Below are 43794 nucleotides of genomic sequence, written 5' to 3'. Positions count from 1 at the left end.
CAGCAGAGTGACCTGCTGTCGATCCTCGCCTTCGATGAATCGCTTCATGTGGTTGCCCTTCAGTAGCGTTGCCACAATCTAGGCGAGCACCGTCAGTTATTCAACCCGTTTTCACACGGCCTCGGCCAGGAGCAGAAGCTCACCAAAGTCCGGTCTGGAGTGGCAGCGTTCCGCGTCCATTCCAAGTTGAAGTGAATGCAGGAGGGTTTGCGGGGAGGCTATCGTCCGCGCCCTCTCAAACGACGCGCGGCCCCTGGCGTCAGTTCGACCGCACTAGCGGTCATCGGAGCCGCTTCCAGAACGCGTTGCCCGTAGCGGTTGTCTGTTTCGGCTGGCGCTGGCACATATTGCGTCCAACCTCCGTCGAACATGCCGTCCTGTTTGACGTAGACCACCAGCACTTTGCAGCGCTTGGCCTGTACAGCAACTGCCGCAGCTTCAGCTTTGACCTTGTGTACCTCCGTGAAGTCCGCAAAGCCTGTCCGTTGCAGCCACACCAGCAGCGGCTCTTCCCCTACCAGCGAGAACCATCGGTAGGGATGCCGCTCAAGGGCCGGACGTAGCTTGTCGATTTGGAGCGCCATCTGCTCGCGTGCATCGGCGTCCAGGTCGCGCACAGTCGCGTCAGCGTCCAAAAAGCGAGGACCGCGGTTGGCGTCGTTAGCCTTCAAGAAGGACTGCAGCGTCGCTGGGAACTGCTGCGCGGGCGGTGGTTTCGTCGCCCAGTCTGGGTCGGCGAAATACTCGTCGATCGGCGCGCAGGCGTCAGCCTCCAGCAGCCAAGTGGCGCCTGCCGCCAGTTGCTCAGCGTAAAACTGGTCTGCGCGGTTTTTGGTCACGTAGCTGCCGAGGTGGTCCAACTCGTCGAATATCACGGCTTCATGGACCCCAGCCACACCCTGCCGGACAGACAGGTAGTGCGTCAGCTCACCAGTTGTAGGCAGAAATCGCGTCAGCACGAACAGGTCATCGATGGACATCGACACGAACGGATGCTTCCCGAGGATGGACCGAACCTCCGGGAGCCGTTTCGACATTGACGAGAACGGCGTGAATGCTTCCACCGTGAGGCCAATAGGCAGGACCACGCGGTAGTCGCCAAGTCGTAGCCGCCGCACCTCCACGTGACTGCCTCCAACGAGCTGATAGACCGGCACTTCGGGCGCGGATGCAGCATATCGCAGGAACCGCTCGCACTGTTGATGCGCCTTGAGGACCAGTTCTTGGATGGTGCGGACGTGCCGTTCGAAGAACACCTCCGGCGAATGCATGGGCATGACGCCCGCCTTCACCTCCAACTGCAGAAGAACGTCGTTCTGCAGAATCAGCACATCGTTTTCCACCCAATTACCCGTATCAGGGTCTGGGTAGTAGACGCTGGTCAGAACCTCGGCTCCGGCAAGCTGCTTGCTGAAGATGCGCATAAACGCGCCCTCCGTCAGCGCGGTCTGTCGGTTCAGCCACTCCTGACGGTAGTCGGACAGCCGCCTTTGCAGGCCCCACTGCAATGCGCGGTACGTGCTGTCGCGTAGGAAGTTGGCATCGCAGGTGTAGTAACCATCGTTGAGGGTTACCAATGGCTTCACACGGCCGGGCATACGGCGGAGTGGCGTGCCGCGTAGCGCGCCTTCAGCGAAGAACTCCTTTTCCTCACCGGGAACGTAGGCTAGGTCCGCAAGCAGGTCCGGCGGCAATCCGCTGGACTTCGTGACATTGCAGATGCCGCCGAAGAACAGGTCCTCGACGGCGCTCCGCGCTGTCACTTGGCGCTCTTGGCCCTCACCATACAACCGTGCGATCGCCTCCTTGAGCTCGATGCCTTCCTTTTCTGCCAGCTCATAGGCAGCATGCATTTCCGCAAATAGCGCCTCTGCGGCCTTCATGTGTCCAAATCGAGTGGCGTCCACGGCAGCTTGAATGCCGGCTGAAACCTCCTTGGCGCCGATCCCGTACGCCGCGCGGAGCGCGTCGTCATGCGGCTCGAACACGAACTCGAAGAACTCAGCCTCGAGTGCCTGATAGCGGTGTCCGCGAATCGTGACCCAACTGGTCATCGCCTGCATCGCCATCGTGCCGGTCTCGGGACCTAAAAGGCCCTCAGGCATCCGACGAGCAGCCACCAGGCAATACATGAGTGCGTGCTTCCGAAGCTCCGTCGCAAGATTCAACACCGCATGGACGTCATCGGATTCCACTGACTTGCCGTAGTCCGCATCCTTGTGGCTGCTCAGAACCGCGTGGACGTACTCCAGCGCGAACATGATGTCGTCCAGCGCAGCTCGCGAACTTTCTTTGGGTTCGCCGGCTTCTTGGCCCTGCTCATCAGCACGAACCATCTGCCCCATCAGCAACTGGCCCCAGTGGAAGCCAATCAGCTGCTTAGGCTCGCACTTCAAGACCGCTACTCGCAAGGCCTCGGCCATCGCTTCCATTTCGGCCTGCATCTTCGTGTGGGCAGCGTCGAGGTCGTCACCAAGCTCGAGCAGGGCGCGAGCCAGCGGCGGCATCGCATCCGCGCCGTCAAGGTTCTCGGGCAAAGCATGGCCCTCAGGCCCAACGGTTTGAGTCATTGCAGCAAGCGATTTTCTGGTGAAAGATATCCTGGATAAGTCTTGGCTGCCGGCTACGCCGCGCCAATGCAAGCTTGCACGGGATTCTGGAGCCAACTGCGCAGTAAAGTCCCTTCTGGCCCAGAAAGCCACGGTGCATGTGCATTGGCCGCTTTTGCGGCTGCGAGATTGACCCTACGGATGCCGCCAATGGGCCGAGGCTGTGTGGAAACGCGCGAAGTCGATGTTTTCGAGGGTGCCCAAACCATTCCCGACGCCTTGATCGTGATCCTGGTGCGATCTGAGAGGTCGACTTTCAAAGAGCACGCACTCCTCAAGCGTTTTCACACAGCCTCGGCCCATAGCTGAAGTTAACCTGCAGCCAACAGAAGCTTCTGGAGCCCTTCATAATCAAAACCTGCCCCCGCTTGTTCGAGATGCCGATCTTTCGTCATGGATAAATTCTTGCTGCAACAGCAGGTGCTGGAACGGCTCGCCGAAGACCTGCTGCAAGCCGAACAGGCAGTGCGGGCAGCCCATGAAACGGCGACTCACGAAGAAAACATCGCCGAAAACAAATACGACACATTGGGACTCGAAGCCGCCTACCTGGCCACCGGCCAAGCTCGGCGCGCCGAAGCCATACGCCAGGCGATGGCCAATTGGCGCCGATTCCGCCCGCGTCCCTACGACGCCATCAAAGGCATACAGCTCGGCTCGCTGGTCTGCCTAGTCGATTCCGACGACAAGCAGCAACAGCTCTTTCTCGGCCCGGATGGGGGCAGCATGAAGTTGGTCAGCGGCACTCAGCTTGTTCAGGTCATCAGCAGCGAAGCCCCTTTGGGTAGGGCAATGCTGGGCAAATGCGAGGGTGATGAGGTGTCGATACAGGTCGCTCCAATCCGACAGCAGTTTGAGGTGCTGCGGGTTCTTTAAGCCGCAAGCAAGTTCACGCCGATTGGCCGAGGTCAGCAGACGTGCAGGCGTCGTGAACGTACCGGCTGACCAGCAAGGTCAGCAGTGCTTAAAACCGGCCACTGGGTCGAGATGACACTGGCGCATGAATGACCGCTGCGCGGCCAAGACCGTGAACTCAGGAGGCCGACATCACCGGCAGCAACCGCTGCATAGCAGCCGCCAGCGGCGTGGCCGTTTGGCATTCGTTCATTGCGTAAGGCCGGCTGTGCCTGCAGTCCGCCCATGACGCATTCCGAGACCAAGACGGCAGGCATATCGCGATTGGGAGGTGCCGATGCCGCTCGCATAACATTGGGTCTGATTGAGGTGCTGCGCCCGGGAGGGCGGCCCTCGAAGTCGGCCCGTGTGCCGAAGTGAATAACTGGGAGCGAGGATGCCAACGATTGAAAGGCTGGTGCTGTCGAACTTCAAGAAGTTCGACAGCTTGGAACTCGAGTTTGATCCGGAGCTAAACCTCCTTATCGGGGACAACGAGGCGGGGAAAAGCTCAGTGCTTCTGGCGCTGGAACTTGTGATGAGCGGAAGTCGCAGCAGGGTCGAAACCATCGGAATCGAGACACTACTGAATGCCGACGCCGTCAGGGCATTTCAGGCAGGGCCATGTACCGTAGACCGTCTACCGAAACTGTTCGTTGAGGTCTATCTCTCGGCCGAAAAAAAGCCTGGCTTGAATGGGAAGAACAACTCTAAAGATCTCGAGCGTGACGGGCTGCGCATGTCGTTTGAGCCGATTCTCGACTTCAGCAAGGACATCGCGGAAGCGCTGAAGGAAGACCCGACCAACTTCCCCTTCGAGTATTACGGCGTCCAGTTTTATACGTTTGGGGGTGAGGCGTATTCCAGCGTCAAAAGGCACGTCCGACACCTGGCAATCGATAGCTCCAGAATCGACAGCGAGTATGCCGCGCGGGAATACACCCGTTCGGTGTTCGCGATGCACGCGGACGTCGGGAACCGGAGCAGGCTCGAGAACGCCTATCGACAAAGCAAGGGCGAATTCAAGAACGCCCAACTGAGGGAGCTGAACGACAAGCTGGTGGACTACAAGTTCGGCGTGCGCACGAGCGCCAAGGCCAACCTGGAGTCCGACCTGGTCATCACCGAAGACGAGATCCCCATCGAGAGCAAGGGCAAGGGGCGGCAGTGCTTCATCAAGACCGAGTTCGCGCTAAGTAAGAAGGGCGTCAAAAGTGAGCTGGACGTGCTGCTCCTAGAGGAACCTGAAAACCACCTGAGCCACGCGACGATGCACCAGCTCATCGAGCGAATCGCTCAGTCAGTGAACAAGCAACTGTTCATCGCGACTCACAGCAGCCTGATCTCCGCTCGACTTGACTTGCGCAAGGCCATCCTACTTGGAAAGCGAGGTCAGCTGGCGCGGCTCAACAAGCTCCCACCTGACACCGCGAAGTTCTTCATGAAGGCGCCTGATAACAACGTCCTTGAGTTTGCGCTGTCGAGGAAGGTGATCCTCGTAGAGGGAGATGCCGAATTCATCCTCCTGGATGCGCTTTACCAGAAGCACTCAGGGTCCACGTTGAAGAAAGACGGTGTTCACGTCATCTCGGTGGGCGGTACGAGCTTTAAGCGCTACCTAGACCTCGCCAAGCTGCTGGGCGTGCGCACTGCGGTCATTCGCGACAACGACGGCGACTACCAGAAGAACTGCGTCGACAACTACGCAGAGCATGCGATGTCGCATGCCAAGATCTTTGCAGACGCCGACTCCAAGCAGCGCACGACCTTCGAGATCTGTCTCTACGAAGACAACAAGGCAGTTTGCGACGAGGTCTTTCGCACGCCAAAGCGTAAGCTCGAACCGTTGGCGTACATGCTCGCCAACAAGGCTGACGCGGCATTTGACCTCCTGCTGGCGAAGGAGGCTGAGCTGGTGGCCCCTGGGTACATGCAGGAGGCCATCAAGTGGATAAACGAGTAGTCTTCGCGGTCGCAGGCTCAGGGAAGACAACCCGACTTATCGACGAACTGGATCTTGCGAAACGGGTCTTGCTCATCACCTACACAGAGAGCAACTGCGAAGAGATTCGTCGCCGCGTTCTTGCAAAGTTCGGATATCTCCCGGACAACATCACCGTCTGCACCTACTTCACATTCTTGAACTCGTTCTGCTATCGGCCCTTGCTTTTGATGAAGATGCAGACCATGGGAATTTCGTTCGATAGGCCGAGCGAATACTCATCGCGCCAGAAGCTCCAAAGCCGTGACCGGTACGTCACAACAGGCGGCCGCATCTACCACGCGAGAATGGCGAAGGTCTTGGATGTGCATGGTTGCATCCCGACGCTTCAGCGTCGACTGGAGCGTTACTACGACAAAGTCTGCATCGACGAGGTTCAGGATTTCGGCGGACATGACTTCAATCTGCTCAAGCAGATTGTCCAGGCCAACGTCGAGGTTCTGTTAGTCGGTGACTTCTATCAGCACACGTACTCCACCAGCGCTGATAGCGCGGTCAACAAAGGGCTGCACGACAGTTATGACCGCTTCAAGGATGCCTTGCGATCTGCTGGCTTGGTCGTTGACACGACGTCCTTGCTCAAGAGCCACCGCTGCAGTTCCTCGGTGTGCTCGTTCATTCGAGACAAGATCGGGGTGGACATCTATGCGCACTCGGATCGCACCACCCAAGTCTCGGTCGTCAGCGAACCATCACTGGCGGCAGAGCTTCACGCTGCTGCAGGCACGATTAAGCTGTTCTATCAAGAGCACGGACGGTACGGCTGCTACTCGCAGACCTGGGGTGACTCAAAGGGGCGCGACCACTATCAGGACGTCTGCGTCGTCCTGAACGCCGAGTCTTGGAAGCACTTCTCGGCAGGTACGCTGGCCGAGATGGCTGCGACCTCGCGGAACAAGCTGTACGTCGCGTGCTCGCGTGCGCGCGGCGACCTCTATGTGATGCCAGACACGATGCTGAAAGCTTTTAAAAAAGCCCGGGACGTTCGTCACGTCGCCTCCGCTTGAACATCTTGACTGCGCGGCCCCAGCCCTTCCGCTCGGCATGGCAGGTCGACCATGGACTGCTTCGAGTAGTGACGGTCGTTCGAGTCCTCGCCATGACCGACCGCAGCCGCTGCACAGCAGCCTTCGCGGATATTCAACGAAGGAGCGTGATCGAAGTGCATGCGTGGCCGTGATCTCCGCCTAGGACTGATCTCCCAGCGAGCCAGTGGGAGTCGCCCAACCACCGATCGCTACGCTGACTTGTTCTTCTTGGTGAGCTTATCCAGTGGATTCGTGCGCAGGACGGTCGAAAGCCGGGGCGGTAGCTACTTGTCCGCGGCGCTCACGCCGCCTCGCCCTTGGCGGTGCCGTGCCTGTACTCGGTGCGGTGCCTCATGAACCGGTGATAGGACATGCGCAGGTGCAGTTGCATTACTTGCCTTGCCAGCTCGCCATCCGCTGCCTGCACCGCCAGCGTCAGGTCGCGGTGGTGATGAAGGCTCTGCTCCAGTTCCTGCGGGGTGTAGATGTAGAACGAGCGCTTGATGATGGGCATGTCGATCATCGTCTCCAGTATCGCGCGCAGCCTGGGCGAGCCCGAAGCATCGAGCAAGGCGTGGTGAAAGTCGCGATTGGCTGACTGCACCTTGGCTATTCCTTCCTTGCCTTCCGCAATACCCTCGGCCATCGCCTGGTTGCTCGCCTGCAGTTGCTGGACGAGTGCGTCTCCGCCGCGCGTGGCCGCCAGGAATGATGCGTATGGCTCCAGCAGCATTCGAAGCTGGAAGGTCTCTTCCACATCCCACTCGCTCCATTCCGCCACGCGGATGCCCTGGCCTGCGGCGTCCGTTGCCAACCCGTCTTCCACGAGTCGGCGCAGCGCGGTGCGAACGGGGGTTCGGCTCAGTCCCAGGTCGCGGGCCAGCGGCTCCTCCTTGAGCTGCACTCCAGGGGCGTAGTGCCCCCCCACCAGTCGTTGTCTCAGGATCTCGTAGGCCTTGTCTCTGCCGTGCTGCATGGGGGCATGAACTCGCTGCATATGGAGCCGGGATTGTAGGTCGCTGCACCTTTGCCTTGGCGCTCCGCAAACAAATCGAGTACATGCGTCGTTCTTGATTTGTACTCTGGCGATTGAGAAAGCTGGCATCTACAGAGGGAAACTAGGTGATTTCCCTGCATCCCATTGAATTATTTGTACTCGCTTTGTATTCTCTCGGCATCGAAAAGGGTCTGCGCATGAACATTGCAATCATCGGGTTGGGCGAAGTCGGCCGCTGCTACGCGGCTCCCTTGTATGAAGCGGGCCATACCCTCGGCCTGTGCGAAGCGCACCCGTCGGCGGCCGCCACGGCGCTGGCGGCGTCGATGGAATTGCCGATCCACGAGAGGGCCGGTAGTTGGTTGTCCAAGGCGGACGTGGTGCTTTCCTGCGTGACGGGGACCACCTCCCTGCCGGTGCTCGCGCAGGTGCTGCCGCATCTCTCGCAAAACGCGTTGCTGGCCGACTTCACGACGGCCAGCCCCGAGGTCAAGCGCGAAGGGGCGGCCCGTGCGGCAGAGGCCGGTATCCGCTATGTCGACACCGCCATCATGGGCGCGATCTCGCTCAACCTGGTGCGCACGCCCTTGTTGGCTTCCGGCAGCGGCGCCGAGCAGCTGAAAGAAGTCCTCGAGAGCGCCGGTGCGCGTGTTCAGGTCATCGCGGGCGGCAAGGCCGGGGATGCCATCTCGTTGAAGATCCTGCGCAGCGTCTTCACAAAGGGCATGGAAGCGCTTTGCGTGGAGCTGCTGATGAGCGCCGAGAAGCAGGGCGTGCGCAGCGAACTCTACGAGCAGCTCAGCGACATCGACCAGACGCCGCTGCGCTCGTTCATCGACATGCTGGTGCGCACGCATGTCATTCACGCCAGGCGCCGGGCGCACGAAGTGCACGACGTCCAGGCCGAACTGGCGGCGCAAGGCCTTCCTTCGGTGGTCATGCGCGGTGTCGAACAGCGCTTCAACGACACGGTGGACGCGCTGTCCAGGCGGCCGCTCGGCGTTGCGGAACCGACCGTCGACCAAGCCTTGAACTGGCTTCTGGCCAGCGCAGGTGGGCACTAGCCGCTTCCTTCTTTCCGCTTCTTCTCTTCTCTCTTCGTTTCGTTGGCGGCCTGGCGGTCGCCTGGCCTTTCTTCGTCTTTTTTTTACTGGATTCACCCATGACTACTCCTGAGCAGATCAAGCAATTGCGCGACCTCGGCGCAGCCACCGTCTACGAGGCGCAAGGCGCCAAGGGCGCGCTGGACAGCGGCATGAAGCCGATCGACCCGACGGTGCGCCTGGCCGGCCCCGCGTTCACCGTCGACGCACGCCCTGCGGACAACCTGATCCTTCACTACGCAGTGCAAAAGGCCAAGCCTGGAGACGTGCTGGTGGTGGACGCGAAGGGCTTCATGGAGGCAGGCCCCTGGGGCGACGTGCTGACGATTCAGGCGATGAAGCTCGGCATTGCAGGACTTGTCATCAATGGCTGCGTGCGCGATGCGAACCTGATCATCGACCTCGGCTTTCCGGTGTTCTGCCGTGGCCTTTCGATCAAGGGCACGGGCAAGAACCAGCCTGGAAAGGTCGGCGTGCCGATCGCGATCGGCGACACGCTGATCCAGCCCGGCGACATCGTTGTCGGCGACCGCGACGGCCTGGTGGTCGTCGCCCAGGGCGAAGTCGAAACGGCCACTTCCAGCAGCCTGGCCCGCGAGGAAAAGGAAGCGAAGCAGCGCAAGGCCATTGACGAAGGCGCCACCACGGCCGAGCTGCTGAACCTGACGGACACGCTGAAGCGCTTCGGCCTGGTCTGACATCCACAAAAATCACGGAGACATCCGCATGCGCAAGCTCATCAATTCCCTGGCGTTGCTCGGCGCCGCCATCCTTGCGCCGGCCGCGGCGCATTCCGCCGATGCCTATCCGTCCAAGCCGATACGGATGGTGGTCGCATTCGCCGCCGGCGGCTCCGCGGACATCAATGCCCGCATCGTGGGGCAGCAGCTGGGCAAGGAGCTCGGCGGCACGATCGTCGTGGACAACAAGGGCGGTGCCGGCGGCAACCTGGGCGCGGTCGAGGCCAAGCGCTCCGCGCCGGACGGCTACACGATGTTCTATGCAACCTCTGCCGTCGTGCTTGCGCCCTCGCTGTATGCAAAGCCGGGCTTCGATCCTTACGCGGACTACACGCCGATCTCGTTGACGGCAACCATTCCGCTCCTGCTGGTCGTGAACCCGGCAGTGCCCGCCAAGACGGTGAATGAGCTCGTTGCGTTGGCCAAGAGCAAGCCCAATGAGCTGAACTATGGATCCTCAGGTGCCGGTGCATTGCTGCATCTGGGAGGTGCATTGTTCGCCAAGGAGGCAGGCATCCAGGCCACGCACGTGGCCTACAAGGGCAGTGCCCCTGCGGTTGCCGACCTCCTTGCCGGAAGCACGCAGTTCATGTTCCTGCCGATCAACGAGGCCATGCCGCATGTGAAAGGCGGCGCGTTGCGCGCGCTCGCGATCACGAGCGACAAGCGCTCGCCGCTCATGCCGGACGTCCCGACGATCCGGGAGGCCACCGGAAAATCGACCATGGACCTGGGCGCCTGGCAGGGGCTGATGCTGCCAAAGGGCGTGCCGGACGATGTCGTGAGCAAGATTTCTGCAGCGCTCAAGAAGGCGCTTGCCGACAAAGCCCTGCAGGATCGCCTCGTCGCGCAGGGTTCCATCGTGCTGGGCGGCACGGCAAAGGACTACGCGGACTACATGAAGCTCGAAGGCGACCGCTGGGCGAAGGTCATCAAGGACACCGGCGCGAAGCTCGATTGAACACGGCACACGGGAGACATCATCATGCTGAAAAAACGCACCTTCGTTGCCGGCGCCGTCGCGGCCTTCCTGATGGCGGGTGCTGCCGCACAGGACTTCAAGAACCCCATCAGGATCGTCATTCCCTTTGCGCCCGGCGGAGCCACCGACGCGCTGGGTCGGCTGCTGGGGCCCAAGCTCGGCAAGGAGCTGTTGCAGACGGTCATCATCGACAACAAGCCGGGCGCCAGCGGCCAGATCGGCACCGCAGCGGTCAAGGCCGCGCCGCCCGACAGCGCCACCTTCTTGCTGGCCCTGGATCATTCGGTGGTGGTGGTTCCGCTGATCACGCCGACGGCGGGCTACGACGCCATGAAGGATTTCGTCCCGGTCGGCCAAGTGGCGCGTTTTCAGTGGACCTTCGCGGTGCCCATGAGCAGTCCGGCAAAGACCTTGCCGGAGTTCGTCGAATTCGTGCGCAGGGAACCTCAGAACGGCAACTATGGCGTTCCGCTGATCGGCGGCGTGCCGGACATCATCGGTGCTGCCATCACTCGCAAGGCCAATGTGAAGATGGAAGCGATCGCCTTCGGAGGATCGGCGCAGATGATGCCGCAGCTCATAGGCGGCCAGCTGGCTTCCAGCGTGACGGGAGAGCCCGAGGGGGTGACCATGTCGCGCGGCGGCAAGGTCCGCATCCTCGCGATCTCGGGCGGCAAGCGCTCGGCGCTGCTTCCCTCGGTGCCGACATTCGAGGAACTGGGCTTCACCGGCGTGAACGTCAACAGCTTCAATGCGTTCTTCGCACCCAAGGGGTTGCCTCGGCCGCTGGCGGAAAAGTTCAACGCCGCATTGCGAACGGTGCTGAACGATCCTGAGGTCCAGGGCAGGATCAAGGACATGTCGTTGGAACTCGCGCCCACGGACCTCGACCAGTCGGCCAGCGAGCTCGCGAAGTCCTACGCGTTCTGGCGCGAAGCAGCCACGCAAAGAAAATGATGCTGCGCGGCAGCCTGCCATTGCACTCCTCCGGGGTGGAATGCGAAGCCCCGCATTCCACCGGACGGAAGGGGCCGGCATTCAGCGTGCCGGCAGGAGCGTGCGATTGCCACATGCACTTCTTCGACGCGAAGGCGCCGTTCGCTCCCGGCCCCGTACTCACGCATGGAGACGCCACCGTCGAGCACTACCGGCAGCTGCAGCGCCGGCTTCGCATCGAACGCTGCGTGCTGGTCCAGCCTTCCGGCTATGGGCGGGACAACCAGGTTCTCCTGAGGGGATTGCAGTCGCTTGGCAACAGCGCGTGCGGGGTGGCGGTGATCGATCCGTCGGCGACCCCGTCCGAACTGGAGGTGCTGCGCGCTGCCGGCGTCGTGGGCGTGCGTTTCAACCTCGTCCAGGCAGGCGCGTCCAGCGAGCAAATGCTGGAAGACGTTGCGCGCTTGATTCGCCCCTTCGGCTGGCACATCCAGCTGCACGCGCACCCTGTCGATCTGCTGAACCTCGCCGATCGCCTGACCGCGCTGCCGGTGCCCGTGGTCATCGACCATTTCGCGCGCATCAATGCCGAGCCCGCGATGTCGGACCGCGTGAAGGCCGTCCTTCTGCGCATGATGGGCAGCGGCAATGTGTGGATGAAGATGTCGGCGCCCTACATCGCCTCGCCCGACTCCAAAGCCTATGAAGACCTCGACGGCTTCGTCCGCCACCTTGCGGCTGAGCGCCTCGACCGGCTGGTCTGGGGTACCGATTGGCCGCACGTCACGGAGTCGAGCAAGCCGGATGACGCCGTGCTGATCAATCTGCTCGCACGATGGCTGTCCGAAGACGAGATTCGTTTGGTTCTTGTGGAGAATGCTGCTCGGCTTTATCGCTTCGCGCCGGCTTCGTTCAATGACCGCTGAGCAGCCGACACCGCGGCGCGCAGCGCCAGCAAATAGCTGTCGATGCCAAACCCGCAGATCTGGCCCCTGACAATTTCTGCAAACACCGAGTGGTGGCGGAAGGCTTCGCGTGCGTGGATGTTCGACATGTGCAGTTCGACCACCGGCATCGTCAGGATCGCCAAGGCATCGCGGATGCCGTAGCTGTAGTGCGTCCACGCGCCCGCGTTGATCAGCACGGCATCCACGCCGTCGGTGAAGCCTTGGTGGATGCGCTCGCACATCGCGGCCTCGCTGTTGGTCTGGAAACTCTCGACCTCGGCGCCGAGTTCGCGGCCGAGCGCCTGGAGTTGCGCATCGATTTCGGCCAGCGTGACGGTGCCGTACTGCACCGGATCGCGCTTGCCGAACATGTTGTGGTTGATGCCGTGCAGCATGAGGATCTTCATGGTGTCTCCTCTTCTTCAGACCAGCGGGATGGTCATGCGCTCGATGAGGGCGCGCGTGTCGGGACGCACGCCACGCCACCACGCGAAGGCCTCGGCCGCCTGCTCGACCAGCATGCCGACGCCGTCGGCCAGTTGCGGCACGCCTGCGTTCCGGGCCAGGCGCAGGAACGGCGTGAGGCCTTTGCCGTAGACGAGTTCGTAGGCCAGCTTCGCGCCTTTCAGCACTTCGGCGGGCACCGGCGGCAGCTCTGCCTTCAAGCTCGCGGAGGTCGCATTGACGACGATGTCGAAGCGCTGCCGGGCAAGGTCCTCGTAGCCCGACACCATCACGCGGCCATGCGATGCGAAGCTGTCGGCCAGCGTCCTGGCGGTCGCCAGCGTGCGGTTGGCCACGACCAGTTCCGCCGGCTGCTGTGCCAGGAACGGCAGCAGCGCACCGCGCGCGGCGCCCCCGGCGCCAAGCAACAGCACGCGCGCGCCCTTCATCGCAACGCCGAGGTTGCGCGTGATGTCGTTGACCAGGCCGACCCCGTCGAAGTTGTCCGCGTAGATGCGGTCGCCCTCGAACTTCAGCGCGTTGGTGGCACCGGCCAGCTCGGCCCGCTCGAGCTTGTCGGTCGCGAGCTCGAAGGCCTGCAGCTTGAACGGCGCGGTGATGTTCATGCCGCGGCCGCCGGCGTCGCGAAACGCAAGCACGGCACCGGAAAATCCGTCGAGCGGGCCTTCGATGGCGCTGTAGTCGATGTCCTGGTTGGTCGCCTGCGCGAAGCTGCCGTGGATCATGGGCGACTTGGTGTGCCCGATGGGGTTGCCGATGACGGCGTAGCGGTCGGTCATGAGCTTCGTCTCCTTCACTTGCTGTAGAGCACGCCATCGGCCTGCATGGCGGCGATCTGCGCGTCGCTGAAGCCCAGGCTGGCGGCGACCTCGGCGTTGTGCTCGCCGAGGTCGGGCGCCACCTGCGTCTGCGTGGTGTCGCAGTCCGAGAAGCGGAAGGGCAGGTTGGGCAGGCGGATCTTTCCCAGCGCCGGATGGTCCTGTTCGACCACCATGCCGCGCGCCTGGATCTGCGGGTCGGCCAGCACCTCGTCGATGCGCTGGACCTTGGCGCAGGGCACATCGATGGCGTCGAGCATCTTCAGCACCTCGGCCACGGGGCGAGCCTTCACCCAGGCCCGGACGACCGGCAGGATCTCCAGCCGGTTCGCGTTGCGCCCGGCCGAGGTGTGGTAGCGCGTGGCGTCGCCGAAGCCGGCCGGCCCGGCGGTCTGCGCCACCAGCGCGGCAAAGCGCTTCCAGGCGTCGTCGACCTGCGCCGCAATCACCAGGTCGCCGTCCTGCGCACGGAACACGCCATAGAGCGTGGAGTTGGGCATGTCGTGGCCGGTCTGCACCGGCACTTCCTTGCCGCCCGAAAGGGTGTAGCACTGCACCGCGTACTCGTGCATCGACACCAGCGTGTCGTACAGCGCCATGTCGATGTGCTGGCCGCGGCCCGACTTCACGCGGCCGAGCAGCGCGGCATTGATCGCGGCCACCGCGTGGATGCCGGTGTACATGTCGCCGAGCGAGATGCGCAGCAGCGGCGGCGCCTCGCCGGGATTGCCGACCATCTGCATGATGCCGCTCTTGGCCTCGGCGATCAGGCCGAAGCCGGCGCGGTGCGCATCGGGACCGGTGTGGCCGTAGGCCGAGATCGAGCAATACACAAGGCCGGGATTGCGCGTGGCCAGTTCCTCGTAGCCCAGGCCCAGCTTCTTCAGCGCGCCGGGGCGGTAGTTTTCGACGAACACGTCGGCGCTGTCCACCAGCTTCTGCATCAGCTCATTGCCGCGCGGGTCCTTGGTGTTGACGCACAGCCCCTTCTTGCCCATGTTCTGCTGCAGGAAGTAGCCGCTGTGGTCGCCAATGAACCAGGCGTGCTGGCGGCCGGCGTCGCCGGTGCCGGGCCGCTCGACCTTGATGACTTCGGCACCCAGTGCCCCCAGGCAGCGGCCGACGTACGGGCCGGCCAGGAAGTGGCTGTAGTCGACGACGCGGATGCCGGCCAGCGGCAGGGCTTGCTGCGCGCTCATGAAGGCCTCCGCGGCACCATCACGCGGTGCTCGCCCTTTTGCACCACTTCGTCGCGCTGGTTGATCAGCTCGGACGGCAGCACCAGGATGCCCCAGCCCGGACGGCTCTTCGATTCGCGCTTGGCGCCGACGTGGAACTTCACGCGCACCGTATCGCCCAGCTTGATCGGCCCGACGAAGCTCCATTCCCAGCCGAGCGACATGCCGGGCATGAAGCGCATGTCGCTCTTCGTCTTGAGGCCGTCGGCGACCGACAGGCCGAACAGGCCGTGCGCAACGCGCGTGCCGAATGGCGTGGTGCGCGCATAGGCCTCGTCGGTGTGCACGGGCGTGTGGTCGCCGGTGAGGTCCGCGTAGGCCATCACGCGGGCTTCGGTCACTTCGTAGGGCGGGCTGATGCACTCCTCGCCGACGACGGCGTCGTCCCAATACTTGTCTTCGATGGTGGTCATGGTGTGTCTCTGTGGAATGGGTTGTTCAGGCGCGCGGATTGACGGCCAGGGCCTGTGCGACCGCGCCGGGGCTGGCCTGGATGAATTCGACGGCGAGGCCGTCGGGCAGGCGCAGCCAGTTGCGGCCCTGCGGCATTTCGGTGACGCCGAAGGCGCGCGCGGCGGCGAGCGCGGCTTCGAGGTCTTCGCACATCACGCCGAGGTGGCCGAGGCGGCCCTCGGGGCCTGCAAAGTCAGGCTTGGCCATGAACTGCATGCCGCCCAGCGTCCAGTACTGGATGGGGTCCTCCACCGTGCCCTGCACTTCGCGCATGGTCATGCCGCACACGTCGTGGAAGAACTTGATGTGCCAGTGGATGTCCTTCACCCAGATCGCGACATGCTCGACATAGGCTTTGGGTGCGGCGCTCATTTATTTCGCCTCCATGCGGCGCTCGATGCCCTTGATCGCGGCGACCAGCGTCTGGTTGACCGGCGTCGGCACGTTGTGCTTCTGGCCATTGCGCACCACCGAACCGTTGATGAAGTCGATCTCGGTGATCGACCCCTTCTCCAGGCTCTGCAGCATCGAGGTCTTGAACTCGTACGGCAGGCCTTCGGCGGCCATCAGCCAGGCGTCGCGCGGCTCCTTGATCGACAGGCTCACGCCGCCGGCCTTGGCCACCGCCATGGCCTCGGCGACGGCCGCGATGGCCGTGGCTTCGATCTCCGGCACCGCATAGAGGCTGCCGTAGACCTGCCCCGTGATGGCGCTCAGCGCGCCCGTGGATACGTTGATGAGGAGCTTGTCCCACATCACGCCCATGATGTTGTCGCTGACCTCGCAGGGCAGGTCGGCGCGCTCGAACTCGGCGGCGATCGCGTTGGCGCGTTCGCTGATGGCGCCGTCGAGCTCGCCGATCACCGTGCGCTTGCCTCGCGTGCCGGCAATGATGTGGCCGGGGCCGAGCAGCACGCCGCCGACATAGGTCTTGCCGGCCAGCACATGCTCGCGGCCCACCACCTCGGACAGGATCTCTTCATGGCCCATGCCGTTCTGCAGCGACATGACGGCCGTGCCGGGGCCGACGATGCCCTTGGCGCCCTCGATGGCCGAACGCGTGTGGAAGGACTTGACCAGCACGATCACCAGATCGGCGGGTTCGAGGCCGCTGCTGTCCAGCGTCGCGCGAACCTTGACGACGCGCTCCGTGTCGCCGTCCTTCATGCGAAGGCCATCGCGCCTGATGGCGTCGACGTGCGCCTCGAAAGGGTCGATCAGCGTGACGTCGGACCCTGCGGCGGCGAGCGTTCCGCCAATGGCACACCCCAGTGCACCGGCGCCGAGAAAGTAGATCTTCATGCGTGTCTCCGTTGGAATGTCTGAACGATAGGTTTCGACCAACATTCCGTCCATGACATGGTTGAAATGATCTACATTCCGTTTTGAAATGAACCTCGACGACGACACCGATGACGGCACAGCGCTGCTCAGCGTCAAGCTGCTGCGGCTCTTCGACTTGCTCTACAGCACGAACAGCGTGACGCGCGCCGCCGAGCAGCTCGGCCAGAGCCAGCCGACGGTGAGCAACTGGCTCGGGCGCCTGCGCAGGCAGTTGGGGGATGAGCTGTTCGTGCGCACGGCCGCCGGCATGCAGGCGACGCCGCGTGCGGAGGAACTGATCGTGCCGGCGCGCGAAGCGCTGGCTTCGCTGCGGCGTCTGGCCGCGCCCGCGCAGGCCTTCGATCCATCCAGCGCCACGCGGCGTTTTCGCATCTGCATGACGGACGCCAGCCACATCACGCTGCTGCCCCAGTTGCTGGCGCACGTGCGCGCCGTGGCGCCGGGGGTGAGATTGGAAGCGGCACGCATCGACGAGCAGAGCGCGCAGGCGCTGCAATCCGGGCAGGCGGACCTGGCCATCGGATTGGTGCCCTGGCTGGAGTCAGGCTTCTATCAGCAGGTGCTTTACCCGCAGGATTGGGTGTGCCTGGTCAACGCGCGCCATCCGCGCATCGGTGGCAAGGGCTTCAGCCTGCGCGACTACAAGGCGGAGGCGCACGTCGGCATCGTCGGCGGCACGGGTGTTCAGCTGCTGGAGGCGGCCTTGCTGCGGCAACGCGTGGCACGCCGCATCCTGCTGGAACTTCCGGGCTTCCTGGGCCTGGCCGCCATCGTGTCGACGACGGACCTGATTGCCACCGTGCCGCGCCACATCGGCGAGACGCTGGCGCGCACCGGCGAGCTCAAGGTATTCGATTGCCCGGTGCCGGTCCCGCCCTTCACCGTCAAGCAGCACTGGCATGCGCGCTACCACCAGGACCCGGCCAACCGCTGGCTCCGGGGATTGTGCGAAGACTTGTTTGCGAAGAGGGCTGCCAAGCCGACGCCGAAGCGCAATCGCGTGCCCTGACTCCCTGCCGCGCAGCCATCACCCGGCGGGCAACTCGACCGGAAAGCGCAGCGCCACGGTGGTGCCATCGGGCGTCGGCCGGATGTCCAGCGTGCCGTTCAGCCGGCGCGCGCGCGCTTCCATGTTGCGAAGGCCCATGCCGCCGTGCGCGTCGCGGACGGCGGTGAATCCGCTGCCGTCGTCGGCCACCGAGAGCGAGAGCTGACCGTCGGCCGCCTCGATGCCGATGCGCACCTTCGAGGCGCGGCTGTGCTTGAGCACGTTGGCCAGCGCTTCCTGCAGCAGCCGCAGAAAGTCGAGACCGCGCCGATCGTCGAGGCGGCACTGGTCCAGGCCCTGCAATGCCCAGGTGCATTCGATGCCGGCCGCCTCCAGCACGCGCGTCGTGCGGTGGCGCAATGGCGCGATCCGTTCGGACAGCCGGTCGGTGTCGTCGAGTGACGAGCTTTCGATGATCAGGCGCAGGTCGTCGCGCACTTCCTTGAGGGCCCACAGCGCGGTGTCATGGCCGGCCGCGCTGCGGTTCTCGAGCGAGGCGATGTGGCCGCTGAGCGTCATGCCCAGGCCGTCGTGCAGGTCGCGCACGAGGTTCATGCGTTCGGCCAGGCGCGTGTTCTGCAGTTCGGTGGCGTGCTCGCGGTGCAGCATCGAGGACAGGCGCCGGGTAGCGTCCTCCACGTGGTGGCGCAGTTCGTCGTTGAAATGTTCGACCAGGCGCATGCCGACCACGAAGCGCCAGGTCAGCACGAAGGAGATGCCCACCAGCATCGCGCTGGAGGACCAGGGCGTGTAGTAGAGGTTGGTGGCCAGCACGCCGTGGAACACGAGCACGTCGTGCGTGCCGGCGGCCAGCGGCAGCAGGGTGCACAACGCCAGCGCCTGCACCTCGCGCCTGCGCGGCGAGGCCAGCGCATGGCGGCAGATGATCCAGGCACTGAGCGTGTAGGTGGCCAGCGCCACGACCACCGCGGCGCCGCGCACCGGCGACAGCAGCGCGTGCGCGTGCGGCGCGAGCCACAGGGCGGCCGTGGTCAGGCCGACGGCGCCGCCGATGAGCTGCACCGCGCGGCGCCGCCGCAGGCCGCAGAAGCGCAGGGCGAACATCAGGAAGGCGGCGGTGCCCAGCACCAGGGCGGACATGTTGACGGCCTGGTAGGTGTCGGTGCTGCCGAAGGGCCAGGTGCTCCGCGCGACGTAGTTGTAGCCCACCGGCACCCACAGCAGCGAGAACAGGCTGAACCAGCCGTAGAAGGTCTCGTTGCGCCGCAGCAGCCAGAACAGGCCGTAGAGCACACCCATGGCAAGGGTGATGCCCAGGCTCAGCATGTGCAGCGACTCCCGGATCAGCCGCTCGTGCCGGTAGTGCGCATCGGCCGCAGCCGGGCTGTCCACCAGCACCGGACCGAGGCCGGGCGCATAGGCTGCAAGGCCCGAGACGCGCACCAGCAGCTCGTTGGGCCCGGGGCGCAGCAGCGGCGCGCTCAGGAGCCAGTGGCGCGGATGGTTCCAGCTGCGCGACAGGGGCTCCTCGAGCTGTGGGTCGCGCGCCAGCAGGGCGCCGTTGAGGTAGATGGCGCCGGCCATCGAGAGATAGTCCATTGCGAGGCCCCGCGGCGCGGGCGCGCCGGCCGTGGCGGGCTCGTTCCACCGCAGGCGGTACCACACCACGCCGTCGTGCGCCGGCCAGCGCCCGGCCCAGGCGTCGGGCAGCGTCACCGCGGTCCAGCCCTCGGCCGGCGGCGTGTCGGGGCTCGCCGGGTCGGCACGCGCGGCCTCGATGCGTTCGAAGCCGGGCGCATCGAGCGCGGCGGCCGGCGCCAGGCCCGCAAGCAGGAACAGGAACAGCAGGACCGCCAGCAGTTGCCGCAGTACGCGGCCGCGCCGGATCAGGGCAGCAGGCCACGCCCGCGGGCGCTGTGGACGGCCGCGGCCCGCGAGTGCACCGCAAGCTTGCGATAGATGTTCTTGGCGTGGCATTCGACGGTATTGACCGAGATGTACAGGCTTTGCGCGATCTCGCGGTTGCTCTGCCCCTGCGCCACCAGTTCGAGCACCTCGATCTCGCGTTCGCTGAGCAGGCCCGCGTCCGCTGGGGCGGCTGTCATCCTAACCACCTGCGCGGCCGGCGGCTCGGCCATCAGTTGCAGGATGCGCCGCGCGATCACGGGGTCGATGGGAGCGCCGCCGCGCTGCATGCTGCGCAGCGAGAGCTCCAGCTCCACGTCCTCGCCGTTCTTCAGCAGGTAGCCGGTCGCGCCGCCGCGGATGGCGCGCAGCACGGTCGCGTCGTCGCCGAGGCTGGAGACGATCACCGTCTCGGTCTGCGGCGCATGCGCCTGCATCCACTCCACGAGCTCGATGCCGCTGCCGTCGGGCAGGCCGACGTCTACCAGCGCGAGATCGAAGCGCCGCAGGGCCAGCTGCGCCCGCGCGTGCGCCAGCGAATCGGCCTGCTCGCACAGCGCGTGGCCGTGCACCTGCAAGACGATGCGCTGCAGGCGCCGGCGCACGGGTTCGTCGTCATCGACGATCAGGACGTTCAACAGCAAGCGTTCTTCCTTCATCGGGCCATGCCGGCGGCAGGGTGGGCCTGGATTCTCTCAACAACTTTCATTTCATTGGCCGGAGAAACGCATCGGCACCGTCTTGGTCGTGCCGTCGGCCTGCGGCACGCTGACGTTGACCTTGAGTTCGCCCTTGAAGCCGGCCGGCGGCTTGCCCTGGAAGGTGCCGGTCTTCGGGTCGAACTTCAGCCATGCCGGCAGCGGCTTGCCGTCGCTGGTCAGGGCCTGGGCCGTCTTGCCGGGCGGCATCGCGGCGGGCAGCGGGACGCTGGCCGTGATCTGCTGCGCGCCGGGCGTCGACTTGCCCTGGTTGACGACGATGCCGCCCGCGCCGCCGCTGATCGCGGTGTTCTGCACGGTGGTGTTCTTCTGCTTGTCCACATAGACGTTGGCCATGCCGCCGCCCTTCTGCTGTTCGTAGGGAGAGGCCGGGGGCTTGGCGGCGGGTGCGGCCGGTGTGCCTGCCGCAGCTGCTGCCGTGGGCGTCGGCGGCGGTGGCACGGCCGGTGGATTGCTGCTGCCGGGCGTCGCGGGGGGAGGCGTCGTCGGTGGCTGGCTGGGAGCCGGCGGGGCTGTGGTTGGAGCGGGGGCAGGTGCGGGTGCGGGTGCCGGTGCAGCCGGAGGGTTCGTCTTCGCACCCGTCTTGCCGGAGGGCGTCATGCTCGATCCGGAGGCGGAGGCCGAGAAGCCCACCAACTGCGAGCTGCTGGTGCTGACGGCCGCCTTGGTCTCGAAGCTGCCGCCGGTGTCGACCGCCACGCCGTTGGCCGCCGCCACCTGGGTGCCTTCGAGCGAGGTGTTGCCGCCCGAGGACAGGCTGATCTTTCCGCCGCTCGAAATGCTGCCGGCGGTGGCGATGTTGCTGTCGGACTTGGACGAGCCGACGCCGAGCGACGCCTGCCCGCTGCGGTGGTTGACGGCCGTGCCCTTGTCGGAGGGCAGGCTGCCGATGAAGGTGCTGCCCGTGACCTTCTCCTTGTTGCCGCCGCCGCCCGCCGCCGAGACGTCGACGCTGAGCGACTCGCTGGTGGCAATGGTGCGCGCCGCGTTCATCGCCAGGTTGCCGCCGGCCGCCACCGTCACGTCGCCGGCCGTGCTGGCGATGGCCGTGCCGGTGAAGCTCGCGTCGCCGCCGCTGCGCAGCGTCAGCGGCCCGCTGCCGCTCGAAATGCTGCCGGCCACGTCCTGGTCGAGGCTGCTGCGCGACTTGCCGACGCTCACGTCCACGCTGCCGCTGCCGCCCTTCTTGGTCGCGGTGACGCCGGCTGCCACGCCGACCTGCTCGCTGCTGGAAGAGGCCGTGTTCTTGGCCGCCGCAAAGTCGAGCTTGCCGCCCGCATCCACGGTGGCTGCGCCGCCCGCGGCGATGTGGGTGCCTTCCAGGCGCGTGTCGCCCTGCGTCCTGATGGTGAGGTTGCCCCCGCTCGCGATGCCGCCGGCCACCGCGGTGCTGGTGCTCTCCTTGCTCTTCTCGCCCTGGTAGCTGACCTCGGCGCTGCCGCCCTTGTTGACGATGTCGGCCTTGACCGAGCCGCCCGCGCTCGTCGTGCTGGAACTGCTGCTGCTCGTGTCCTGCGCAGCCCTGTAGTCGAGCGATCCGGCTTCCAGCGTGACGTTCTTCTTCGCTTCGATCTGCGTGCCCTCGAGCGTGGTCTGGCCGCTCGAGCTGCTGCTCACGCTGCCGCCCATCCGGATGGTGGACACGACGGCCGTGCTGCTGCTGGATTGCGCGGTCTCCTTGCCGTACTCGTAGCTCGCCTTCACGCCGCCGCCGACGCCGACGTTCATCGACTGCTTGCTGGCGCCCGGCCCGACCTGGCCCTCCCCCGAAACGCTGGCCGATGCCTCGCCGTAGGCGCCCACCTTGGCGGTGTGGCTCGTGCTCTCCGAGGAGGCGTAGGTGGTGTTGGCCGCTGCCAGGCTGGTGATGGTTTTGGCCGACTGCTCGAGGTTGCCGCCGCCCTCGATGCGCGTGCCCACGTCGGTGATGCTGTTGGCCGCCTTGCGCGTGATGTTGTTGCCGGCCGAGAGGCCGGAGGTCACGGCCGTCGTCGATCCTTCGACGGAGCTCGCCCTGGTGTTCGATCCGTACAGGCCCACTTCGCCCGTGGCCGAGGCGTTGGCCTGGGCGCCCGCCTTGGCGCCGATGCCCACGCCGGCTTCGGCACTCGCGCCGGCCTGCGCTTTGCCGGATGCATAGAGGCCCGCGGTGGTGCTGCTGCTGGTGTTCGACACCTGGTGCTCGTCGTGCACCGCCTTGAAGCTCATGTCGGTCGCCGCAAGGCTCATGTCCTTGCCCGCGCTCATGGTCGAACCTTCGAGCGTCAGGTTGTCGCGCGCCGTGACGTCGAGGTTTCCCTTGGCGTTGATGGCCGAGCCCTGGTGCGTCGTGTCGAGCGTGCGGGTTGTGCTCTTCGTCTGCTGGAAGACGTCGAGGTGGTTCTCGCTCGTGGCCGAGGCACCGGCATTGGCGTCGGCGCCCGCGTTCGGGTTGCCCTTGCCGCCTGCGGCCGAGGCGCTGACGCCCGCGCCCGATTGGGCCTTGTTGTCGGTGCTGGCCATCAGCCCGACCTTGGTGGTGGCCGTGCTGGTGGTGGAGGTCTTCTTGTCCTCCGCGGCGAGCAGGTTCACGTTCTGTGCGTTCACCGCCGCGTTGCCGCCGGCATTGACGGTCGAGCCCTGCAGCGTGAGGTCCTTCGAGGCATCCACCGCGAGGTTGCCGCCGAAGTTCAGGTTCGAGCCGACATGGCGCAGGTCGGTGGTGTCGGTGGTCGTGGTGGTGGTCGAGCTGAAGGCCAGGCCCGCGGCACCCTTGCCGGCCGCGCCGGCCGACGCTTCGGCCGAGGCATTGGCGAGCCCGCGCCCCGAGCCGGCCTTGGACGCCGCCGCGGCACTGGCCGAACCCTTGCCGGAGGCGCCGACCTGCATCACGCCCGTGTTCCTGGTCGTGGTGTGGGTCTCGTCGTAGTTGCGGCCCGCCAGCACGTTGACGTTGGTGGCGCTGATCCTGCCGTCGCCCTTGACGTCGACGTTCGAGCCCTGGACGGTGATGTCGTTCTTCGCGGCGAGGCTGGCGTTGCCGCCCACTTCGAGGCCGCTGCCCACGTTGCGCACCGACAGCGAATCGCTGGTCGTCTTCGTGGTGCCGTACAGCGAGTTGTTCATGCCGAGGCCGCTCGCCTTGGTCTCGGTGTGCGTCGTCGTCGTGTTCTCTCGCGCGACGATGTTGAGGTTGTTGCCGGCCTGCAGATCGGCGTTGCCGCCGGCCTTGGCGTCGGTGCCGGCCAGCGTGATGTCGTTGCCGGCCTGCACCGCCAGGTTGCCGCCGACCGTGAGGCCGGACTTCACCTGGGTGACGCTGGTCGTGGTGCTGTCCTTGGTGCCGCTGCCGTTCTTGACCTGGATGTTCGAGAAGGTGCTGCTCGTCTCCTTCTTCTCGATGGTGTCGAAGCTCACGTTGCCGCCGACCTTGAGGCTGGCATCGGTGCCGGCGTTCAGGGTGGCGCCGAGGTTCGTGATGTCCTTCTTCGCGTCCAGGGAGAGGGTGCCGGTCGACTCGATGCCCGCGGTCTTGCCGACCACCGTGTTGTGGAAGTGCTCGCCGCCGCCGCCTTCGCTGGCCGTCTTGTTGACGATGCTGCCCTGCGTCGAGCTGAGGCTGACGTCGCCGCCCTTGATCAGGCCCGACAGGTTGGTGATGTCGCCGGCCGATGCGATCACCAGCGAGCGGCCGCCCACGATGGTGCCGCCGGTGTTGGTCAGCGAGGTGAGGCTGAGGTCGGCGTCCTGGGCCGAGATGACGGCGCCGCTGGCAATCTTGTTCTTGGTGCCCTGCGCGAGGTAGACCACCGGCGCGAGCACCGTCTTGCCGCCGATCTCGGTCTGCACCATCCACACGATGTCCTGCTTGAGCGAGGCCTGCTGCTCGGGCGTGAGCGCCTTGCCGTAGACCAGCCCCAGCGAGCCGCTTTGCGTGGCGGCGCTCTCCATCAGCCCCTTCATCTGCGTGTCGGCGCCCTGGTAGCTCGCGAGCACCGCGCTGCCCGTCTGCTTGATGAGCTGCTGCTTGACCAGCCAGGCTTCGTAGCTGGCATCGCCCAGGCGCATGGTCAGCTTGTCGGCGTCGTACCCCAGCAGCCGGGTCAGGTAGTCCGACCCGACCGAGGCGGTGCCCGTCAGGTAGAGCGGATTGCTCTCCACCAGGTATCTCGCGTCTGGCGATCGCGCGGTCACGAAGTAGCCGTTCGGGTTGCCCGGCAGCGCAATGTTGATGCCGCCGAAGGATGTCCCCCTCACGCCGTTGGCGGCGTTGGCATCCAGGAAGGACATGGCCGGCAGCGGCCGCGTGCCGGTGCTGCCGCCGAAAGACGCGGCGTCGACGGCAGCGACGGCCACGCTGGGGCCGCGGCCGACGGCGCTGCCGGGCAACGCGCCCTGGCCGACCGTGCGCGGCGCGTCCGTCGATGCGGGCGCAGCGGCTTCGCGCACGCCGTCGAGATTCTGGTCGCTGCCCACGTCCTGCGCCGTGGAGCCGTTGTTGACGAGGCTGAAGCCGGAGCCGCGCAGGCTCGCGGTGTAGAGGCCGGCCCGCAGCACGTTGTTGGCGCTGGACGACTGCGGGCTGTCTTCGTAGCCGCTGGTGTAGCAGACGGCATCCCACGTGCCGTTGCGGTCGCACAGGCGGTCTTCGTAATCGATCTTGGGACCCAGCGCCACGTACTTTGTCGTCAGCGAATAGCGAACGATATGCGTGGTGGTGGTGAGCGCCAGGTTGTCGTTGGTGAACTTCGCGCCGGTGAGCTGGAAGCCGTGGCCCGCATCGTCTGCGATGCCGAGGCCTGCATGCAGGGCACCGTTCGCCTGCGCGGGGTCATGGGAGAAGCCCTGCAGGTTCATCGAGGCGCCGGCGTAGATGGTGCCGCCGATGTTGCTGCCTTCATGGAACGCCAGCTGCATGTTGCGGCCGGCCGTGATCTGCGGCATGACCTCCGGCAGTGGCTGCGAATAGGACTGCGTGGTGGTGTAGCTGTACTGGTACAGCGTGGCCTCGTCCTTGTTGCCGCCATCCGCAGCCCCGTCGTGGTAGTCGTCGCGCGAGGCGACCTCGGTGTGGGCGCTGTCAGGCCCCCGCGTGGTGATGCGCTCGAGTCCCGGGACCTCGTTCTTCAGGGTGGCCGCCACGATCGCGATGTCGTTGGCGGCGTTGATGATGCGGCCGTTGAGCAGGGTGTTCGCGCGCAGCGAGAGGCTGTCGTCGCTGTGGATGTCGCCCGTGTTGGCGAGCGTGCCGTTGGCCTGGGCGGTGAGCATGCGGCCCGCGTACAGCAGGCCTGCGTTGTTCAGGTTGCCTGCCTGTGCATCGGGCGTGGCGGCCGCGAGGTCGAGCGTGCCGCCGTTGGCGTGCACCTTCAGGTCGTTGAGCGCCGAGATGGCGCCGGTCGCGCCGACCGCGATCGAAGGCGCCTGCACCTCGAGGTCGTGGGCCGAGAACAGCAGGCCGTCGTTGGTGAAGGCATTCGAGACGTGGATCGTGCCCTTGCCCTGGCGGCTCGCGTCCACCGCGGCGAGGATGCGGCCGGTCTTGGCGCTCGCGCCGGTTCCCTGGACCGCCAGCGACAGCGCGGAGGCGTCGAGGTCGAGCGTGTACTGCGACACCATCGCGGCCTGTGCGCCGATGCTGACCTTGCCGATGTTCACGGCAATCGAATCGCCGAGCGCGTTGCCGTTGAGCACCAGGGTGGAGTTCGCATCGCCTTGCACGCGCAGCAGGCCGCCGCCTTGCAGCGAGCCGTTGACGGTGGCCGTGAAGCTGTTGGCGCCAAGGGCCTGCAGCGTCAGCGCGCCGTTGGCCACGATGTCGCCGTGGCCCGCCGTGCCGTCCACCTGGGTCGCGAGCCCGCCGCTGCCGATGCCGAGTGTGAGCGCGCCCAGCGACTGCAGCATGCCGGCATTGGCGATGCTCTGGCCGGACAGCGTGCCGCCGCCGGTGCCCGTGCTGGCGAGTGTGATGGTCGCGCCGGCCTGGTTGTCCACGCTGCCCGTGGCCGCGACGCTGGAGTCCGCGCTGCCGCCGCCCTGGATCGTGCCGGCGTTCGAGATCTCGGCGACCGAGATCGCCAGCCTGTCGCCCAGCATCAGGCCCGCATTGGCCAGCTTGCTGCCGGTGCCCGAGATGCCGAGCGTGCTGCCGGCCTGCATCGTGCCGGCGTTGTCCAGGCCATCGGCCGCGCCGACGTTGGCCTGCAAGCGGCCGCCGGCGCGCAGCAATGCCCCCGACTGGTTGTCGAGGCGGTTCGCGTTGAGGGTCGCATCCTCCCGCGCCTGCAGCGTGCCGTGGTTGGCCAGCAGGCCCGCCACGTTCACCTGGCTCGGCGCTGCGCCGCTTTGCGTGGACAGCAGCCAGGTGCCGGCGTTGTCGAGCGAGCCTGCGTCGACCCGGCTGCCGCCCGCGGCCTGGATCCATCCGGTGGCCTGGTTCCGGGCCGTGCCGGCGGCGAGCGCGAGGCTGCCGTCCGAGAGCAGCTTGCCGCTGTTGTCGAGCACCTCGGTGGCGCCGCCGCTGCGGTCGGCGATGTCCAGCGAGGTGCCGGCATGGATCGTTCCGCTGTTGGCGATGGTGCCGTCCGCGCGCACGACGGCGCTGCCGCTGGTGGCATCCACGACGCCCGCGTTGTCCAGCCCTTGCGCCGAGCTCAGCGCGACGTTTGCACCGGCCAGCGTGCCGCCCGCGGCATTGCCGAATGCGCCGCCGCTCGCGAGCGAGAGCGTCTGGCCCGCCTGCATCACGGCGCCGTTGGCATTCTGGATACCGCCCGACGTGGTGGCGCCGAGGTTCCCCGCGGCGGCGATGGCATGGCGGTTGTCGATGGCGCCGGCCGTGATCGCGGCATCGCCGGCGGACTGCATCACGCCGCTGTTGAGCAGGGTGCCGCCGATCTCCATGCGATCCGCCGCGCCGGCCTGTTGCGACAGCAGCCAGGTCCCGCTGTTGTCGAGCGCACCGGCACGGACGACCGAGCCGGTGGCTGCCTGGATCCAGCCGCCGGCCTGGTTGCTCAGCACGGCGGCGTTCAGGTCCATCGCGCGGGCGGCGAGCAGGTCGCCGCTGTTGGTCAGGACCTGCACGGCCGCGCCGTCGCGCCCGGCGACGGCGATGTCCTGGGCGGCGCGCACGCTGCCGGTGTTGGAGAGCGTGCCTGCCACGCGCAGGGTGGCGGTGCCGGTCACCGCGATCAGCTTGCCGCTGTTGTGCAGGCTCGCGGCGTCGATCGTGTTGGCGTCGCCGGCCTGCATCCAGCCGCTGTTGTCGATCGCGGCGGCACGCGCCGTGATCGACCGGCCCGCCAGCAGGGTGCCGCGGTTGTCGATCGCCTGGGTCGCGCCGCCCGCGGCGTCGGCGATGTCGAGGTTCTGGCCCGCGTTGATCTGGCCGCTGTTGGCGATGACGCCGTTCGCACGCAGCGTGACGCTGCCCTGGTCGGCCGTGAGGGTGCCGGCATTGGCGATGCCCTGCGCCGCATCGATGGCGAGCTGCCCGCCGGTGCTTTGCACGCCCTGGCCGTCGCCGCTCGCGGTCGACACTGTTCCGGCCGCAGCCAGGTGCAGGTCGCCTCCCGCCCGCACGGCCGCGGCGCCGAGGGCCAGGTCGCCCGCGGTGGCGCGGGCTTCCAGGGCGCGCGCCGATTGCAATCGCGACCCTTGCCCCGCGTCGATGCGCCTCGCGCCCGCCTCGAGGTCGTTGCCGGCAATGAGCGAGGCGCGGTCGAGCGCCAGGCCGCCCTGCGCCGCGGCCACCCGGGCGTCGCGGGCGGCGGTCAGCGTGGCATCGACCAGCGCGATGGCCGCGGCATCGGTGCTGCTGCTCGCCACCAGCACGTCGCGCTGCGCCGACAGGCGGTTGCGCAATTCGATGCGGCCGGCCGCCGAGAGCGTGAAGTCCTCGGCGCTGGCCGCCGCATCGCCCAGCATGCGCACGCCCACGCCCGCTTCGGTGGCCATCAGGCGGATGCGGTTGGCGTACATGCCGCCCAGCGCCGAGCTGTCGATGGCGTAGGCCGGCGCACTGCCGAGCGCATCGGCGCTGCCGGTGATGGCGCGCGTGCCGTAGTCCCACCGGTTCGGGCCGGCGAAGATGCCCAGGTCCTTCGCGTTGACGCTGGCTTCCAGCCGCACCGAGCGCGTCACCAGGTCCAGCACCTGCTGCGCCGTGGCGTTCAGGCCGTTGCCCGTGACCAGGATGTCGCCCTGGTTGACATTGAAGCCGCCGAGCGCACCGTTCGCCGTGAAGAAGGGCACGCCGGTCGAGAGCGTCACCCGGTCGGTGTTGATGAAGCCGCAGCCCGAGCAGGTGATGCCGTAGGGATTGGCCAGCACCACGTCGGCCTTGTTGCCCAGCACTTCGGTAAAGCCGGCCAGCGTGCTGCGGTTGTTGCTCACCACCTCGTTGAGGATCACGTTCGCCGGCGCAACCATGTTGAAGTTCGCCAGCACCTGGCCGGCGAGCTGCGACTGGTAGTTGATCTGCTGCGTGCTGGTCGTGTTGTTCAGCACCAGGCCGTTCGCGTTCACGTTGAACTGCTGGTAGCGGTTGTGCGACAGCCCCGCCGCGTTGGCGGCGTTGATGTTGACCACCGTCGTGCCGTTGGGCGAGACGTAGGCGCTGGCCCGCCCGCCGGGGGCGAGCACGGCGGAAGGCACCTGGGCCTGCGCGGCCGACAGCGCGGCCCCGAGCACGGCCGCGGCGGCCAGGCGCGAGCGCCTGCTGCCCTTGCCGCGTCCGCGTGCGGTTTCGGCAACGGCGACCCAACTGCCGAAGGCGGCGTTCCAGACGACGCGATAGATGTGGTTCATGGGAGGCCTTTCAGCGCAGGTTCAGAGCGAATAGGACAGGCGCACCCCGACGCGCGTCGATTCGCGCGTCATGGAGGCGGGCAGGTGGAGCGCACGTGAGGCGAAGACGTCCAGGCTGAGCCGGCGCCACAGCAGCGAGGCGCCGAGCGTGGCGCCCGACATCGAGCCCGAGGGCACGCCGTCCGCGCGGTTGCTCACGCGGCCGAAGTCGTAGCCGAGGTAGACGCGGCCCGACAGTGCTTCGCCGCCCGCCACGGTCTGCCAGGGCAGGGCGATCTCGTTGCGCCAGTAGTAGCCGCTGTCGCCGCTCAGCGTGTTGAGCAGCGAGCCGCGCACCGAGGCGATGCCGCCCACCAGGATCTGCTGCGAGCCGTAGAGCGTGTCGCGGCTGTGCTGCCCGCTGAACTGGCTCGACCACAGGAGCGGCTGGCCGCCGGCGTCGAAGCGGCGGCTGTAGCCCAGGTCGAGCGTGAACTTGCTGAACTGCGCATGCGGCAGCTTGTCGGAGAGCCCTGCCGGGTCTTCCAGCGCGCCCAGGATCGCCAGGCCCCGCACAAAGCCGAGGCGGGCGTTCAGCACGCCGCCGCCCAGCTGGGTGAAGGCTGCGGTGCCGAGGTCGAGCGTGCTCAGCTTGCGGCTGCTCACCGAGAGGAACTCGCCGCCCAGGAAGTTGCGGCTGTCCTGCACCGAGAGCCTGGCCGACATCGATATGCGGCTGGCCTGGTCGCGGTACACCACGTGGTCGACGCCGAGGCTCTGCGTGGCGGTGCGTCCCTCGGACGCCAGCTTCCTGCCGCTCGGGAGCACCAGCGTGTTGGTGTAGTCGCTTTCGCTCGCGTCCAGGCTGAAGCTGCTGTAGCCGAAGGGCACCGAGGCGCGCAGCGCCGTCATGCCGGCGTTGTGCTCGCGGTCGTGCGGCACCGATTGGCGGCGCGTGATCGCGATCAGCTCGTTCAGGCCCAGCAGGCCGTCCAGGCTCAGGGTGGCCGAGGCGCTCCTCTCGCCCGTGGCCGGCGTGCCTGTGTTGTCGTAGGTCGTGAACAGGTGCACCGGCAGGCGCGCCTTGTTGCGCACCACCACCACGCTGCGGCCGGGCTGGCTGCCGGGCTGGACATCGAGCGTGGCCTCGTTCGAGGACAGGCTGTTGATCTGGTCGATGCCCTGCTCCAGGTCGCGCAGGTTCAGCAGGTCGCCGGGGCGTGCCGGGAAGGCGCCGGCAATCGACACCGCGCTGGCGCTGCGGCCCGTCTGCTGCAGCTCGAAGCGCTCGATGCTGCCTTCCACCGCCGCGATGTCGAGCACGCCGCTGCGCAGGTCCTGTGCAGGCAGGTAGGCGCGCGTCGTGATGAAGCCGCGGTCGATGTAGCTCTTGGTGAGCGCCGCCAGAACGGCCTCGAGCTCGGCCGTGCCGAGGCAGCGGCCCGCATGGTCGCGCGTGATGGCGGTGCGAACGTCCTCGGGCAGGCGGCTCGCGCCGCCGATGCGGATCTCGCGGATCTCTCGGCACGGGGCGCCGAGGTCCGGCACCGACACCTTCGGCTCGATCGTCCTCAGGTCGGAGCCGCCCGGCGGCGGGCGCTGCGGCAGGGCGCGCTCCTGTTCCTGGCGCAGCAACTCCTGCTGCTGGCGCTCGATGAGCTGGTTCTGGCGGTCCAGGGCGCCCGGGGTGATTTGCGCCTGCGCCTGCGCCGCGGCCGCCAGCAAGACAAATGTCAGAAGATGTATTTTCTGTGTCTGCCGCGAGGGGCGGCGCCGGCGCTGGGCGAGAGGCATGGTTCGGGTCCGATTCGAGGCCGGCACCGAGTGCGGGATGCAGGCCCTGCGAGGGGCCTCGGGGCAGCTTCGTTAGGACGCGGACTGTTACATGTGGCCGCAATTCTGGGAATCACGGAAACCGGTGATTGGTGCGCGATGCCTGCGCGCAAAGGCAATGGATCGTCCCGGTCGAGCACTGCTGCGCTCGAAGCGACACCCATGGCGAGCCCGCCTACCCCTTGCCCGCCTTGCGCCGCGCGGACACTGAACGCACAGGCGCCTCATCCACGATGAGCTGCGAGGCCTCCACGTCCTTCCACAGCTGGTCGCGCCGCGCCAGCACCTGCGGCACGGCCTCGTGCCGCAGCTGCGCCACCGCCGACACCAGCGCATTGCAGACGAAGAACGCCGCCGTGTAGGAATCGAACGGCGATGCGTTCGATGTGCGCACCTGCACCCGGTGATGCGCCAGTGCGGCCAGCGGCGCGGCGGGGCTGTCGGTGATGGCCAGCACCTGCGCGCCGGCTTCGCGAAAGCGCTGCGCCACCTTCACCGGCCCGCTGGCGTAGCGGCGGATGCTGAAGGCCAGCAGGGCGTCTTCGGGCTGGATCCACAGCAGCTGGTCGGTGGCGGCCACCGCGCCCGCGCCCAGCTCATGCACGCCGGGGCGGCACATGTTGAGGTGCAGGGCCAGCCAAGCGGCCACGGGCGCGCTGTTGATCTGCGCCAGCACGAAGAGGCGCCCCTTGCCCTTGGCAATGCGCGTGGCCATGGCCTCGAATGCCGCCATGTCCAGGCCGTCGCGCGTGGCGTTGATGTTGTGCTGGTCGTGCAGCAGGGCGTCGTCCACGCACTGCTGCAGGCTGCGCTGGGTGCCGATGGTCACGGGGGCGCGCTGGCCGGCGGTCTGCAGCAGCGCGGTGACTTCCGCGCGCGCTTCGCGCTGCGCCTCGGCATAGCTCGCATAGCCCAGCTTGGCGAACAGCCGCACCACGGTGGATGCGCTGGTGCCGTTGTGCGCGGCCAGGGCGGTGGCGGATTCGAGCAGCGCGTGCGGATAGTCGCGCCCCAGGGCCTCGGCCAGGGCGCGTTCGCTGGCCGTGAGCTCGCCGCCCTGGCGGGCCAGGCGCTCGGTGAGCAGGCCGGCCGATCCTTGCAATGATGATTTCATTGATGTCTCATTTATGAAAAAAGCATTGCAAACACAAGCAACGCGTGCAACACTGCGGCCCAAATTTCACCCCGGTGCCGCGGGGTTCATCGAAGGACGAAGATGCAGGATACCCTTGAAGAGAGCCGCTCGCAGGTGCGGGCCCGCATCCTGGACTGGCTGGCCGGCCAGGGGCAGGCCATGCAAGACCTGTTGCAGAAAGTGGTCGACATCGACAGCGGCAGCCGCAACGAAGCGGGCGTGACGGCCGTGGCCACGGCCCTGCGCGAGCGGCTGGAGGCTGCCGGCGTGGCCGTGCAGTTCGAGCCGGTGCCCGGCTATGGCGTGCTGCTGCATGCCCAGGTGCCCGGGCCCGCCGAGGGCGCGCCCATCCTGCTCATGGGGCACATGGACACCGTGTACCCGGCGGGCACCGCGGCGCGCCGGCCCTTCCGCGTGGAAGACGGGCGCGCCTACGGCCCCGGCGTGGCCGACATGAAGTCGGGCCTGGTGATGAACGTGTTCGTGGCCGAGGCCTTCGCACGCTGCGGCGGGCTCCAGGCGCCGCTGCAGCTGTTCTTCTCGTGCGACGAGGAAATCGGCTCGGCCGCCACGCGCGACCGCATCATGGCCAGGGCGCGCGGCGCGCGGGCGGTGCTCAATGCCGAACCGGGCCGCGTCAGCGGCAATCTCGTGACCAGCCGCAAGGGCTCGATGGTGGTGGAGTTCGAGGTCGAGGGCGTCGCCGCCCATGCGGGCATCAACCACGCGGCGGGCGCCAGTGCCATCGAGGCGCTGGCCCGCAAGATCCTCGCGCTGCATGCGCTGACCGACCCGGCCACGGGCGTCACGGCCAACGTGGGCGTGGTGCACGGCGGCATCGTGCCCAACATGGTGGCGCCGCATGCCAAGGCCGAGCTGGACATGCGCTTCACGTCGGAAACCGATCCGGACGAACTGCTCGCGAAGGTGCGCGCGATCGTCGAGGAAGAGTCGGTGTCGCGCACCAAGGGGCGCATCACGGAAACGCGCCGCACCATGCCCATGAAGCCCACGCCCGACGAGCTGCTGGCGCTCTACCAGCGCGGCGCCAGGGCGCTGGGCTTCGAGGTGCAGGGCGAGTTCACGGGCGGCGCGGCCGACAGCGGCCTGACCGCCTCGGTGGGCGCGCCCACGCTGTGCGGCACCGGCCCCGTAGGCGGGCATGCGCACACCGAGCGCGAGTACTGCGAGCTCGCCACCTTCGTGCCGCGCGCCCAGGCCGTGGCGCTGGCCATCCTGGACCACCCCTGATTTTCGAGAACCGACTCATGCATTCCACACAACCCACCCGCCGCCACATCCTCAACGCCGGCCTGGGCCTTGGCCTTGCGGGCCTCGCCCCGCTGGCGGCGCGCGCCGACGACAAGTACCCCTCGCGCCCCATCACGCTCGTGGTGCCGTTTCCTCCAGGCGGGTCGGTGGACATCATGGCGCGCCAGTATTCGGAGCCGCTGTCGAGCGCGCTGGGCGTGCCCATCGTGGTGGAGAACCGCGCCGGCGCGGGCGGCTCGGTGGCGTCGCAGATGGTGGCGCGCGCCAAGCCCGACGGCTACACGCTGGTGGTGTCGTCGCAGAGCAGCCACCTGGCCAACCCGCTCACGCAGCCCAAGGTGGGCTACGACCCGATCAAGGATTTCGAGAACATCGCCATCCTGGGCCGCCAGCCCAATGCGCTGGTGGTGCATTCGAGCCTGCCCATCAAGAGCTTCAAGGAGTTCATCGACTACGCGAAGAAGAACCCCGGCAAGCTCAACTACGGCAGCGGCGGCGTGGGCAGCATGGGCCAGCTCAACGTGGAGATGCTCAAGGCCGCCACGGGCGTGTTCACCACCCACATCCCCTACCGCGGCGGCTCGCCGCTGATCACGGCGGTGCTGTCCAACGAGGTGCAGTTCATCCTCGACAACCTGGTCATCATGCTGCCCCACGTGCAGGCCGGCAAGGTGCGCGCGCTGGCGGTGGCGGCCGACCAGCGCCTGCCGCAGCTGCCCGACGTGCCCACCATGGCCGAAGTGGGCTACCCGCAGCTCAACCTCACCTCGTGGACCGGGCTGGCCGCACCGGGCGGCACGCCGGACGCCATCGTGCAGACGCTGTACAAGGCCGTGCGCCAGGTGGCCGCGTCGCCGGCCATGCAGGCCAGCCTGAAGGACCGCGGCGTGATCGCGCCCGAGGAAATGACGCCCGCCGCCTTCGAGAAGATGATGTCCGAGCGCCTCGTGAAGTTTGGCGAGGTGGTGCGCAAGGCGGGGATCACGGCCGAGTAGCGAGCCGCCGCTGTTGATGCCGCTGCGGGTTCGCGGCGGCAGTCAGCGCGATGATGCCGGGGCCGTCAATTCCATCGACGAGCGCAGTTTGCCCTGGATGTACTCACCCGCAATCACCGGCTCGAAGCGGGCCGGATGGGCCGCATCGCAACAGGAGGGCAGGCATTCGACGCTCGTGCTTTCCTCCGGGCCGGTGAATGCCACCATCGACAGCCGTTGCGTGGAGCCGGTCAGGTCGCGCGGCGGGTTGCTGACGCGGTGCAGCGTCGACCGCCACCGGCTGTTGGTCCAGCGCTGCATGAGGTCGCCGACATTGATCACGAAGCTGTCCGCAATCACCGGCACGTCGTGCCAGCGGCCCTGAAGATCGCAGACCTCCAGCCCGCCCGGCGCGTTGTCCTGGCGCAGGATGGTGAGGCCGCCGTAGTCGTGGTGCGCGCCGTAACGCAGCTGGCCCGGCCGCGGCTCGATCGGCTGGTCCGGATAGTTGACGAAGCGAAGCGTGAGCGCGGGTTCGCTAAAGCAGGCATCGAACCAGTCTTCGGGCAGGTCGAGCGCCAGCGCCGACATGCGCATGAGCCGGCCGCACAGGCCATGGATGGCGTCGAACCAGGCGTTGATGTTCTGCTCGAACCCAGGCGGCTCGCTGGGCCAGAGGTTGCGCTGGCCCCGGCCATCGCGTTCGCGCTGCAGCGAGGCGAAGACGAGTGCCTCGCAAAGGTCCGGCGGCGTCTCGCCATCCAGGGTTGCCGCCACGCTTTCGATGCCCATCGGCAGGTAGCCGCGGCCCTTGACCTTCTCGGGCGGCATCAGTTGCGACTTGTGGTCGAGCGGCAAGGCGAAGAAGGCCTTGGCCTGCGCGTAGACCTGGTCCGCCAGGCGCGCGGAGACGCCATGGTTGACGATGGCCGCGAAGCCGGTCTCCTCGAAGGCCCTGCCAAACTGCCGGGCGGTGTCGCGCCGCGCGGCGGCATCCCCGCGCATGAACGGCGCCATGTCGATCAGCGGCACCGACGCGGTGCCGTGGCTGGCTTGCTGCGTCATTGCCAGGCCGCCTTGGCGTTGCTGAACCGAAGCGTGTAGGCGGCCTTGTAGTCCAGCGTCGCAGGGTAGATGCCGGCCGCCGACATGGTGTCGAAGAAGCGCTTCCAGCGTGCATCCGACATGGCGCCGGCACCGGACTGCAGCGCATCGCCATGCTTCACCATGGCCAGCTCCTTCATCTGCTTCATCTTGAAGTGGAAGAGCGCGATGTCGTGCTTCGGGTCCGCGGCGACCACGGCGTTCAGGGCGGGTGCGTAGTCGCCATCGATGCATTGCTGCCACCCGGCCCGGGTTGCCTCGACGAATGCGGCAACCGCCTTCTCGTTCGCGGCAATGTAGCGGTCCATCGCGAAGATCGTCGATGCGTAGTTCTCGTAGCCGTAGTCGGCCAGCAAAATCGAGACCGGCGGCTTCGGCAGCGCCTTGCCGAGCAGTTGGGCGTCTTCCGTGATGTAGCCCTGCTGGACCGCCTTGGCATCCGCCAGGAACGGCGCCGGGGAATACGCGTAGGGGCGCAGCTGGCTGTCGCTGAAGCCGTGCTTCTGCTTCAGGAAAGCCCAGAACTCCGCCTGCGAGAACTTGGCGACCATGATCGGCCGGCCCTTCAGGTCGGCCAGCGTCTTCACGCCCTGGTCGGCGTGCGCGACCAGCGTCTGCGGGTCCTTCTGCAGGAAGGCGGCGATGGTGCGCGCGGGAATGCCGCGCGCCGCCATGTTGAGCGTGGTGAAGCTCGAACCCATGCCAAGGTCCAGCTCGCCCGCGGCCACCAGCAGCGGCACGTTCCGGTCGGGGCTGCCGCCGATCAGTTCCACTTCCAGCCCGGCCTTCTTGTACAGCCCGGCGGCTTGCGCCTGGAACCAGCCGCAATGCTCGGCCTGCGGATACCAGTTCAAGCCGAACCGGAGCTTGTCGGCGCCGTGCGCGGGCGCAGCGATGGCCGCGATCAGCGACAAGGGGAGGCTCCAGCGCCGCAGCAGTGTGGCGCGGCCAGTGGTGAAGAGTTTCATGCGTTCGTCCCTGTGGATGCGTTGCCTTGGAAATATCCAGGGGTGCATCGCCACCATGCGAAGTTCGTCCGCTGAAGGCACCGGTGATGCCGGCGGAGCGGATGAAACGCACGAAGCAAAGCGAGGCTTGCCTGGATGTCATCCGGAGCAATGTCCCGCAGATGGTGCATCTGCTGACCGCTTCTACTCCGCGTTGGCGTGGCGAGCAGAATCTGTGCCAGCGAGTGGCCTGCAGATGGGTCAGGACCGGGGCGGCAAGGCATGCGCCCCGCGCCAGCGGAAGCAGGCCTCGCGCACCTCGTCGACCAGCGCCGCCAGCGGCTCCGGCGCCGCGCTGCCTTCGGCCTGCTGGATCACGAAGCGGGCAGGCGGCAGCGGCGGCAGGAAGCTGCCCGGCGGAATGGAACGCAGCAGGGGCGGCATGCCCGACGGCGTCAGCACGGTGATGGCCAGGCCGGCGGCCGCGGCGGCCATCAACGGGCCGGAGCCGTGCGCGGTCAGCACGATCTGCCAGTGGGTTGTTCCGTGTCCGGCCAGCGAGGCGAGCGCGGCTTCGCGGAACGGGCAGGGCTCCGAGAGAAAAGCCAGCGGGGCGGGCGCATCAGGGTCGAGCAGCGCCCTTTCCGAAAAGGCCCACACCAGCGGCTCCATCCAGAGCGTTTCGGTGTCGCTGCCGGCGTCGCAGACCGTGCCGACCATCAGGTCCAGCGAGCGCTGCCGCACCTGCTTGGCCAGCGCCGTGCTGATGCCGCAGGTGACTTCGACATGCACGTCGGGCCTGCGCTGGCGAAAGCCCGCGAGCGCGGCAAACAGCCATTCGCTGGGAAAGCCCTCCGAGCACCCGAGGCACAGCGTGGTCGGCGCACGCCGGGGCGCCGCAAGCCTGGAGACCGCCTGCTGCTGCAGGTTGAGGATGCTCCTGGCATAGCTCAGGAGCACGCTGCCCTGGGCCGTGAGTTCCAGCGACCGCGTGGTGCGGTCGAAGACGCGGCAGCCCAGCTGTTCCTCGAGCCGCCGGATCTGCGCGCTCACGGCCGATTGCGTCAGGTGCATGGCTTCGGCCGCGCGGGTCACGCTGCCATGGTCGGCCACCGAGACGAAGGCGCGCAGCTGCTGGGAGTCGAGCATGGGTTTCAGTGAGATTGGTTCTGAATGGCTGCAAATTATGTTGCTTGTGTGCAGGGTCTGCGCTGCCTAGCCTTGGCATTCCGAACCACTCACCCCCGCACGCCATGAAAGAACTGCTCTACATCGAGACTTCGCCCCGCACCACGCGCTCCGCCAGCATCGAGGTGGCCGGCGCCTTCATCGACGAAGTGAGGCGCATCCACCCGGCCTGCCATGTCACCACGCTGAACCCCTGGACCATGCAGCTACCCGAGCTGTCGCAGGACATGCTCGATGCCAAGTACGCCGGCATCAACGGCGTGCCGCTGAGCGCCGCTCAGCAGACGGCCTGGGACGAGGTGCGGCGCATTGCCGCGCCTTTTCACGCGGCGGACCACATCGTGCTGGCGATGCCGCTGTGGAACTTTGGTATTCCCTACAAGCTGAAGCACCTGATCGACGTGGTGTCGCACAAGGACGTGCTGTTCCGCTTCGACGCCTCGGGGCTGTCCGGCATGCTGCAGACCCGGCGAGCGACAGTGGTGTGCGCAAGGGGGCTGGACTACCCGCTGGGAAAGGACGGCTCCGCGCACGCGCTCGACTTCCAGCTGCCCTACATCGAGACCTGGCTGCGCTTCATCGGCGTGCAGGAGGTGCGCTCGGTGGTGGTCGAGAAGACGCTGATGGGCCCGGAGGTGGATGCCGGCGCAAGGGCCGGCGCGAAGCGCCGCGCGGTGGAGCTCGCCGAGGGGCTCCGAGGGCCTAAGAGCGGGGCGGTTGCAGGGGCATGCGGAGCCTGACACCATGGCCGCATGACATACCAACTTCACTACTGGCCCACCATCCAGGGCCGCGGGGAATTCGTGCGGCTCGCGCTCGAGGCGGCCGGTGCGGACTATGTCGACGTGGCGCGGCTGCCCGAATCGAAAGGCGGCGGCGAGTCCGCACTGGGCGACCGGCTCGACGACCCGGACATCGTCCGCCCGTCCTTCGCGCCGCCGTTCCTGATCGATGGCGACATCGTCGTGGGGCAGACCGCGGCCGTCCTGCTGTACCTCGGGCCGCGGCTCGGCCTCGCGGGCGTCGGCGAATCCGACGGCCTCTGGACGCACCAGCTGCAGCTCACCATTGCCGACGTGGTGGCGGAGGCGCACGACACGCACCATCCGATTTCCACCGGCGCCTACTACGAGGACCAGCGCGACGCGGCCGTGCAGCGCGCCCGGGCTTTCCGCGAAGAGCGGATTCCCAAGTTCCTGAACTGGTTCGAGCGCGTGCTGCAGCGCAACCCCGCGGGGTCTTCGCACCTCGTGGGCGACGTGCTGACCTACGCCGACCTGTCGCTGTTCCAGCTGGTCGAAGGCCTGCGCTATGCGTTCCCGAAAGCCGCGGCCCGCGCGCTGGCTGCCACGCCGGCGGTCGAGAAGCTGCACGACAACGTCAAGCGCCGCCAGCGCGTGCACGACTACCTGCAAAGCCCGCGCCGCATCGCGTTCAACGAGGACGGGATCTTCAGGCGCTATGCGGAGCTGGATGCCTGAGGCCCGCGCATCGGCGGGCCGGCCAAGGGCTCATGCAGGCTTGACGCTCGCGCCGGCGAACGGAATCGCATGCTCGACGGTGTCCCAGATGAAGCGGCCCGAGGGGCTTTGCTGCTCCTCGACGATGTGCGCCACCAGCCCGGCGGCGCGCGAGATCACGGCGAAGCCGCGCATCACCCCGGTGGGCACGCCGATCTCGCCGAGCAGCGCGGCCACCGCGCCGGTCGCGTTGATGGTGATGGGGCGTCCGGCCACGGCATCCACCGCGGCGGAGAGGCGCTCCAGCGCCCGCAGCTTGTCGCCGGCCAACTCGGGCTCGGCGCGCGCCATGTCGAGCAGCTTGTAGGCGCGCGGGTCCACCGGCTTGTGCAGGTGGTGGCCGAAGCCGGGCACCGGGCTCTTCAGGCCCTTGTAGTGGCGCGCGATCTCCATCGCCTCTGCATCCGGGTCGGCGGCGGCGCCGATGCGGTCGAGCAGGCCGGAGCAGTTCTCCATGGTGCCCACGAACGAACTGCCCACGGCCAGCAGCCCGGCCGAGACGGCGCCCTGCAGGTTCTCGGGCGCGCTCATGTAGATCAGGCGCGTGGCAATGGCGCTGGGCGTGAGGCCGTGCTCCATCAGCACCACCAGCACCGCATCGGTGATGCGCAGGTCCACGTCGCGCGGCGTGCGGTTCAGGATCTGCATCAGCATCACCTCGGTGAAGGTTTTCTTGCCGAGCAGGTCTTCGACCAGGTCGGCATCGCGGTAGTGCAGGCTGGTGAGCGTGTGGGTGCACAGGCGGGTGACGGGCGTTTTGGAGGTGGAAGTCATCGCGTGGTCTCTTTCATTCAGGAAGCGGCGGCGGCCATGGCGAGTTCGCGCACGGCGCTCTTGAGCACCTTGCCCACGGGCGAGCGCGGCAGGGCGTCGTGGAAATGGATGTGCTTGGGCGTCTGTACCGGGCCGAGGCGCTCGCGCACGAAGGCGATCAGCTCGGCCTCGGTGGCGTCGCGGCCGGGGCGCAGCTGCACGGCGGCCTGCACCGCCTCGCCCCACTTGTCGTCGGGAATGCCGAACACGGCGCACTCGTGCACCGCAGGGTGCTGGCCGAGTGCGTTCTCCACGTCCACCGGGTACACGTTGAAGCCGCCCGTGATGACCATGTCCTTCAGGCGGTCCTTCAGGTAGAGGTAGCCGCGCTCGTCGATCAGGCCCCGGTCGCCGGTGTGCAGCCAGCCGTCCACCAGCGTCTCGGCGGTCTTCTCGGGCAGGCGCCAGTAGCCGGTCATCAGCAGGTCGCCGCGCGCCACCACTTCGCCGACCTCGCCAGCGGGCAGCAGCCGTTCGTCCGGCGCCATGATGGCCACGTCGCTGAACCAGGCGGTGCGGCCCACGGCGGCCCAGTTGCGCTCGTCCTCGAAGTCCTCGGCGCGCATCACCGTGAGGATCTGGGGCGCCTCGGTCTGGCCATAGGTGGTGCCCAGCACCGGGCCGAAGAATTCGCGCACCTCGCGGATCTTTTCGGAGGGCATCGGCGCACCGCCGTAGATCAGCCGGCGCAGGTGCGGGAAGTCGGCGCGCGACGCGCCCGGCAGCGCCATCAGCATGTAGACCAGCGTGGGCGGCATGAAGCATGCCGTGCCGCCGCGCTCGCGGAAGGCCGTGCGCACGGCCTCGGCGCCGGCCGCGGGCAGCACCACGTGGCAGCCGCCCTGCGCGAGGATGGGCAGCACGTAGGTCGAGGTGCCGTGCGTGATCGGCGCCGCCACGACGTAGCGCTCGTGCGCGTCGAAGCCCCAGGCGTGGATCTGGTTGGCGATGTTGGCGAGCCATGCGCGGTACGGCTGCATCACGCCCTTGGGCGCGCCGGTGGTGCCGCCGGTGAACTTGATCGCCTGCGTGGCGTCCAGCGGCAGCGCGAATGATGGGCGCGGCGCGCCCGCATGCCGGGCCACCAGCGCCGCGATGGTGGCTTCATGCTGCGGCGCCGTGCCGGTGTGGATGCGCGTGCCGGGCGCGCCGTCGAGCAGCCCGGCGCAGGCACCGTCGAGCACGAGGATCGACGGCTCGGTGGCATCGACGATGCGGCGGATCTCGGGCCGCGTGCTCTGCGGATTCAGCGGCACCCAGACCTTGCCGCAGGCCAGCACCGCGAGCAGCGCGGCGATGTGCTCCGCGCTGTTCTTCGCGCAGATGGCCACGCGGCTTTGCGGCGCGGGGTCGAGCGCGACCAGCGCGGCCGCCAGCGCCGCCACCTGGGCGGCCAGCGCCTCGTAGCGGAGGGTGCCCTCGGGGGCGTCGATGGCGATGTTGTCGGGCCAGCGCGCCGCGGCGCGCCAGAAGAAGTCGATCGGAAACATGGGTCGGTGTGCTCCTGTGGGCTTTCTTGTCGTCGTCATTCGGCCTTGGCGCCGGACTCCTTCACCACTTCGCGCCAGCGCTTGATCTCGGCCGCGGCAAAGCTGCGCATCTGCTCGGGCGTGCCGGGTTCGGGGGTGGCGGCCAGGTCCTGCAGGCGCTGCCGCACCTCGGGCGCGGCCAGCACCTTGCCGAGCGCGGCGTTCAGCCGTTCGATGACGGGGCGCGGCGTGCCGGCGGGGGCCGCCAGGCCGAACCAAGACTGCACGTCGAAGCCCGGATAGCCCGACTCGGCCAGCGTGGGCACGTCGGGCAGCAGCGGCGAGCGCCGGGCGCTGGTGATCGCGATGGCGCGCAGGCGCCCGCCCTGCACATGCGGAAGGGCCGAGGGCGTGTTGTCGAACATCGACTGCACCTGGCCGCCGAGCAGGTCGGTGACCGCGGGCGCGCTGCCGCGGTAGGGCACGTGCAGCATGTTGAGCTTCGCCTGCATCTTGAACATCTCGCCCGACAGGTGGATGGACGAGCCGCTGCCGGACGAGGCAAAGGTGATGCCCTCCTTCGACTCCTTGGCGAAGCGCACGTAGTCGGACACGCTCTTCACGGGCAGCGACGGATTCACCACGAGGATGTTGGGAATCTTGGCGATCAGGCCGATGGGCTCGAAGTCCTTGACCGGGTCGTAGCCCAGCTTGCCGTAGAGCGAGGCGTTGATGGTGTTCGCGATGGTGTAGACGTAGAGCGTGTAGCCGTCGGCCGGCGCGCGGGCCACATACTCGGCGCCCACGTTGCTGTTGGCGCCCGTGCGGTTGTCCACCAGCATGGGCTGGCCGAGCTGCTCGCCCAGCTTGATGGCGACGAGGCGCGCGATCACGTCGGTGGCGCCGCCGGCGGCATAGCCGACCACCAGCTTCACGGGCTTGGACGGCCAGGCGGCGGGCTGCGCCTGCAGGGGCAGCGCGGCGCAGCAGGCGAGGGCGGCGGCGAGCGCCAGCCCATGCCGGCGAGGTGCGGAATACGAGGTCACTTCTTGTCTCCAGTTGGGTATGCAATGCCTGTCGCGGGCCGCGTCCTGCCGTGCTGCGGCACACTGCGCAATGGCTCCGTCGACCGAGAAATTCTTTCGTATGCCCTCCCGAACCGCGAACAAGAACGTCCGCCAGCCGGACGTTTCAACCCGTGCCGCGGCCGTCCAAGCACCCGCTGCCGAGCCCGGCGACGACGCCGGCAGCCGCACGCTGCGGCGCGGCCTGCAGTTGCTGGACGCGGTGCTGGCGAGCGGCCGCGAAGGCCTGCGCGTGGTGGACCTGTGCCGCGCGGCGGGACTGGAGCGCGCCACGGTCCACCGCCTGCTGGCCACGCTGGTGGAGAGCGGCTACGCCGCGCAGCGCGGGCGCTTTCGCTACGTGGCGGGGCCGCGGCTCGCGGCCATGGCGCAGCCCGCCGGCATGCCCAACATGGCGGTGCGCCTGCGTCCGGTGCTCGAACGCGTGAGCGCGGCCTGCGGCGATGCGGCTTTCGCCATCGTGCGCGAAGGCCCGGCATCGCACTGCATCGCGCGCCATGTGGGCACGCATCCGGTACAGATCCTGGTGATCCAGGTGGGCACGCGCCAGCCGCTCGGCGTGGGCGCGGCGGGCCTGGCGCTGCTGTCGGCGTTGCCGGACGACGAGATGGCATCCGCCATTGCCGCCAATGCCCCCGTCCTCGGACGCTACGGCGGCATGACGGCCGAGCGCATGGCGCTGCTGGTGCGCGCGACGCGCGAGCGCGGCTGGTCGGTCATCGGCAACCATGCGACCGATGGGGTGCTGGCCGTGGGGATGGCGGTGCGCAGCAGCGAAGGCGAGCCGGTGGCCGCGATCAGCGTGGCGTCGACGCTGGACCGCATGCCGCGCGAGCGCCAGCAGTTGATCGCGCGCTGGATGCGCGAGGCGCTGGCCGCGCTGCTGCCGGGCGGGCTGTAGGTCTGCAGGGTGCGGCTACGCGCCGCTCTCGTCTTCGTCGTTATTGCGAATGCGCAGCGCCGCGTCATACAGCGCATTGCGCGGTGCGCCGCTGATCTCGGCCGCAAGCCGCACCGCGGTCTTCACGGGCAGCTCGGCCAGCAGCAGGCGCAGCACGCGTTCGCCTTCGGCGCTGCCGTCGTCGGCGGCCGCGGCCAGCGGGTGCAGCACCAGCGCGAATTCGCCGCGCGTGCGGTCGCGGCCGGCTGCGAACCAGCCCGGCAGCCCGGCGGCGGCGACGGTCGCGATCTCCTCGAACTGCTTGGTGAGCTCGCGGCCGACGGTGATGCGGCGCTCGCCCAGCGTCGCGAGCGCGCGCGCCACGGCCTCGATGCGGTGCGGCGCTTCCAGCAGCACCACCGCGCGCCGTTCCTGCGCGAGCGCCTGCACGGCCGCGTCGCGCTCGCCGGCCTTGGTCGGCAGGAAGCCCGCGAACACGAAGGCGCTGCTCTCGTCGCCCGCCGCCACGAGCCCGGCGGCGCCGACCAGCGTGGTGACGCTGCTCGCCCCCGGCAGCGGCAGCACGCGCAGGCCGGCAGCGCGCACGGCCGCGACC

34 protein-coding genes are annotated in these 43794 nt (G+C 67.4%); 14 read left to right on the top strand and 20 right to left on the bottom strand.

All coding sequences use genetic code 11. The features are described 5' to 3' along the window. Window positions 1-218: 218 nt before the first annotated feature. Window positions 219-2570: a hypothetical protein gene (locus IB278_RS32460; RefSeq protein ID WP_192328339.1), complete on the bottom strand. Its 2352-nt coding sequence runs from the start codon at window positions 2568-2570 to the stop codon at window positions 219-221. Window positions 2571-3002: 432 nt separating this feature from the next. On the opposite strand from IB278_RS32460, the gene IB278_RS32455 reads away from it, so the two are divergent. The 3 genes from IB278_RS32455 (at window position 3003) to IB278_RS32445 (ending at window position 6512) form a co-directional block, all read left to right on the top strand. Further along, on the top strand, window positions 3003-3485 hold the full coding sequence (locus tag IB278_RS32455) for a GreA/GreB family elongation factor (protein WP_187114313.1): 483 nt from the start codon (window positions 3003-3005) through the stop codon (window positions 3483-3485). 415 nt (window positions 3486-3900) lie between these two features. After that, window positions 3901-5466 (top strand): ATP-dependent nuclease, encoded by a 1566-nt coding sequence (locus IB278_RS32450; RefSeq protein ID WP_192328336.1) that lies wholly within the window; start codon window positions 3901-3903, stop codon window positions 5464-5466. Next, on the top strand, window positions 5451-6512 hold the full coding sequence (locus IB278_RS32445; protein ID WP_192328334.1) for an AAA family ATPase: 1062 nt from the start codon (window positions 5451-5453) through the stop codon (window positions 6510-6512). Before IB278_RS32450 ends, IB278_RS32445 begins: the two co-directional genes overlap by 16 nt. A 322-nt stretch (window positions 6513-6834) precedes the next feature. Here IB278_RS32445 and IB278_RS32440 read toward each other — a convergent pair whose 3' ends face one another. Continuing rightward, the gene (locus IB278_RS32440) at window positions 6835-7509 is read right to left on the bottom strand and encodes a GntR family transcriptional regulator (protein WP_192328329.1); all 675 of its coding nucleotides are present in this window, start codon (window positions 7507-7509) and stop codon (window positions 6835-6837) included. 146 nt (window positions 7510-7655) lie between these two features. Between IB278_RS32440 and IB278_RS32435 the strand changes: the two genes are divergently transcribed. The 5 genes from IB278_RS32435 to IB278_RS32415 all read left to right on the top strand — a co-directional run bounded on the left by IB278_RS32435 (window position 7656) and on the right by IB278_RS32415 (window position 12217). Next, a complete protein-coding gene (locus IB278_RS32435) occupies window positions 7656-8594 on the top strand; it encodes an NAD(P)-binding domain-containing protein (protein ID WP_318646728.1) in 939 nt (312 codons plus the stop codon). 98 nt (window positions 8595-8692) lie between these two features. After that, window positions 8693-9331, top strand: coding sequence for a 4-carboxy-4-hydroxy-2-oxoadipate aldolase/oxaloacetate decarboxylase (locus IB278_RS32430; RefSeq protein ID WP_192328327.1), 639 nt, complete (start codon window positions 8693-8695; stop codon window positions 9329-9331). A 28-nt stretch (window positions 9332-9359) separates the two neighbouring features. After that, window positions 9360-10334, top strand: a complete 975-nt coding sequence (locus tag IB278_RS32425; RefSeq protein ID WP_192328324.1) for a Bug family tripartite tricarboxylate transporter substrate binding protein — start codon at window positions 9360-9362, stop codon at window positions 10332-10334. Between the two features lie 24 nt (window positions 10335-10358). After that, window positions 10359-11312 (top strand): tripartite tricarboxylate transporter substrate-binding protein, encoded by a 954-nt coding sequence (locus IB278_RS32420; protein WP_145739739.1) that lies wholly within the window; start codon window positions 10359-10361, stop codon window positions 11310-11312. Further along, window positions 11309-12217 (top strand): amidohydrolase family protein, encoded by a 909-nt coding sequence (locus tag IB278_RS32415; protein ID WP_192328322.1) that lies wholly within the window; start codon window positions 11309-11311, stop codon window positions 12215-12217. The genes IB278_RS32420 and IB278_RS32415 overlap by 4 nt, the downstream gene beginning before the upstream one ends. Here the strand turns inward: IB278_RS32415 and aroQ are convergent. The 6 genes from aroQ to IB278_RS32385 are packed head-to-tail and all read right to left on the bottom strand — an operon-like array spanning window position 12181 to window position 16514. After that, window positions 12181-12645, bottom strand: coding sequence for a type II 3-dehydroquinate dehydratase (aroQ, locus tag IB278_RS32410; RefSeq protein WP_145739743.1), 465 nt, complete (start codon window positions 12643-12645; stop codon window positions 12181-12183). The genes IB278_RS32415 and aroQ overlap by 37 nt on opposite strands. Before the next feature lie 15 nt (window positions 12646-12660). Beyond that, on the bottom strand, window positions 12661-13482 hold the full coding sequence (gene aroE / locus IB278_RS32405; RefSeq protein ID WP_145739745.1) for a shikimate dehydrogenase: 822 nt from the start codon (window positions 13480-13482) through the stop codon (window positions 12661-12663). Window positions 13483-13496: 14 nt separating this feature from the next. Next, on the bottom strand, window positions 13497-14720 hold the full coding sequence (locus IB278_RS32400; protein WP_145739747.1) for a CaiB/BaiF CoA transferase family protein: 1224 nt from the start codon (window positions 14718-14720) through the stop codon (window positions 13497-13499). After that, entirely contained in the window at window positions 14717-15172 is a 456-nt protein-coding gene (locus IB278_RS32395) for a MaoC family dehydratase (RefSeq protein WP_145739749.1), read from the bottom strand. The genes IB278_RS32400 and IB278_RS32395 overlap by 4 nt, the downstream gene beginning before the upstream one ends. Window positions 15173-15197: 25 nt before the next feature. Further along, window positions 15198-15584 carry a VOC family protein gene (locus tag IB278_RS32390; RefSeq protein ID WP_145739751.1) on the bottom strand — a complete coding sequence of 129 codons (387 nt, stop codon included), beginning with the start codon at window positions 15582-15584 and terminating at the stop codon, window positions 15198-15200. Beyond that, the gene (locus IB278_RS32385) at window positions 15585-16514 is read right to left on the bottom strand and encodes a ketopantoate reductase family protein (RefSeq protein ID WP_192328320.1); all 930 of its coding nucleotides are present in this window, start codon (window positions 16512-16514) and stop codon (window positions 15585-15587) included. A gap of 88 nt (window positions 16515-16602) precedes the next feature. Here IB278_RS32385 and IB278_RS32380 point away from each other — a divergent pair, with 88 nt between their 5' ends. Continuing rightward, complete coding sequence (locus tag IB278_RS32380; protein WP_192328317.1) at window positions 16603-17565, top strand: LysR family transcriptional regulator; 963 nt, start codon at window positions 16603-16605, stop codon at window positions 17563-17565. An 18-nt stretch (window positions 17566-17583) separates the two neighbouring features. Here the strand turns inward: IB278_RS32380 and IB278_RS32375 are convergent, their stop codons facing one another. The 5 genes from IB278_RS32375 to IB278_RS32355 all read right to left on the bottom strand — a co-directional run bounded on the left by IB278_RS32375 (window position 17584) and on the right by IB278_RS32355 (window position 31905). Then, complete coding sequence (locus tag IB278_RS32375) at window positions 17584-19542, bottom strand: ATP-binding protein (RefSeq protein WP_192328315.1); 1959 nt, start codon at window positions 19540-19542, stop codon at window positions 17584-17586. Continuing rightward, complete coding sequence (locus IB278_RS32370; RefSeq protein ID WP_225613316.1) at window positions 19452-20114, bottom strand: response regulator transcription factor; 663 nt, start codon at window positions 20112-20114, stop codon at window positions 19452-19454. Before IB278_RS32370 ends, IB278_RS32375 begins: the two co-directional genes overlap by 91 nt. A gap of 66 nt (window positions 20115-20180) precedes the next feature. After that, a complete protein-coding gene (locus IB278_RS32365) occupies window positions 20181-28979 on the bottom strand; it encodes a hemagglutinin repeat-containing protein (RefSeq protein ID WP_192328309.1) in 8799 nt (2932 codons plus the stop codon). A 21-nt stretch (window positions 28980-29000) separates the two neighbouring features. Continuing rightward, window positions 29001-30683 (bottom strand): ShlB/FhaC/HecB family hemolysin secretion/activation protein, encoded by a 1683-nt coding sequence (locus IB278_RS32360; protein WP_225613315.1) that lies wholly within the window; start codon window positions 30681-30683, stop codon window positions 29001-29003. Between the two features lie 283 nt (window positions 30684-30966). Continuing rightward, window positions 30967-31905, bottom strand: a complete 939-nt coding sequence (locus tag IB278_RS32355) for a MurR/RpiR family transcriptional regulator (RefSeq protein ID WP_145739762.1) — start codon at window positions 31903-31905, stop codon at window positions 30967-30969. Between the two features lie 102 nt (window positions 31906-32007). Between IB278_RS32355 and IB278_RS32350 the strand changes: the two genes are divergently transcribed. Together IB278_RS32350 and IB278_RS32345 are read left to right on the top strand one after the other, a co-directional pair. Further along, window positions 32008-33177, top strand: coding sequence for a M20 family metallopeptidase (locus tag IB278_RS32350; protein ID WP_192328306.1), 1170 nt, complete (start codon window positions 32008-32010; stop codon window positions 33175-33177). 17 nt (window positions 33178-33194) lie between these two features. Next, window positions 33195-34193: a Bug family tripartite tricarboxylate transporter substrate binding protein gene (locus IB278_RS32345; protein WP_192328303.1), complete on the top strand. Its 999-nt coding sequence runs from the start codon at window positions 33195-33197 to the stop codon at window positions 34191-34193. A gap of 42 nt (window positions 34194-34235) precedes the next feature. Here IB278_RS32345 and IB278_RS32340 read toward each other — a convergent pair whose 3' ends face one another. From IB278_RS32340 to IB278_RS32330, 3 genes are all read right to left on the bottom strand, one after another. Then, on the bottom strand, window positions 34236-35237 hold the full coding sequence (locus IB278_RS32340; RefSeq protein ID WP_192328300.1) for an isopenicillin N synthase family dioxygenase: 1002 nt from the start codon (window positions 35235-35237) through the stop codon (window positions 34236-34238). Continuing rightward, window positions 35234-36244: an ABC transporter substrate-binding protein gene (locus IB278_RS32335; RefSeq protein WP_209500988.1), complete on the bottom strand. Its 1011-nt coding sequence runs from the start codon at window positions 36242-36244 to the stop codon at window positions 35234-35236. The genes IB278_RS32340 and IB278_RS32335 overlap by 4 nt, the downstream gene beginning before the upstream one ends. 240 nt (window positions 36245-36484) lie before the next feature. Next, window positions 36485-37372, bottom strand: a complete 888-nt coding sequence (locus tag IB278_RS32330) for a LysR family transcriptional regulator (protein ID WP_192328296.1) — start codon at window positions 37370-37372, stop codon at window positions 36485-36487. Between the two features lie 104 nt (window positions 37373-37476). Between IB278_RS32330 and IB278_RS32325 the strand changes: the two genes are divergently transcribed. Together IB278_RS32325 and IB278_RS32320 are read left to right on the top strand one after the other, a co-directional pair. Then, a complete protein-coding gene (locus tag IB278_RS32325; protein ID WP_192328293.1) occupies window positions 37477-38151 on the top strand; it encodes an FMN-dependent NADH-azoreductase in 675 nt (224 codons plus the stop codon). Window positions 38152-38163: 12 nt separating this feature from the next. Beyond that, the gene (locus IB278_RS32320; RefSeq protein ID WP_192328290.1) at window positions 38164-38892 is read left to right on the top strand and encodes a glutathione S-transferase; all 729 of its coding nucleotides are present in this window, start codon (window positions 38164-38166) and stop codon (window positions 38890-38892) included. Between the two features lie 30 nt (window positions 38893-38922). Here the strand turns inward: IB278_RS32320 and IB278_RS32315 are convergent, their stop codons facing one another. Genes IB278_RS32315 through IB278_RS32305 form a run of 3 tightly spaced genes read right to left on the bottom strand, consistent with a single transcriptional unit; the run spans window position 38923 to window position 42259 of the window. After that, window positions 38923-39705, bottom strand: coding sequence for a citryl-CoA lyase (locus IB278_RS32315; protein ID WP_192328287.1), 783 nt, complete (start codon window positions 39703-39705; stop codon window positions 38923-38925). Between the two features lie 17 nt (window positions 39706-39722). Next, window positions 39723-41234 carry a class I adenylate-forming enzyme family protein gene (locus IB278_RS32310; RefSeq protein WP_192328284.1) on the bottom strand — a complete coding sequence of 504 codons (1512 nt, stop codon included), beginning with the start codon at window positions 41232-41234 and terminating at the stop codon, window positions 39723-39725. A gap of 35 nt (window positions 41235-41269) precedes the next feature. Further along, window positions 41270-42259 carry a Bug family tripartite tricarboxylate transporter substrate binding protein gene (locus IB278_RS32305; protein ID WP_192328281.1) on the bottom strand — a complete coding sequence of 330 codons (990 nt, stop codon included), beginning with the start codon at window positions 42257-42259 and terminating at the stop codon, window positions 41270-41272. Window positions 42260-42359: 100 nt separating this feature from the next. Between IB278_RS32305 and IB278_RS32300 the strand changes: the two genes are divergently transcribed. Next, on the top strand, window positions 42360-43199 hold the full coding sequence (locus IB278_RS32300) for an IclR family transcriptional regulator (protein WP_192328278.1): 840 nt from the start codon (window positions 42360-42362) through the stop codon (window positions 43197-43199). Between the two features lie 15 nt (window positions 43200-43214). Here the strand turns inward: IB278_RS32300 and IB278_RS32295 are convergent. Continuing rightward, window positions 43215-43794: SAM-dependent methyltransferase (locus tag IB278_RS32295; protein ID WP_263864279.1), on the bottom strand; the 580-nt coding region annotated here is incomplete at its 5' end.

The organism is Variovorax sp. VRV01 (assembly GCF_014852545.1).
Classification (GTDB): Bacteria; Pseudomonadota; Gammaproteobacteria; order Burkholderiales; family Burkholderiaceae_C; genus Variovorax; species Variovorax beijingensis_A.
The sequence above is the reverse complement of the archived record's forward strand: the minus strand, read 5'-3'. Positions and strand labels throughout refer to the sequence as shown.

Excerpts from the sequence above, each read along its gene's own strand:
- IB278_RS32425 (WP_192328324.1), top strand. The coding sequence starts at position 9,360 with ATGCGCAAGCTCATCAATTCCCTGGCGTTGCTCGGCGCCGCCATCCTT.
- IB278_RS32390 (WP_145739751.1), bottom strand. The coding sequence starts at position 15,584 with ATGAGCGCCGCACCCAAAGCCTATGTCGAGCATGTCGCGATCTGGGTG.
- aroQ (WP_145739743.1), bottom strand. The coding sequence starts at position 12,645 with ATGAAGATCCTCATGCTGCACGGCATCAACCACAACATGTTCGGCAAG.
- IB278_RS32420 (WP_145739739.1), top strand. The coding sequence starts at position 10,359 with ATGCTGAAAAAACGCACCTTCGTTGCCGGCGCCGTCGCGGCCTTCCTG.
- IB278_RS32440 (WP_192328329.1), bottom strand. The coding sequence starts at position 7,509 with ATGCAGCACGGCAGAGACAAGGCCTACGAGATCCTGAGACAACGACTG.
- IB278_RS32310 (WP_192328284.1), bottom strand. The coding sequence starts at position 41,234 with ATGTTTCCGATCGACTTCTTCTGGCGCGCCGCGGCGCGCTGGCCCGAC.
- IB278_RS32395 (WP_145739749.1), bottom strand. The coding sequence starts at position 15,172 with ATGACCACCATCGAAGACAAGTATTGGGACGACGCCGTCGTCGGCGAG.
- IB278_RS32415 (WP_192328322.1), top strand. The coding sequence starts at position 11,309 with ATGATGCTGCGCGGCAGCCTGCCATTGCACTCCTCCGGGGTGGAATGC.
- IB278_RS32450 (WP_192328336.1), top strand. The coding sequence starts at position 3,901 with ATGCCAACGATTGAAAGGCTGGTGCTGTCGAACTTCAAGAAGTTCGAC.
- aroE (WP_145739745.1), bottom strand. The coding sequence starts at position 13,482 with ATGACCGACCGCTACGCCGTCATCGGCAACCCCATCGGGCACACCAAG.
- IB278_RS32325 (WP_192328293.1), top strand. The coding sequence starts at position 37,477 with ATGAAAGAACTGCTCTACATCGAGACTTCGCCCCGCACCACGCGCTCC.
- IB278_RS32330 (WP_192328296.1), bottom strand. The coding sequence starts at position 37,372 with ATGCTCGACTCCCAGCAGCTGCGCGCCTTCGTCTCGGTGGCCGACCAT.
- IB278_RS32340 (WP_192328300.1), bottom strand. The coding sequence starts at position 35,237 with ATGACGCAGCAAGCCAGCCACGGCACCGCGTCGGTGCCGCTGATCGAC.
- IB278_RS32315 (WP_192328287.1), bottom strand. The coding sequence starts at position 39,705 with ATGACTTCCACCTCCAAAACGCCCGTCACCCGCCTGTGCACCCACACG.
- IB278_RS32455 (WP_187114313.1), top strand. The coding sequence starts at position 3,003 with ATGGATAAATTCTTGCTGCAACAGCAGGTGCTGGAACGGCTCGCCGAA.
- IB278_RS32460 (WP_192328339.1), bottom strand. The coding sequence starts at position 2,570 with ATGACTCAAACCGTTGGGCCTGAGGGCCATGCTTTGCCCGAGAACCTT.
- IB278_RS32400 (WP_145739747.1), bottom strand. The coding sequence starts at position 14,720 with ATGAGCGCGCAGCAAGCCCTGCCGCTGGCCGGCATCCGCGTCGTCGAC.
- IB278_RS32365 (WP_192328309.1), bottom strand. The coding sequence starts at position 28,979 with ATGAACCACATCTATCGCGTCGTCTGGAACGCCGCCTTCGGCAGTTGG.
- IB278_RS32350 (WP_192328306.1), top strand. The coding sequence starts at position 32,008 with ATGCAGGATACCCTTGAAGAGAGCCGCTCGCAGGTGCGGGCCCGCATC.
- IB278_RS32320 (WP_192328290.1), top strand. The coding sequence starts at position 38,164 with ATGACATACCAACTTCACTACTGGCCCACCATCCAGGGCCGCGGGGAA.
- IB278_RS32380 (WP_192328317.1), top strand. The coding sequence starts at position 16,603 with ATGAACCTCGACGACGACACCGATGACGGCACAGCGCTGCTCAGCGTC.
- IB278_RS32355 (WP_145739762.1), bottom strand. The coding sequence starts at position 31,905 with ATGAAATCATCATTGCAAGGATCGGCCGGCCTGCTCACCGAGCGCCTG.
- IB278_RS32300 (WP_192328278.1), top strand. The coding sequence starts at position 42,360 with ATGCCCTCCCGAACCGCGAACAAGAACGTCCGCCAGCCGGACGTTTCA.
- IB278_RS32430 (WP_192328327.1), top strand. The coding sequence starts at position 8,693 with ATGACTACTCCTGAGCAGATCAAGCAATTGCGCGACCTCGGCGCAGCC.
- IB278_RS32335 (WP_209500988.1), bottom strand. The coding sequence starts at position 36,244 with ATGAAACTCTTCACCACTGGCCGCGCCACACTGCTGCGGCGCTGGAGC.
- IB278_RS32345 (WP_192328303.1), top strand. The coding sequence starts at position 33,195 with ATGCATTCCACACAACCCACCCGCCGCCACATCCTCAACGCCGGCCTG.
- IB278_RS32375 (WP_192328315.1), bottom strand. The coding sequence starts at position 19,542 with ATGCCACGCCAAGAACATCTATCGCAAGCTTGCGGTGCACTCGCGGGC.
- IB278_RS32385 (WP_192328320.1), bottom strand. The coding sequence starts at position 16,514 with ATGAAGATCTACTTTCTCGGCGCCGGTGCACTGGGGTGTGCCATTGGC.